The sequence below is a fragment of the Microbacterium sp. Leaf151 genome, assembly GCF_001424225.1.
Taxonomy (GTDB): domain Bacteria; phylum Actinomycetota; class Actinomycetes; order Actinomycetales; family Microbacteriaceae; genus Microbacterium.
This window is the reverse complement of record NZ_LMOR01000001.1, coordinates 512,746-569,810: the sequence shown is the minus strand read 5'-3', so window position 1 is coordinate 569,810 and position 57,065 is coordinate 512,746. Positions and strand designations below refer to the sequence as shown.

At 68.8% G+C, this 57,065-nt stretch carries 51 protein-coding genes and 1 pseudogene (2 of these 52 only partly in view); 20 read left to right on the top strand and 32 right to left on the bottom strand.

Annotated elements, in window-relative coordinates; genetic code table 11:
* On the bottom strand, positions 1–189 hold the start of the coding sequence (locus tag ASF76_RS02530; RefSeq protein WP_055952427.1) for a phage holin family protein. It extends 216 nt beyond the left edge of the window; the window shows 189 of its 405 coding nt (coding positions 1–189); its start codon is at positions 187–189; the stop codon falls past the left edge of the window.
* Positions 190–286: 97 nt separating this feature from the next.
* On the opposite strand from ASF76_RS02530, the gene ASF76_RS02525 reads away from it, so the two are divergent.
* The 5 genes from ASF76_RS02525 (at position 287) to ASF76_RS02505 (ending at position 9,690) form a co-directional block, all read left to right on the top strand.
* Positions 287–1,360, top strand: a complete 1,074-nt coding sequence (locus tag ASF76_RS02525; RefSeq protein ID WP_055952424.1) for a histidinol-phosphate transaminase — start codon at positions 287–289, stop codon at positions 1,358–1,360.
* Between the two features lie 231 nt (positions 1,361–1,591).
* A complete protein-coding gene (locus ASF76_RS02520) occupies positions 1,592–2,722 on the top strand; it encodes a thiamine pyrophosphate-dependent enzyme (protein WP_055952421.1) in 1,131 nt (376 codons plus the stop codon).
* A complete protein-coding gene (locus tag ASF76_RS02515; RefSeq protein WP_055952418.1) occupies positions 2,719–3,696 on the top strand; it encodes an alpha-ketoacid dehydrogenase subunit beta in 978 nt (325 codons plus the stop codon). The genes ASF76_RS02520 and ASF76_RS02515 overlap by 4 nt, the downstream gene beginning before the upstream one ends.
* A gap of 79 nt (positions 3,697–3,775) precedes the next feature.
* Positions 3,776–5,119: a dihydrolipoamide acetyltransferase family protein gene (locus ASF76_RS02510; RefSeq protein WP_055952415.1), complete on the top strand. Its 1,344-nt coding sequence runs from the start codon at positions 3,776–3,778 to the stop codon at positions 5,117–5,119.
* Positions 5,120–5,880: 761 nt separating this feature from the next.
* Positions 5,881–9,690, top strand: coding sequence for a P-loop NTPase fold protein (locus tag ASF76_RS02505; protein WP_055952412.1), 3,810 nt, complete (start codon positions 5,881–5,883; stop codon positions 9,688–9,690).
* Positions 9,691–11,477: 1,787 nt separating this feature from the next.
* On the opposite strand, the gene ASF76_RS02500 is transcribed toward ASF76_RS02505, so the two are convergent.
* The 6 genes and pseudogenes from ASF76_RS02500 to ASF76_RS02475 all read right to left on the bottom strand — a co-directional run.
* Positions 11,478–11,738 (bottom strand): hypothetical protein, encoded by a 261-nt coding sequence (locus ASF76_RS02500; protein WP_055952408.1) that lies wholly within the window; start codon positions 11,736–11,738, stop codon positions 11,478–11,480.
* Between the two features lie 44 nt (positions 11,739–11,782).
* Positions 11,783–13,465: a hypothetical protein gene (locus ASF76_RS02495; RefSeq protein ID WP_055952405.1), complete on the bottom strand. Its 1,683-nt coding sequence runs from the start codon at positions 13,463–13,465 to the stop codon at positions 11,783–11,785.
* Positions 13,466–13,790: 325 nt separating this feature from the next.
* Positions 13,791–14,492, bottom strand: a complete 702-nt coding sequence (locus tag ASF76_RS02490) for a gamma-glutamyl-gamma-aminobutyrate hydrolase family protein (RefSeq protein ID WP_055952402.1) — start codon at positions 14,490–14,492, stop codon at positions 13,791–13,793.
* Between the two features lie 56 nt (positions 14,493–14,548).
* Positions 14,549–15,574, bottom strand: coding sequence for an agmatine deiminase family protein (locus ASF76_RS02485; RefSeq protein ID WP_082484846.1), 1,026 nt, complete (start codon positions 15,572–15,574; stop codon positions 14,549–14,551).
* A gap of 35 nt (positions 15,575–15,609) precedes the next feature.
* The gene (locus ASF76_RS02480; protein ID WP_055952396.1) at positions 15,610–18,468 is read right to left on the bottom strand and encodes an aminotransferase; all 2,859 of its coding nucleotides are present in this window, start codon (positions 18,466–18,468) and stop codon (positions 15,610–15,612) included.
* A 371-nt stretch (positions 18,469–18,839) separates the two neighbouring features.
* Positions 18,840–20,516 (bottom strand): annotated as a pseudogene (locus tag ASF76_RS02475) (amidase); the annotation flags it as partial.
* Here ASF76_RS02475 and ASF76_RS02470 point away from each other — a divergent pair.
* A complete protein-coding gene (locus ASF76_RS02470; RefSeq protein WP_082484798.1) occupies positions 20,515–21,225 on the top strand; it encodes a TetR/AcrR family transcriptional regulator in 711 nt (236 codons plus the stop codon). The pseudogene ASF76_RS02475 and the gene ASF76_RS02470 sit on opposite strands and share 2 nt — an antisense overlap.
* 82 nt (positions 21,226–21,307) lie before the next feature.
* Here ASF76_RS02470 and ASF76_RS02465 read toward each other — a convergent pair whose 3' ends face one another.
* Complete coding sequence (locus tag ASF76_RS02465) at positions 21,308–21,694, bottom strand: hypothetical protein (RefSeq protein WP_055952388.1); 387 nt, start codon at positions 21,692–21,694, stop codon at positions 21,308–21,310.
* A 126-nt stretch (positions 21,695–21,820) separates the two neighbouring features.
* On the opposite strand from ASF76_RS02465, the gene ASF76_RS02460 reads away from it, so the two are divergent.
* Both ASF76_RS02460 and ASF76_RS02455 read left to right on the top strand, forming a co-directional pair.
* Positions 21,821–23,317, top strand: a complete 1,497-nt coding sequence (locus tag ASF76_RS02460) for a sensor histidine kinase (protein ID WP_055952385.1) — start codon at positions 21,821–21,823, stop codon at positions 23,315–23,317.
* A gap of 1 nt (position 23,318) precedes the next feature.
* Positions 23,319–23,975 (top strand): response regulator transcription factor, encoded by a 657-nt coding sequence (locus ASF76_RS02455; protein ID WP_055952383.1) that lies wholly within the window; start codon positions 23,319–23,321, stop codon positions 23,973–23,975.
* A 54-nt stretch (positions 23,976–24,029) separates the two neighbouring features.
* Here the strand turns inward: ASF76_RS02455 and ASF76_RS02450 are convergent, their stop codons facing one another.
* From ASF76_RS02450 to ASF76_RS02425, 6 genes are read right to left on the bottom strand one after another with little or no spacing between them, the layout of a single operon-like run.
* The gene (locus tag ASF76_RS02450) at positions 24,030–25,052 is read right to left on the bottom strand and encodes a hypothetical protein (protein WP_156459088.1); all 1,023 of its coding nucleotides are present in this window, start codon (positions 25,050–25,052) and stop codon (positions 24,030–24,032) included.
* A complete protein-coding gene (locus ASF76_RS02445; protein ID WP_055952377.1) occupies positions 25,049–26,134 on the bottom strand; it encodes a phosphotransferase family protein in 1,086 nt (361 codons plus the stop codon). Before ASF76_RS02445 ends, ASF76_RS02450 begins: the two co-directional genes overlap by 4 nt.
* Entirely contained in the window at positions 26,131–27,960 is a 1,830-nt protein-coding gene (locus ASF76_RS02440; protein ID WP_055952374.1) for an ABC transporter ATP-binding protein, read from the bottom strand. The genes ASF76_RS02445 and ASF76_RS02440 overlap by 4 nt, the downstream gene beginning before the upstream one ends.
* Entirely contained in the window at positions 27,957–29,093 is a 1,137-nt protein-coding gene (locus ASF76_RS02435) for a glycosyltransferase family 4 protein (protein WP_055952371.1), read from the bottom strand. The genes ASF76_RS02440 and ASF76_RS02435 overlap by 4 nt, the downstream gene beginning before the upstream one ends.
* A complete protein-coding gene (locus ASF76_RS02430) occupies positions 29,093–30,322 on the bottom strand; it encodes a glycosyltransferase (protein ID WP_055952369.1) in 1,230 nt (409 codons plus the stop codon). The genes ASF76_RS02435 and ASF76_RS02430 overlap by 1 nt, the downstream gene beginning before the upstream one ends.
* Positions 30,312–31,487 carry a glycosyltransferase family protein gene (locus ASF76_RS02425; protein ID WP_156459087.1) on the bottom strand — a complete coding sequence of 392 codons (1,176 nt, stop codon included), beginning with the start codon at positions 31,485–31,487 and terminating at the stop codon, positions 30,312–30,314. Before ASF76_RS02425 ends, ASF76_RS02430 begins: the two co-directional genes overlap by 11 nt.
* A gap of 349 nt (positions 31,488–31,836) precedes the next feature.
* Between ASF76_RS02425 and ASF76_RS02420 the strand changes: the two genes are divergently transcribed.
* The 4 genes from ASF76_RS02420 to ASF76_RS02405 all read left to right on the top strand — a co-directional run bounded on the left by ASF76_RS02420 (position 31,837) and on the right by ASF76_RS02405 (position 35,064).
* Positions 31,837–32,739, top strand: a complete 903-nt coding sequence (locus ASF76_RS02420) for a MetQ/NlpA family ABC transporter substrate-binding protein (RefSeq protein WP_055952363.1) — start codon at positions 31,837–31,839, stop codon at positions 32,737–32,739.
* Positions 32,736–33,761, top strand: coding sequence for a methionine ABC transporter ATP-binding protein (locus tag ASF76_RS02415; RefSeq protein ID WP_055952360.1), 1,026 nt, complete (start codon positions 32,736–32,738; stop codon positions 33,759–33,761). The genes ASF76_RS02420 and ASF76_RS02415 overlap by 4 nt, the downstream gene beginning before the upstream one ends.
* Positions 33,758–34,417, top strand: coding sequence for a methionine ABC transporter permease (locus ASF76_RS02410; RefSeq protein ID WP_055952357.1), 660 nt, complete (start codon positions 33,758–33,760; stop codon positions 34,415–34,417). The genes ASF76_RS02415 and ASF76_RS02410 overlap by 4 nt, the downstream gene beginning before the upstream one ends.
* 230 nt (positions 34,418–34,647) lie before the next feature.
* A complete protein-coding gene (locus tag ASF76_RS02405; protein WP_055952353.1) occupies positions 34,648–35,064 on the top strand; it encodes a DoxX family protein in 417 nt (138 codons plus the stop codon).
* Positions 35,065–35,312: 248 nt separating this feature from the next.
* On the opposite strand, the gene ASF76_RS02400 is transcribed toward ASF76_RS02405, so the two are convergent.
* Positions 35,313–36,638: an aspartate aminotransferase family protein gene (locus tag ASF76_RS02400; protein ID WP_055952350.1), complete on the bottom strand. Its 1,326-nt coding sequence runs from the start codon at positions 36,636–36,638 to the stop codon at positions 35,313–35,315.
* Between the two features lie 85 nt (positions 36,639–36,723).
* Between ASF76_RS02400 and ASF76_RS02395 the strand changes: the two genes are divergently transcribed.
* Positions 36,724–38,238 carry a PucR family transcriptional regulator gene (locus ASF76_RS02395; RefSeq protein ID WP_055952345.1) on the top strand — a complete coding sequence of 505 codons (1,515 nt, stop codon included), beginning with the start codon at positions 36,724–36,726 and terminating at the stop codon, positions 38,236–38,238.
* Positions 38,235–38,516, top strand: a complete 282-nt coding sequence (locus ASF76_RS02390) for a ParA family protein (RefSeq protein ID WP_055952343.1) — start codon at positions 38,235–38,237, stop codon at positions 38,514–38,516. The genes ASF76_RS02395 and ASF76_RS02390 overlap by 4 nt, the downstream gene beginning before the upstream one ends.
* A 585-nt stretch (positions 38,517–39,101) precedes the next feature.
* Here the strand turns inward: ASF76_RS02390 and ASF76_RS17585 are convergent.
* From ASF76_RS17585 to ASF76_RS02380, 3 genes are all read right to left on the bottom strand, one after another.
* On the bottom strand, positions 39,102–39,236 hold the full coding sequence (locus ASF76_RS17585; RefSeq protein WP_268774157.1) for a hypothetical protein: 135 nt from the start codon (positions 39,234–39,236) through the stop codon (positions 39,102–39,104).
* 156 nt (positions 39,237–39,392) lie between these two features.
* Positions 39,393–39,650: a hypothetical protein gene (locus tag ASF76_RS02385; protein ID WP_055952338.1), complete on the bottom strand. Its 258-nt coding sequence runs from the start codon at positions 39,648–39,650 to the stop codon at positions 39,393–39,395.
* 305 nt (positions 39,651–39,955) lie between these two features.
* Entirely contained in the window at positions 39,956–40,870 is a 915-nt protein-coding gene (locus ASF76_RS02380) for a hypothetical protein (RefSeq protein ID WP_055952337.1), read from the bottom strand.
* Between the two features lie 536 nt (positions 40,871–41,406).
* Here ASF76_RS02380 and ASF76_RS17660 point away from each other — a divergent pair.
* Together ASF76_RS17660 and ASF76_RS17655 are read left to right on the top strand one after the other, a co-directional pair.
* Entirely contained in the window at positions 41,407–42,009 is a 603-nt protein-coding gene (locus tag ASF76_RS17660) for an IS110 family transposase (RefSeq protein WP_327037547.1), read from the top strand.
* Entirely contained in the window at positions 41,979–42,659 is a 681-nt protein-coding gene (locus tag ASF76_RS17655) for a transposase (protein ID WP_327037546.1), read from the top strand. Before ASF76_RS17660 ends, ASF76_RS17655 begins: the two co-directional genes overlap by 31 nt.
* Positions 42,660–42,837: 178 nt before the next feature.
* Here the strand turns inward: ASF76_RS17655 and ASF76_RS02370 are convergent, their stop codons facing one another.
* The gene (locus tag ASF76_RS02370) at positions 42,838–43,974 is read right to left on the bottom strand and encodes a hypothetical protein (RefSeq protein ID WP_162240796.1); all 1,137 of its coding nucleotides are present in this window, start codon (positions 43,972–43,974) and stop codon (positions 42,838–42,840) included.
* 634 nt (positions 43,975–44,608) lie between these two features.
* Here ASF76_RS02370 and ASF76_RS02365 point away from each other — a divergent pair.
* Positions 44,609–44,815 carry a hypothetical protein gene (locus tag ASF76_RS02365; protein ID WP_055952334.1) on the top strand — a complete coding sequence of 69 codons (207 nt, stop codon included), beginning with the start codon at positions 44,609–44,611 and terminating at the stop codon, positions 44,813–44,815.
* A 339-nt stretch (positions 44,816–45,154) separates the two neighbouring features.
* Here ASF76_RS02365 and ASF76_RS02360 read toward each other — a convergent pair whose 3' ends face one another.
* The 8 genes from ASF76_RS02360 to ASF76_RS02325 all read right to left on the bottom strand — a co-directional run bounded on the left by ASF76_RS02360 (position 45,155) and on the right by ASF76_RS02325 (position 51,452).
* Positions 45,155–45,466 (bottom strand): hypothetical protein, encoded by a 312-nt coding sequence (locus ASF76_RS02360; RefSeq protein ID WP_055952332.1) that lies wholly within the window; start codon positions 45,464–45,466, stop codon positions 45,155–45,157.
* Between the two features lie 72 nt (positions 45,467–45,538).
* Entirely contained in the window at positions 45,539–46,222 is a 684-nt protein-coding gene (locus ASF76_RS02355) for a M23 family metallopeptidase (protein WP_055952329.1), read from the bottom strand.
* Between the two features lie 321 nt (positions 46,223–46,543).
* The gene (locus ASF76_RS02350) at positions 46,544–47,374 is read right to left on the bottom strand and encodes a F510_1955 family glycosylhydrolase (protein ID WP_235561213.1); all 831 of its coding nucleotides are present in this window, start codon (positions 47,372–47,374) and stop codon (positions 46,544–46,546) included.
* 62 nt (positions 47,375–47,436) lie between these two features.
* Positions 47,437–48,051, bottom strand: coding sequence for a DUF305 domain-containing protein (locus tag ASF76_RS02345; RefSeq protein WP_055952325.1), 615 nt, complete (start codon positions 48,049–48,051; stop codon positions 47,437–47,439).
* A 97-nt stretch (positions 48,052–48,148) separates the two neighbouring features.
* On the bottom strand, positions 48,149–48,592 hold the full coding sequence (locus ASF76_RS02340; protein WP_055952322.1) for a DUF6153 family protein: 444 nt from the start codon (positions 48,590–48,592) through the stop codon (positions 48,149–48,151).
* 37 nt (positions 48,593–48,629) lie between these two features.
* Complete coding sequence (locus ASF76_RS02335; RefSeq protein WP_442922748.1) at positions 48,630–50,513, bottom strand: heavy metal translocating P-type ATPase; 1,884 nt, start codon at positions 50,511–50,513, stop codon at positions 48,630–48,632.
* A gap of 292 nt (positions 50,514–50,805) precedes the next feature.
* On the bottom strand, positions 50,806–51,138 hold the full coding sequence (locus ASF76_RS02330) for a heavy-metal-associated domain-containing protein (protein WP_055952320.1): 333 nt from the start codon (positions 51,136–51,138) through the stop codon (positions 50,806–50,808).
* Positions 51,139–51,170: 32 nt separating this feature from the next.
* Positions 51,171–51,452 carry a metal-sensitive transcriptional regulator gene (locus ASF76_RS02325; RefSeq protein ID WP_055953363.1) on the bottom strand — a complete coding sequence of 94 codons (282 nt, stop codon included), beginning with the start codon at positions 51,450–51,452 and terminating at the stop codon, positions 51,171–51,173.
* A 306-nt stretch (positions 51,453–51,758) separates the two neighbouring features.
* Between ASF76_RS02325 and ASF76_RS02320 the strand changes: the two genes are divergently transcribed.
* Together ASF76_RS02320 and ASF76_RS16925 are read left to right on the top strand one after the other, a co-directional pair.
* A complete protein-coding gene (locus ASF76_RS02320; RefSeq protein WP_055952317.1) occupies positions 51,759–52,826 on the top strand; it encodes a hypothetical protein in 1,068 nt (355 codons plus the stop codon).
* 34 nt (positions 52,827–52,860) lie between these two features.
* The gene (locus ASF76_RS16925) at positions 52,861–53,127 is read left to right on the top strand and encodes a hypothetical protein (RefSeq protein WP_156459084.1); all 267 of its coding nucleotides are present in this window, start codon (positions 52,861–52,863) and stop codon (positions 53,125–53,127) included.
* Here the strand turns inward: ASF76_RS16925 and ASF76_RS02310 are convergent.
* The 3 genes from ASF76_RS02310 to ASF76_RS02300 are packed head-to-tail and all read right to left on the bottom strand — an operon-like array spanning position 53,101 to position 55,660.
* Positions 53,101–53,535 (bottom strand): arsenate-mycothiol transferase ArsC, encoded by a 435-nt coding sequence (locus ASF76_RS02310; protein ID WP_200936067.1) that lies wholly within the window; start codon positions 53,533–53,535, stop codon positions 53,101–53,103. The genes ASF76_RS16925 and ASF76_RS02310 overlap by 27 nt on opposite strands.
* Complete coding sequence (locus ASF76_RS02305) at positions 53,532–54,920, bottom strand: FAD-dependent oxidoreductase (protein WP_055952310.1); 1,389 nt, start codon at positions 54,918–54,920, stop codon at positions 53,532–53,534. The genes ASF76_RS02310 and ASF76_RS02305 overlap by 4 nt, the downstream gene beginning before the upstream one ends.
* Positions 54,917–55,660: an aquaporin gene (locus ASF76_RS02300; protein ID WP_082484796.1), complete on the bottom strand. Its 744-nt coding sequence runs from the start codon at positions 55,658–55,660 to the stop codon at positions 54,917–54,919. The genes ASF76_RS02305 and ASF76_RS02300 overlap by 4 nt, the downstream gene beginning before the upstream one ends.
* A gap of 51 nt (positions 55,661–55,711) precedes the next feature.
* On the opposite strand from ASF76_RS02300, the gene ASF76_RS02295 reads away from it, so the two are divergent.
* Positions 55,712–56,386, top strand: a complete 675-nt coding sequence (locus ASF76_RS02295) for an arsenate reductase/protein-tyrosine-phosphatase family protein (protein ID WP_055952304.1) — start codon at positions 55,712–55,714, stop codon at positions 56,384–56,386.
* A 5-nt stretch (positions 56,387–56,391) separates the two neighbouring features.
* On the opposite strand, the gene ASF76_RS02290 is transcribed toward ASF76_RS02295, so the two are convergent.
* Both ASF76_RS02290 and ASF76_RS02285 read right to left on the bottom strand, forming a co-directional pair.
* Positions 56,392–56,901, bottom strand: coding sequence for a GNAT family N-acetyltransferase (locus tag ASF76_RS02290; protein WP_055952301.1), 510 nt, complete (start codon positions 56,899–56,901; stop codon positions 56,392–56,394).
* Positions 56,898–57,065, bottom strand: the 3' end of a protein-coding gene (locus ASF76_RS02285) for an NAD(P)-binding domain-containing protein (protein ID WP_327037545.1). It continues 1,194 nt past the right edge of the window; the window shows 168 of its 1,362 coding nt (coding positions 1,195–1,362); its start codon lies beyond the right edge, outside the window; the stop codon is at positions 56,898–56,900. The genes ASF76_RS02290 and ASF76_RS02285 overlap by 4 nt, the downstream gene beginning before the upstream one ends.

Below are 57,065 nucleotides of genomic sequence, written 5' to 3'. Positions count from 1 at the left end.
GACGATCTTCACCACGGTGCCGATGATCGTGTTGACGAGGGCGAAGATCAGCCCCACGAGCAGCAGCGTGAGCAGCACCTGCACCCACTCGCCCGGGGCGAAGGGGATGAGGCGCACCTGCAGCGCGGGCAGCAGCGTGACGATCCAGATGGCGAAGGCGTTGACGGCGATGCGGATGACGAAGCGCATGCCCCCACCCTGGCACGCGAGGGACACCGCCGTCAGGGTCTCGCGGCTGGGGAGGAGGGGCTGACGAAACCCGGGGGCCCACGGATAGGCTCGCGGGGTGAGCGAACAGCCGGTCCTGCCCCGTATCCGTCCCGAGATCGCCGCCCTCCCGGCGTACCGACAGGGTCGGCAGGCCAGCCCCGACGCCTTCAAGCTCTCGAGCAACGAGAACCCCTTCGAGCCCCTCCCCGGTGTGCTCGAGGCGGTCCACGCTGCGGGGGCCTTCAACCGATACCCGGATGCCACGGCGGCACGCCTGCGCGAACGACTCGCCGCGCGGTACGGCGTCTCTTCCAACGAGGTGCACGTCGGCGCCGGCAGCGTCTCGCTGCTCGCGCAGCTGCTGTTGGCGACCTCGGGCCCCGGAGACGAGGTCGTCTATGCGTGGCGCTCGTTCGAGGCGTACCCCTCGTTGGTCGCGGTGACCGGCGCGACCGGAGTGCAGGTGCCCCTCACCGCCGAGGCGCGGCACGACCTGCCGGCCATGGCCGCCGCCGTCACCGACCGCACGCGCCTGGTGATCGTCTGCAGCCCCAACAACCCCACCGGCCCGACCGTCGGCTACGACGAGTTCGCGTCGTTCATCGACGAGGTGCCCCGCGACGTGCTCGTCGTGCTCGACGAGGCGTACGCCGAGTTCGTCACCGACCGCACCTCGGTGGAGGGCGAGCGCGTCCGCGCGGTGCTCGACCGGCCCAACATCGTGGTGCTCCACACGTTCTCGAAGGCCTACGGCCTGGCCGGCCTGCGTGTCGGCTACGCCATCGGCAACGAGGCGGTGCTGAACGCCGCCCGCAGCACCGCGATCCCCCTCTCGGTCACGGCCGCCGGAGAAGCGGCGGCGCTTTCGAGCCTGGATGCCGAGAGCGAGCTGCTGCACCGCGTCGCCGTCATCGCCGAGCGGCGCGACCGGCTGGTCGACCGCCTGCGCGCGACCGGGTGGGATGTGCCCGACGCGCAGGGCAACTTCGTCTGGCTCGCCGCGGGGGAGCGCACGCTCGAGGTCGCGGCGGCGTTCGAGGAGGCGGGTCTCATCGTGCGCCCGTTCGCGGGCGACGGCATCCGCATCTCCATCGGCGAAGAGGAGTCGCTGGAGCGCGTCGTCGAGGTCGCCGCGGCGACGGCGCCCTGAGCGCGGCACGTGGCCGCGGTCGTTGCGGCACCCCGGCGGCTTCGACAGGCTCAGCCACCTCGCGCAGCGATTTCATTGGGTCGCTCCTAGGTCCCTGAGCCCGTCGAAGCGACCGGACATTGACGCGGCGCCATCCGGCGGCATCCGTTTGTCTGACGTCAACGGCGGATTCCGTCATCCGTTGTGCACCTCATGCGGTCGTGAGCATGGGTCGGGCGTTAGCGTGGGGGAATGACCCCGCTCGACGATCCCGCTCTCGTGCGCGTTCTGGCAGCCGACGGCACGCTGGCGCCCACGCCCGCGGCCGAGCGCTACCTGCCGCTCATCGACGCCCTGACCGACGCCGAACTCGAGACGTTCTACCGCGACATGGTCTCGATCCGCGCGTTCGACGTGCAGGCGACGAACCTGCAGCGACAGGGACAGCTCGCCCTGTGGCCCCCGTCGTTCGGGCAGGAGGCCGCGCAGGTGGGCTCGGCCCGCGCCGCCCGCGCACAGGACCACATCTTCCCCTCGTACCGCGAGCACGTGGTCACCCGCATCCGCGGCGTCGACCCGATCGACATCATCCGGCTCATGCGCGGACTCACCCACGGCGGGTGGGACCCGACCGATCCGAAGAACGGCAACACGCACATCTACACCCTCGTGCTCGGCGCGCAGACCCTGCACGCCACGGGCCTCGGCATGGGGCTCGTCTTCGACGGCAAGGCGGGATCGGGTGACCCCGAGAGCGACGAAGCCGTGATGGTCTACTACGGCGACGGCGCCTCTAGCCAGGGCGACGTGCACGAGGCGATGGTGTTCGCCGCGAGCTTCCAGACGCCGCAGGTGTTCTTCCTGCAGAACAACCAGTGGGCCATCTCGGTCCCGGTCGCGACGCAGTCGCGCTCGCCGCTGTACAAGCGCGGTGAGGGCTACGGCATCCCGAGTCTTCAGGTCGACGGCAACGACGTGCTCGCCAGCTACGCCGTGACCAAGACCGCCCTCGACGAGGCGCGTGCCGGGAGCGGCCCCCGCGCGATCGAGGCGATGACGTACCGCATGGGCGCGCACACCACGAGCGACGACCCCACGAAGTACCGCACCTCCGACGAAGAGAAGGCGTGGGCCGGGCGCGACCCCATCGCCCGCATGCGCATCTACCTCGAGGGACGAGGGGCGCCGCAGCAGTTCTTCGACGACGCGGATGCCGAGGGTGCCGCCCTCGCCGACGACGTGCGCGTGCGCACGAACGAGCTGGGCACGATCCCGCGCGGCCACATGTTCGAGAGCGTCTACTCCGAGGCGCACGCGCTCATCCAGGAGGAGCAGCGCTGGCTCGACGACTACGAGACGTCGATGGACGGAGGCGCCCAGTGACCGAGAACCTTCCGATCAGTCGGGCTCTGAACGCCGGGCTCCGCCGTGCGCTGGAGACGAACGACCGCGTGCTGCTCATGGGCGAGGACATCGGCCCGCTCGGCGGCGTGTTCCGCGTGACCGAGGGTCTGCAGAAGGACTTCGGCAAGCGCCGCGTCATCGACTCCCCGCTGGCGGAGTCGGGCATCGTCGGCACCGCGATCGGTCTCGCGATGGGCGGATTCCGCCCCGTGCTCGAGATCCAGTTCGACGGCTTTGTCTTCCCCGCGTTCGACCAGATCACCTCGCAGCTGGCGAAGCTCACGAACCGCCACGAGGGCGCTCTGCAGATGCCCGTCGTCATCCGCATCCCCTACGGCGGGCACATCGGCGCGGTCGAGCACCACCAGGAGAGCCCCGAGGCGTACTTCACGCACACCCCGGGTCTGCGCGTGGTCAGCCCCTCGAACGCCAACGACGCGTACTGGATGATCCAGCAGGCGATCGACTCGCCCGACCCGGTCGTCTTCTTCGAGCCCAAGGCGAAGTACTGGCAGAAGGGCGAGGTCGACACGTCGGCGCCGGCCCTGCCGCTGCACGCCAGCCGCGTCGTGCGCCGCGGCACCGACGTGACGCTCGTCGGGCACGGCGCGATGGTGACGACGCTGCTGCAGGCGGCCGCGCTCGCCGAGAGCGAGGGCACGAGCTGCGAGGTCATCGACCTGCGGTCGCTGTCGCCGGTCGACTACGGCCCGCTGCTCGACTCGGTGCGCCGCACCGGCCGCATGGTCTACGCGCAGGAGGCACCGGGCTTCACCTCGCTCGGCTCCGAGATCGCCGCGACCGTCATGGAGAAGGCGTTCTTCGCGCTCGAGGCTCCCGTGCTGCGCGTCTCGGGTTTCGACGTGCCCTTCCCGCCCGCGAAGCTCGAGGGCACTTACTTGCCCGACGCCGACCGCATCCTCGAGGCCGTCGACCGGTCTCTCGCCTACTGACCCGCACCCCTCCGCCTCGCCCGAGCATTCCGTCGCGGCGACCCCGGTGACAAGCTGGCTTCCGAGCAAAGGACACACCGTGACCGATCAGACGTTCGTTCTCCCCGATGTCGGCGAAGGCCTCACCGAGGCCGAAATCGTGCAGTGGCGCGTCGCCCCCGGTGACACCGTCGCCGTCAACGACGTGATCGTCGAGATCGAGACGGCCAAGTCGCTCGTCGAGTTGCCCTCGCCGTACTCGGGCACGGTCGGCGAGCTGCTGGCATCCGAGGGTGCGACCGTCGAGGTCGGGTCGCCCATCATCACGATCGGCTCAGCGGATGCCGCGCCCCCGGCGCCCCCGGCTCCGACCACGGTCCCCGAGCCCAGCGACCCGGGCGGCGCCGTGCTCGTCGGCTACGGCACGGGAGGCGCGGTGTCGTCACGGCGCCGCAAGCCCGCGGAGCGTCCGGTGGCGGCATCCGTCGGCGTGGTCGCCAAGCCCCCGATCCGAAAGCTCGCGCGCGATCTCGGCGTCGACCTGTCGGCGGTCACGCCGAGCGGCACCGCCGGTGAGGTCACCCGCGACGACGTGGTGAAGCACGCCGAGCAGGCCAGCGTCTTCCGCAACATCGAGACGCCCGCGTGGGGCGACGTGCGCGAGGAGACGATCGAGGTCTCCGCTCCCGCAGCGCCCGCGCCGACGGCATCCGCTCCCGCTCCCGCAGCTCAGTCCGCCGACGCCCGCGAGGAGTCCATTCCCGTCCGGGGCGTCCGCAAAGCCACCGCCAACGCGATGACCTCGAGCGCGTACTCGGCCCCGCACGTCTCGGTGTGGGTCGACGTCGACGCCTCGCGCACCATTGAGCTCGTCAAGCGCCTCAAGGCCTCGGCCGACTTCGCCGACGTGAAGATCTCGCCGCTGTTGATCATGGCCCGCGCCGTGATCTGGGCCCTGCGCCGCACGCCCATGATCAACGCCGCCTGGGTCGACACCGAAGACGGCGCGCAGATCAGCGTGCGCCACTACGTCAACCTCGGTATCGCCGCCGCGACCCCGCGCGGCCTACTCGTGCCGAACATCAAGGATGCACAGGGCATGAACACGCGCGAGCTGGCCAAGGCCCTCGAGCACCTCACCCTCACCGCCCGCGAGGGCAAGACGAGCCTGGCCGACCAGTCCGGCGGCACGTTCACGATCACCAACATCGGCGTGTTCGGAGTGGATGCCGGCACCCCCATCATCAACCCGGGCGAGGCCGGCATCATCGCCCTCGGCGCGATCCGTCAGAAGCCGTGGGTCGTCGACGGCGAGGTGCGCCCCCGCTGGGTCACGACGGTCTCGGGTTCGTTCGATCACCGCGTGGTCGACGGCGACGGGATCTCGCGGTTCATCGCTGATGTGGCATCCGTGCTGGAGGAGCCGGCGCTGCTGCTCGACTGATATGAGACGCCACGATAGATGAACAAACGCCACTCGAATCTGATCTGCGTCAAGTCAACTGATTCGATATCGCACATTCGATCCACACGCCTCCGGGGACCGGCTGACCTTGATCGTCGTCTCTGTGTCTGAGCGGGCTCGGCATCGGTCGCTGCCGACGGAGCTGTGCCCAGGTTGGCCCGACGAGGCTTGTCCTGACCCGGACGCGGAGACCGCTCGTTCGTTGGCGTTGAACTCGCGCGAGGCGATGGCAGGACGGACGCCAAGAAGCGTCGCGGAATCGGCTGGCGTTGATGAGAAAACTATTCGCAAGGTCCTGTCTGGATCCTCCTGGCCCGAGCTGAGGACTATCGCTCGACTCGAAGGTCGCTCGGGGCACGCCTATATCCTCGGTGAGTGCAGTAGTGTCCTCCGCTACAGCCGACCCATTGACGTTCGGCGCCTCTTCGCCGTGAATCCGCGCGGTACCGTACCTGCCCGGCGGAGGCCGATGTGGGATAGAGATCTTGCTTTGACGGCGCACGCACACTCTCAGCACCGGACAGGGACAGTGCGCTCGAGCACACTCAGAGCGCGCCTCGAGCACTGCCGTCGCCCGCCCCGTTCCGCTTCCTCCCGCCCTCTATCGGCGAGTGAGCCATCACCTTCGACAGCCGTCACCGTTGCACACCGCAAGATGGGGCTCGCCAGCGACGTCGGAGCCGCTCGCTATGTTTATGTGAGTCGGGTGAAAGAGAAAACGGTGGGGGACGGGTAGAAAAGTGGCAGCACTCTCCAGGTCGCAGAACTGGTTCGTCGTCGATGCCCCGATAAGCGAAGCCGACCAGGACGCGTTCGGGCACGATGACGTTGCGGAGAATTTGCATCGGATGGTCACCGAGGCGACCACCCACCGACGTATGATCGGCCTGCTTGGCCAGTTCGGCGTCGGCAAGAGCACTGTCATCGAACTGCTCCGCGGCAAGCTCTCTGGACGCGCAGATCTCACGCTCATCCGCATGTCGGCGGAGCGGCACGAGCCAGTGGGGTTTCACCGCGCCGCCGTGTACGCGTTCGCTGAGGCATTGGTGGACGCGGGCGAAGTGCCCAAGAAGGACGCTGATGAGGTGCTCGAGACTCTTCGAAGCGCCCAGTCTACTTCCGTCTCGGATATGACGCTGTCGCCTGTGGGGCGGCTAGTTGAGACGGCGCAAAGCAAACTTAAACTCGGTGCGCGGCGGTTCTGGCTGATCATGGCAGGCGCCGTGATCACCGCTGCCCTGGTGCTCGGCCTCAGCGCCGCATTGATACCGGCGGATGTGTGGAAGTGGTTAGGTGGGATCCTTATACCCCTTGTGACCGCGGGTGCGTTCTTTGCGCCGTTCATTTGGCTTGCGAGCACTGTCAACCTCGGCGCCGTCAACGTCGGAGGTCTCTTCACACCAGGTAGTCGAAGCTCTCAGCGGGCCAAGGTTGAAGCCGCAGATGAGCAGGAGCGGGCTTTCGCCGACCTCGTCGACAAAGCGAGCAACAGACTCGTCGTCGCCGTCGACGACATAGATCGCCTCTCGCGGGATCAAATTTTGTCGGCCTTGAATGCCATACGCAGTTTTCAGCTCACCTGCAAAAAATCTCGGCAGCCCATCTTCATCGTCGCCATCGATGAGCAGATCGTCCGTGCCGCCATTGAGACGGGGGAAGCCAAGACGACGACGAATGCGCAAGAGTACCTGAACCGTCTCTTCACCCTTAGGCAGGAAGTTCCGGTCCACGAGACGTTCGACCTTCGCGATTATGCACGCTCCGCGCTCACCGAAAAGGCGGCACCTCTAGCCGCGAAAATCGGCGACAAGCTCGACGACGTGTTAGTGATGCTCATCCACGACGACGTGAACGACCCCCGCCACGTCGTTCGACTCATTAACGCCTTCAGTAGCGACTATCGGCTTGCCGCAGCACGCGAAGCTCGTACCGGCTCGCGCTCTCTAATCTCTGGACTCGTCACCGGTCATCTCGACGTGCTGGCCCGTGTCGTCGTTCTAAAGACAGATTTCCCTCTTTTCTTCCGCGCAACTCTTGACGACGTGCGCCTTGTCCATATTGCGTCCCAAGCTTCCGCGGTTGACGTCGACGAAGACGACCATAGATACCTGTCAATGGCCGGCTTCAACCCAGCCGACGCAGACCATACCTCGCTCTTCCGCTTCCTCGCGCGAACGGCCGGGTGGGTTCCGGACGACATCGACCTGAACCCCTTCCTTCACCTCGGACAAGATCGCTTCAGCCTCACGCTCGGCAACGCCCAAGCGCGAGACATCCGATCCGCGCTGGCGAACAACCAGTCGGCGGCCCTCGCGCGACTCGGGGACGAAGCGCAAGCCGACAGTGCCGAAGCTACCGCCACGTTTATCGAGCTGACGACCTCCGTGCTGCGTCAGCTCGGACAAGCCGAGCAGAGCAACGGGGTGGCCGCAATCCTGGCAGCGGTTCCTTCCTGCGCACCGCTGCAAAGCGCGGAGATCGCCCGCACAGTCACAACGCTCCTCGAGAAGCACCCGTCCTGGCTCTCCGACGTCAAGGGTGCGCTGAAGCTCATAGAGGCGGCATCGGCCGATACCGCGTCAGCCCTAACGCATACTTTGCTCGAGATCGACCCAGCAGATAGCGGCGTCCCCGTCTGGGAAAACCGGGCGATGCTCGAACCCATCGTCGGTGAGCAACACTTCGCCGCGTGGGTCGAGCGCGGCGTACAGGCGATGCCATCCTGGGGGAAGTGGCGGGAATGGAGTTTGGATGACCTTGCGGAGCGCAGCGCGGTTCTGCTGCTGGCGCGCGCGGTCTTTCTAGCGGCGCGCTCCGAGGAGGGCGATCCCGCGGAAAAGGCAGACTTCATTCGCGCCCAGAAGATGTCGGGCCGGATCGTTGGCGAAGCACCGGTGCCCGACGAGGAGGCGCTGAGTCTGGCCGTGGCCCAACCAGCGGACACGTACGAATGCGCCATTGGCCTCCTCGCTGCGAACCGTCTGGCCCTGACTGGCAAGCAACTTTCCAACCTCAGCTTCCACCGTGTGGAAAGCAGCGTGGCAGCGGTCGAGGATGACTCGGAACCCCTGCCGGAGGTCAAAGCGGGAATAGCCGACCTCGCAACTCGAACGGCCTCTCTCGCGGCTGAATGGGGCGGCCCGGTCGCTGGAAAGCGGGTTCCGAGCGCAGCCGTCGCCGCCGGTATCGTCGCGCGGTGGATAGCGGCCAGTTCGTTCCCTGCATCACGAGGCCTCCCCGTGCTTCGAACCATGGCTGAGCGCGGCGTGACACAGCAGTCCGCATTGTCATCCGCACTGTTCTCGGCGTGGGCGGATGCCCCCGACGAACAGGATGACGACGGGGTCCTTCTCGCAGCAACAATCGACGAGCTCATCGAACTCGCACCAAAATTAGAAGGAGAGGCGCAAGACGCGCTAGTCGGAGCCTGGGTCCCGATGCTTAGCGACGATTCAAAGCTCCCAGGAGCAACCCGTCTGATACCCACCATGCTCGCGGCCGGCCTCCCGCCCACGTGGGGGGACCAAGCCCTTGGCGCTCTGTTGATGTGGTTCGACACCAGCTACGACTTCACTGGAACGTACACCCAGGCGGCGGCCCGAGTCCTCGCCAGCGGCCAGGTGACAGTTTCCGCGGAAGGCATGTTGCTCGAACGGCTGCAAACGATCTTCAACTCTGGTGGGACCTATCGAGCGCGCAGCTTGAAAGCGATGGCTGCGATGCCGTGGAGCGGCACCGCAATAGTCACCGTGTCCAAGTTCGTCGCTCCCTACATTTCCTCCCTCAGCACTGCGGAATTCTGGGCGCTGATTGACCTGCAACTGCTCCATAGCCGCCTGCGAGCCGAGTTCGTAGCTCATGTTGACAATCTCGTGGAAGAAGGCGAGGACTTGCCGGAGGTACGGGCCCGGGTAGAGGCGCTGGTCAGTCAGCTGAGCCTCGATCACGCGGTCAGCGTCGTCCTCGCAACAACCTCGTCGGAGGCCATGCGCGCCGCGGCCGAACGGTGGGCGGACATCAGCGAAAGCGCCTCCGCAGACGACGGAGCCCGATACCTTCTTCAAGCCACGGGGGCGACGCCGAACGCGAGGCAGGCGTTTGCTGCGGCCATGGCTGCCGCGAACGCCGAGCTCTATGCCGACGTCGTCCAGGTCGTTCTGGACGACACGATGGATATCGGCGGTGGCGCGCACGCAGACGCGTGGGCGTTCATCACGGAGCCTTTGGCGCCTCCGGTCAGAGTGAAGCTCCGCGACGCAATCCGCCCGCTCTTGGTCCAATCGCAACGGGATGCGGTCGCGGCAGCGGCGGCGCTTCGGGCGACGACAACGGATCCGGAGTTCGACGCGTTGATCGCGACGGGCGTGCAGGAAGCGATGGACCACTGGATTGTCGCGCATCCCGACGCAGCAGTCACTCGCGCGTTGGCCGCAGGCGTGCACGGCAGTCAAAAGTCGAGCGCTCAGGCGCTCGCGACATGGAAACGGAAGCCTCGCATTCCGGAACGCGCAGAAGCCTACAGCGCTGCCGCGAAGCTATTGCGTACATGAACGCCGGCGAGTGCGATGGCAAACCCACCTCACTCCGGTGAAGTCCGCGCCTCCGTCGTTCGCCACCGATTCAACTGTGTCAGCGTCACCTTGGAAGCGGGAGCCACTGTGTAGCCCAATTCCTGCGTGCTCCCACCCCTCCGCCCATGGCCCCGTATCACCGTCGCGGCTACCCCCTGGAGCATTCGGCGATGCGGTGGCGGGTGCGGCAGCCCGTTGGGCCCGCCACCCGGACAGTGCCCCGCAACATTCTTCTCCCCACGCTCGAAGTGGAATCGACTATCCGTGTGGCATACGGTCTGCGTCCTTCCAAGGGCCGAGTCCTTCCGCCACCACCGGATCAATGCGAGACGCCTTCGGTGCCACGAATAGCTAGGACATAGGTGGGATCCGCGTCCACAAACGCGATGTGATCGAAATGACATTGGAACGCATGAGCAGGCTCTTTGCCGAGATGCGCGCGCTAGCGCGAACCATTGATCTCGACGCGAGGGACATCCCGCGCGGTCGACGCACGCGGCGTCGAGACGCAGCGTGTAGTCGACGTTGCCAGCCGGCTCCGATTCGGACTCGAGAGCGGTCTGCAGCTCGGACCGCAGCGTGTCTTCGTCGAGCCCCGCGATGGAGCGCAGGAGGTATTCCTGGATGAGGGAGTCGAGGACGTCGATGGCGTTGTACTCGGTGTTTTCGACGTGACCGCTGCATGCGGCTCGGCTGCCGAGGACATCGCTGTCAACGAAACGCCCCAGCTCGGCATCCCGGGGCGGCGGCGAGCTCAACCGCTCGAGACTCCGGTCCGTCGTGGCGTTCGCCGACCAGCAGAGAGGCCTGCGCGCCAGCACTCACAACGATACTCGGGGCCATCCCGATAGAGCGGTCGGCTCGGACGGATAGATGCCGCAGGTGAGGGACGGAGCGACCTCGCCGAGCTGGAGTTGGTCGTCCAGCCAGTCGAAATCCTCGACCCGGTAGGAACCTTCTCAAGCAGCGACTCGTGATGATGGAACGACCGCCTACTGATTGCCAGCCTGGCCTCGCGGTCCCGTTTGAGCATGGCCGCCAACTGCGAATTGACCCAGATGTCTCGTGCCTCCCGGGGAAGGGCCAGCGGCGCGCTGATGTCCTCCGGGCCGTCGGCAGCCTGTCCCCACTCGTTCAGTTGGGCGGCGCGAAAGGCGCGGGTGCGGGCTGCCTGCACAGCTACTCGAACGGAGCCTAGAGCGTCGAGGCTAGCTTTCCCGTAGCGCTCACGCCGCGCTTGCCGCGACTCCGTCCGCGCAACCCGCAAGGTTGCATATCCACCGGCCATCGCGCCGATAATTGCTGCGACGAGGGGGAGCGTCCAGTCCCTGATGATCGTCGCGAACGTCGTCCAGTCGCTCATGCGCTCGACAGTAGAGCAGCCCCGGCCGGCTGCACCGAAGCCCAAAGACCCAGACCGCCGGTGTCGTGGGCCGTTTGCGGACCAGGGTGCGCGCCGTCAATGCCTCACCTGACGGCGGACTGGGGTCTTCGACCTGGACTTGGGTTTGGATTCAGGGCGGCGGTCGGCGCCTTTTTCGAACTGGGCGCGCCTGAGCACCCTGGTCCCGGAGCGAAGACCCACAGGGACTGCGAGATCCCGCGGGTGAGCACACTCGAACACGTTCCTGACGTAGCCGGGGTCCGTTATACCCGGGCTGTTCCCGTCGAGCAACTGACTCCAACCCGGAGCAAGTCCAAAGTCGCTCAGAAGACGCCGTGGGTCCGCTGACCCCAAGCGCGCGGCACTGACAGGAACCGGCGGGTTACTTTGAGGCGTTGCTCTCCGCAGTCGTCGCCGATCCGCGGGGGACGCTAGCGAGGTCGATGGGGGCCGTGATGGTCTGTTCCTCACCGTTCGCAGCGCGCTCTGCCCATTCCAAGCCGACGCTGATCGCCTGCTCCAGCTCTGCGGTAGAGAGTTCTGGGAACTGCTGCGCTTCCAATGCCTTCCGCGGTGGCTGCGTCATTTCACCAGGGAAGTACCAACCCGTGGCGCGGTCGGTGACCTTGAAGTTATGTGCCATGTGGTTCCCTCGCTCCCATCCATTATGGCCAAGAGATCTGTGAATCAGTCGATACTGCGACTGATGAAGTAGGACTCGAGACGTGCACGCGAGATCCATGAGGCAAGCGCCGCCGCAGCGTTCGTGGTCGAAGCCACCGTCAGCACGAACCACCAGGCCGGGTCCTCAATCTGCAGGATGTTCAACCCTGCGCCAGCGCAGGCGAGCGCGATGCTCAGCAACGAAACTACACGAGACAGCAGCACGCCCTGGTTCAGTTGACGATTACCGTCCACACCGATCCATAGCGAAGCCACGACGGGGAAAGCCAGGATCACGGCGGCGTACTCCCAACTGCCAATGAGTCCCTCGACACGGCTGATCGCAGCGACAAGAAGGCCTAGCACGCAAAGAACCGCGACCGATAAGGCACCCGCGGCCGCCGCGGCCATCGACCCCGGCATCCGCTCATAAAACTGCGCGCGATAGTCGACAGTTGGAATGTACTCGTTGTTGAGTCGGAGGTTCACGCTGTGCAGATGAGCGTGTCGCTGGCCGCGGCGGGGCGCGGCGCGGACACCGCGCAGATCCTCTACGGGCCCGTCGTTATGGTCCACGATGTCCTGGCGTGCGAGGTAAGACCCGTGCGGTCCGATCACCTCAAGATGGTACGACCGGGTGTTGGCGGCGTTCGCAAGCGGGACCACTATCAGGCCTTGACGGATACCGAAGGCCACTCGTAGGGCGTCCAAGGGAGTACGCCCCACTGCCTCATTGCCTGGGCGCCTCGGCTTACTTCGATGAAACAGGAAGTCAGGGTACAGCCGCTGGCGGATGGTCATCCGCAACCGGGTCGGCGTGACCGGCGTGGCACGGCTCGGCTCGGTCGTTTGCAGGTCCAGCTTCTCTCTCTCATCGACCGCGGAGGCAGGGCGGGCGTCCGGGCCCGCAATTTCCACGCAGATGGGGTGGTTGTCGACTAGCCGGCGAATGAGATCGCGCAGGGTTTCGCGAAGTTGATCCACGACGGGACCTGTGAGGGCGCCGGACGGAAGGGTGTCGATGCGGTTCATGATGTCGTCGGCGAGACCCGCGTTCGTACGCCGGTGGGCTACCAGGAACTTCGCCACATCGGGTTCGATTTGGCGGCGGTACACGGCGTGTGCGTCGTTGCCGCGCGATGCTTTCACCAAGACACGAAGGACGGCCATGATGTACGGCGCCAAGCGCGACTGTGGGACGGAAGTGACACGCGTACCTTGAGCGTCGGTTATCTTGACGCCGTTCGAAAGGGCTCCGCGGTTGGTTAGAAGTAGCGGAACGATTGACGTGGTGGAGGCGCTGAGCGGGACGGAGAAGGTCACGGTAGTCGACACGTCCAACGCCCGGGCGAGAGGTTCAACGCGCTCAGAGATCCGGTCGAAGTAGGTGTGCGGCCGTGCCACCATGTTGGCGAACCGGGCTGCCTCAGATGCTGGCAGAGCAGGTTCCGTATAGTCGGCTTCGATTGAGATTGACGCCACACTGATCTGATCGCCGGCGGCATCACCGAAGTCGGGAGCGCGTCGGACGCTGTTACTCGAGCGGAAATACAATCGCGTCAGCCAGACCGCGCCGGCCACTAGCGCACCGCCAGTGAGTAGCACAGCTATGAGGGGGAGTGTCTCGGCAAGGAAACCGAGCGGGGCGATGAGCAACAGCAGAAGTATGGCGGCGCCTGCAAGCGCGGTCCGTCGATAAATCTTCATAGTCCCCCCAAGCCACCGCTATCGGTGACTGACAAGAGTATTCGACGCTCAGCATGATCCTCCGTGCAGCGCGCGTCAGTGTGGTTCACCAGTACTGACGGATTTCAAGGTCGTCCTCTGGCAATGCAGTCAGTGGCCGGGGACGCCGCCCTCAGCGTGGCGATTGAGATTGACGGGGGCGTCGTCGCACCGGATCAGTCTGGATGGCGGGCGAGCCAACGGGGCTTGGCAGCAACCCCCGTGGCCGCCTGAATCAGAAGGCTGGCAATTGGATCGGATGTCTTGTCGGCTCATAACTGAGCGCGGGCGGCTTCGCGCGGTCGGGTTACGCGACTCGCTCGGGTGCGCCCGCGGCGAGCAATGACGCCATCACGGGTGAGAGCTGGCGGGAGGCCGACCGCGGGTGCTCGAGGTGCCACTGGTACGCCCAGACCGGCAGATCGCGGTGCCGCACGGCCTCGATGGTGCCGTCGGCGGCGCGAGCCGTGGCATCCAGGCCCTCTCCGAGGCGGTCGACCGACTGGTGGTGGCTGCAGAGGAGGTCGCCGGAGGTTGAGACCGGATCGGGCCGGTCGAAGCGGACGTCGGTCGCGACGAACGGGTCGCCCTCGGGGCGGCGGTGTCCGGCGATGTCCTGGTGCAGGGTGCCGCCGAGGGCGACGTTGACGAGCTGCATGCCGCGGCAGATTCCGAGCAGGGGACGACCAGCGGCGACCGTGTCGCGGACCACGGCGAGCTGCGCCTCATCGGCGGCCGGGTCGTAGGGCGTCGCGTGCGGCCGGAGGTCGGAGGAGCCGTAGGCGCGCGGGTCGACGTCTTCACCGCCGAGGATGACGACGACATCGGCGCGGCGGGCGGCGTCGAGCAACGTCTCGAGCGGCCGTTCGGCTGCGGGGTGGAGCGCCACCGTCCATCCGGCGTCGCGGAGGGCCGTGACGGCTCCGCCGTTGAGGTCGTCGAGGAGCGCCTGGTAGCGCGAGGCGTTCGGGCGGGTGTCGCGGATGTGGAACAGGGCGGCTGACGGCATGCGAATCCTTGGGAGAAGCGAGAACTTCAGGATGCCAGGGGTGCGCGACGGAGACGTTACGCGGATGCGAGCTTCGGCTGCTGCTGGGTGATGCAGTGGATGCCGCCCCCTCGGTCGAAGATGGGGCGGGCGTCGACCGTCACGACGCGGCGGCCGGGGTAGGCGTCGGCCACGATCTCGCGAGCCCGCGCGTCGGCCGCGTCATCGCCGAACCCGCACAGCACGACCCCGTCGTTGGTGACGAGGTGGTTGATGTAGCTCCAGTCGAGCCACCCCTCGTCGTCGCGGAGCGCGGTCGGAGCGGGGATGCCGGTGATGGTGACGTGGCGGCCGCGCGCGGCGAAGGCCTCCTCGAGCTCGCGACGGACGAGTCGTGAGACCTCGAAGTCGGGGTGGGTGGCATCCGTCTGCTCGTGGATGAGGACGTGCTCGGGCGAGGCGAAGGTGGCCACGATGTCGACGTGCCCGTTGGTGCCGAACTCGTCGTAGTCGCGGGTCAGGCCGCGGGAGAGCCAGATGGCATCCGTCGCTCCGATCGTGCGGGCCATCTCGGCCTCGACGCGAGAGCGGTCGGCGAAGGGGTTGCGGCGCGGGTCGAGCTGCACGGTCTCGGTGAGCAGCACGGTGCCGGTGCCGTCGACGTGGAGGCCGCCGCCCTCGGCGACGAGGAGCGAGTCGATGCGCTCGGCGCCCAGGTGCTCGGCGACGAGGCGGGCTATGCCGGCCGATTTCTGCCACTCGGCCCAGTCGGGGGCGCCCCACCCGTTGAAGATCCAGTCGACGGCACCGAGGACCGCCGGGCGGTCGGGATCGACGACGAAGGTCGGGCCCACGTCGCGCATCCAGAACTCGTCGAGCGGGGCTTCGACGATCTCGATCGCGGAGTCGAGCATGCGCCGGGCGCGGGTCATCTCGCTGGGGTCGACGACCATCGTCACCGGCTCGAACTCCTGCACCGCGTGAGCCACGTCGGTCCACGCCCGGTAGCCCTGTTCGCGGTTCTCCGCTCCCTCGCCGAGGGTCATCCCTTCGCGCGGGAACGCCATCCAGGTGCGTTCGTGCGGGTGGGATTCTGCGGGCATGCGCCACATGGCGTGCTCCTTTCTGGTTGGGCGGGTCAGTAGCCGGTGGTGAGGACGCGATCGAGCGCGTCGACGAAGACGTCGACCGAGGCGCGCGTGACGACCAGCGGCGGCTTGATCTTCAGGACGTTCTGGTGGTCGCCGGTCGGCTGCATGATGACGCCCAGCTCGAGCAGGCGGTCGCAGATCGCCGCGGTCTCGGCGGTCGCGGGCTCGAGCGTCTCGCGATCGCGGACGAACTCGACGCCGAGGTACAGGCCCGAACCGTGCACGGTGCCGATGAGCTCGTGCCTCTCGCCCAGCTTTTCGAGACGCTTCTTGAGGTGGCCGCCGACGACGCGCGCGTTCTCTTGCAGGCCCTCATGCTCGATGACGTCGAGCACGGCCATGCCGACGGCGGCGGAGACCGGGGAGCCGCCGGTCGAGGAGAAGAAGTACCCGCCGGTGCGGTAGCGGTCGGCGATCTCGCGTCGGGTGATGACGGCGCCGAGCGGGTGTCCGCCGCCGATCGACTTGGCGACGGCGACGATGTCGGGCACCGCCCCCTGCTGTTGGAAGCCCCAGAACCACTCGCCCAGTCGGCCGTACCCGACCTGCACCTCGTCGGCGATCGTGAGGCCGCCATGGCGGCGGATTGCGGCGTACACCTCGGTGAGGTAGCCGTCGGGCAGCGCCACCCCGCCGGCGTTGCCGAAGTACGTCTCGGCGATCATGCCCGCCGGAGGGCGACCGGATGCCGCGAGCTCGTCGATCACCGCGACCGCTTCGGGTGCGTAGTGCGCGGCATCCGTCCCCCGGTGGGTCCCGCGGTAGGAGTTGGCGGCGTCCACGGTGTGGACCCAGTCGGGTCGGGTGGCCAGGGCGTTCGGGTTGTCGGCGACCGAGGTCGACACCGCATCGCTGGCGTAGGTCCAGCCGTGGTAGGCCTCGCGCATCGCGACGATGTCGGGTCGACCGGTCGCGGCCATCGCGAGACGAATCGCGAGGTCGGTGGCCTCGGACCCCGAGTTGACGAAGAACACCGTGTCGAAGCCCTCGGGGAGGGTCGCCGCGATCCGGTCGGCGTAGTCGGTGATCGCGCGATAGTGGAAGCGCGAGTTCGTGTTCAGCAGGTGCATCTGCCGCGAGCCCGCCTCGACCACGTGCGGGTGGGCGTGGCCGACCGAGGCGACGTTGTTCACCATGTCGAGGTACACGCGGCCGTTCACGTCGATCAGGTGCTCTCGCCACCCGCGCTCGATGCGCGGGGGAGCGGCGTAGTAGTGCTCCTGCACCTCGGCGAGCACCTCGTGGCGGCGCGCGAGCACGTCGTCGACGACCGGGGCGGCGGCGGGAGCGCCGATCGCGACGCCGGGGTCTCCGGCCGTCTCGCGCCAGGCAGCGGCGAGGGCGGGCGAGGTGCGCGCCGGCGGGGTCGACCGGTCGATCCCGCGTCGCAGCACAAGGCGCGTGCGCGCGGGCAGGACGGAGGATGCCGGGTCGGTCACGCCCGTGATCGTCACCGTCTCGCGGCCCGAGGTCCAGACGAGGGCGTCGCCGTCGCGTCGCGTGTCGCCCGGGGCGAGGGAAGTCGACTGCGCGAGCCAGACCGTCACACCGGTCGGCATCGAATCGGCGGTCGAGGGCAGGGGGTCCGTCGTCCCGGTGAGCTGGGCGCGCCAGGCCGGAACCGTCACGATCGCCGCTCCCGCGTCGAGGGCGTCGAGGGCGGCCACGTCGAGGGTTCCGGCGTCGAGCCAGGCGCCGGCGTCGTTCAGCGGCGACTCGGTCGTCGCGTCGAGCTCGACGTGGGGGCCCGCCGACAGCAGCGGGTCTGCGGTCCACGCGGGTTCGTTCGCGGGCGGGCGGCCGAGCGCGGCTCGCGTGGCCGCGGTGATGACGGGAAGGGGGACGGATGCCGCCTGCACGAGGATGCGGAACTCCCGATCGAGCGCGACGGCGGCGTAGTCGTTCGCGTCGTCGAGACGCACCTGGGCGCGACCGCTCAGCACCAGCACGGCGCCGCGAAGAACGACGAGGGGCCAGAGCGCCGTGATCTCGCCGTCGTCGAGGTCGCGGAGGCGATCGAAGGCGCGGATGGCGGGCAGCGCCGTCTCGGGCGAGGCGCCGTCGTGGTGCAGCACCGATGACACGGTCGTGGCGATCTCGCCGACGCGCCACGAGGAGCACACGTCGCCGAAATCGATGACGGCGTCGGGGACGAGCGCCCCGTCGGCGCGCAGCACGTTGTCGTCGGTGACGTCGAAGTGCCCGGCCTGGACCGGCAGGGCGTCCTGCACCGGTGCGAGGGCGGCGCGGGCGGCGTCGGCGGCGCGCTGCACGATCGCGCGCACCTCGGCATCCGGTTCGTCGGGGAGGAGGGTGTCGATGACGCGGCCCGCGTGGCGCAGATCCCACTGCAGCACGCGGCCGCTTGCGGGATGGACGAAGTCGGCGAGCGACAGGCTCACCGCACCGGAGAGCGCGCCGATCGCCTCGACCACCGCGGGGGAGAGGTATCCCGATCCCATGAGCGTGAAGCCCGAGATGTTCTCGATCACGCGGGCGTGGATGCGCCCCTGCGACGAGTCCCACCACGCCGACATCGCCCCGAGGGGTCCCTCCACGAGCTTCGGGATGCGCACGTGGGGGCTGCGCGCGGCGACCGTGGCCGCGGCGGCATCCTGCATCTCGATCTCGGCCTCGCTGAACACCGGGTTGCTCAGCTTGAGCACGCCGAGGGGCTCGGTCGAGTCGCGGGGGAACACCCGGAAGTTCTGATCCTGCTGACTTCCGAGCCCGCGCAGGTCGACCTCGACGCCGAACGCGTCGGCGAACAGGCGCCGCACCTCGTCGTCGCCGAGGGTGGGGGTGGGCAGATCGACCTGCGTGAAGTAGTCGAAGACCTCGGTCATGGCTGTTCCTCGGGACTCGGGTGTCAGAGGGGGGAGGCGGCGGTGGTGGCGAGGTCTCCGGCCACGGCGCCCGCGTCGTCGCGGACGACCACGACGACCAGGGGTCCGTAGGGGGCGGTCCACGGGCTCACCGGGGTCGCGTGATCCGCGGTCGGGACGCGAGAGGCGCCCCGCAGAAGACCGCCGTCGAGATGCGTCTCGACGCGCACGCCGTCGACGTAGGCGGCGCCGTCGCGCGCGGACCCGCCGGTGACGCTCGCGCGGAACCGCACCACGGTCTGGTCGCCCTCCACCTCGGTCTCGACGGTGTCGATGCTCACGCGGAGCGCCGTGTCGCCGACCGGTCGCGCGGTCGTGAACACCGTCTCGTCCGGCAGCGCCGGCGTTCGCGGCGGCGCCGTGCGGCGATCGCCGAGAGCGGCGACGGCCGAGCCCAGCCGCACGAGCCGGGTGTCGCTGTAGGCGGGGCCGGCGATGGTCAGGCCCACCGGCATCCCGGTGTCATCCATCGTGCCCATCGGCACGGTGACGGTGGGGATGCCGAGGTGGCGCGGCACGAGGTTGCCGTTGGACACCCACACGCCGTTGCGCCACGCGATGTCGGCTGCGTCGGGGTTCACGTCGGCGTCGGCGGGGCCCACGTCGGACTGCGTCGGGAAGATCACGGCGTCGAAGCCGGCGGCATCCATCCACTCCTCGAAGTCGACGCGGCGCGTGTGCTCGAGACCGCGCAGGCCCTCTTCGAGGCTCACCACGTCGCGCCAGTCGGGCTCCCACTCCGTCGCCCGGGGCACGTAGGCGGCGATGTCGTAGGAGATGTCGTAGTGCCAGATCCCGTAGCGGTCGGGGAGGGCGCCCGGGGGGTGCGGGAAGATCAGCGCGGCGTCGACGTCGGCGAGGCGGTTGAGGGCCGGGTCGTCGTTGTGGCGGAGGAAGGCGTCCATCGCCCAGACGGCCAGGTCGCCCACCTCGTCGTCGAGGAAGCGCCGGGTGACGAACCCGCGGTCGAGGAAGTCCTCGTCATCGGGGTGGAGCTTCTCGTAGCGGTCCACGACGGGGAAGTCGGTCTCGACGACCTCCGCGCCCGCGGCCTCGAGGTCTGCGCGCAGGTCGTCCCACAGCCGCATGACGCTCTCGCGCGTGACGATGGGCGAGGCGCTGCCGGGGTCGCCGTTGACGTAGATGCGCGGCACGGCCAGGCGGAGCCCCGCGAGCGGCAGCGGTTCGAGCGCTACGAAGGACTCGGGACGCACCTCGGAGGGGCGCGGCAGGGAGATGTACGGCTGCGTCCGCCACAGGTCGCCGGTGGTGTCGGGGTCGTCGGCCACGACGGCATCCAGCACGTGCTGCAGATCGGCGACCGACCGGGTGTGCGGCACGACGACGTCCATCGTGGGGACCAGCGGCCAGTTGCCGCGGACCGAGATGACCCCGCGCGAGGGGGTGTAGGCGACGAGAGCGTTGTGCGAGGCGGGGGCCCGGCCCGACGACCAGGTCTCTTCGCCGAGTCCGAAGGCGGCGAAGCTGGCCGCCGTGGCGGTGCCCGAGCCGTTCGAGGAACCCGAGCCGAAGGCCGACGAGAGATAGTCGCCGTTGTAGGGCGACTCGGCGCGGCCGTAGACGCCGCGCTGCATGCCGCCGGCGGCCATCGGCGGCATGTTCGTCAGGCCCAGGAGCACCGCTCCGGCCGCGCGCAGCCGTTCCACCGCGAAGGCGTCGTCCTGCGCGATGAGATCGCGGAAGGCGGGGGATCCGGATGCCACGGGCAGCCCCTCCGCCCGGTAGCTGTCCTTGGCGGTGAAGGGGATGCCGTCGAGCGGGCCGCGCGCTTCACCGCGGGTTCGGCGCGCGTCGGAGGCGCGGGCGTCGTCGAAGGCGCAGGGGTTCAACACCGGCACGGCGTTGAGGCGGATGCCGGCTCGGTCGTAGGCCGCGATGCGGTTGAGGTAGCGCGCGACGAGCTCGACGCTGGTGACGGTTCCGGAGTCGAGGGCGGCGCTCAGGGCGGAGACGTCGGCGTCGACGACGGTGAAGGCCTCGGAGGTCATGGCGGTAAACATACACCGTTTGTTTTGCGTGTGCGAGAGTGGATCTCGGAGTCCGCACGTAGGCTCGCACCGACCCGGGGAGGCCGCCATCGTCAGACCGCACACGCCGCTGCTGAGCCGCGATCTCATCGCGCGGACGGCCCTCGCGCTGGTCGACCGGCACGGACCCGACGGCGCCAGCGTGCGCCGCGTCGCCGCACGTCTCGGGGTCAACCCCGCGTCGCTGTACAACCACGTCCCCAACCGCGCGGCGATGATCGAGGACGTCCGGGCGCTCGTCTCGGCGCACATCGACTCGAAGCCGCTCAGAGAGCTGCCCTGGGAAGATGCCCTGCGTGCCTGGGCGCGATCGTACCGGCGAGCGTTCGCCCGTCACGCGCGCGTGGTGCCCCTTCTGATGACGGAGCGCGCTTCGGCGCCGGTCCTCCTCGCCCAGTACGAGGATTTCGCCGCGGCCGCCGAAGCCGCCGGCTGGACGCTGCGCGACGTCATCCCGTTGCTGACCGCGTTCGAGTCGTTCATCCTCGGCAGCGTCCTGGACATGTCGGGACCCTCCGTCGTGTTCGACCCCACGGGACAGGAAGAGGTGTTCCCGCGCTTCTCCGCCGCCTTCGAGACGCTCGCCGAGGAAGACCCCGCCGACCCGGTGGCCACTCGGGCATTCGAGCTCGGTCTCGACATGCTGATCGCTTCCGCCCGGCCCCGCTGACGGCGCGGCCGGGCCGATCGCCCGCCGTGCGCACGCCGGCGCGCGGCGCGTGGGGTGCGTGGGGTGCGTGCGGTGCGGACGGTCAGTCGTCGTCGCCGTCGTCGTACCCGTCGTCGTCGACGTCGTCATCCGCGTCATCGTCGTCGTCGTCATCGGTGGGAGAGACCGGGACCGGGGCCGGAGGGTCGACCGGCTGCGGCGCGGGCGGTGCGACCGGCTGCGGGTCCGTGGGGGCCGCGGGTTGTTCCGGGGCCGGAGTCGCCTGCTCGGTGGGGACAGCCGAGGGGTCGACGACGGGCGTCGGCGACGGCGTGGCCGGAGCGGGTCCGCCGGTGAGCGTGCCGCCGGGGAGGACCCGCTCGGTCGCGGTGCGCGGCTCGAAGGCGGTGGCGACGGCGGCGGTCGCCCCGATGGCACCGAAGGCGGCGACGGCGATGAGGGCGGTGCCGATCCAAGCGCGACGAGACATTCGAGGACTCCATCCGTGGTGAGGTGATTCGAGCCTGTCGTCCGCCGGTAAGGGCGCGGGAAGACGATCGTGAGAGCCTTCTTATTTCGACGGATCGGGGGTCACCGCCCCGGCATACTGAAGCGCATGGGAACGGCGCCCGCCTCTGCAACGGGCGGCGGGTGGACCGTTCGAACGCGCATCGTCGTGGTCATCACCGTGGTCGCCGCGATCGGACTGATGTCGGTCGGCGCCGCCGTCTACTTGGTCGAGCGCACACGCATCCTGGCCGCCGTCGACACCCGCCTGGAGGCGGCGCTGGAGTCGGCCCGCGCGCTGGTCGCGGCGGGGAACGGGGAAACCGCGTGGGCATCGTCGACCTCGGCGCTGGAGGCCACGGTCACGCGCATCAGCCCCGACGACAACACCGGTGCCCTCGGGGTCATCGACGGCGCCGCGGCCTTCATCCCGGGGGTGCCGCTCGACGTCGACCTGCAGTCCGCGCCCGGCTTCGTGCCGTACGTCACGGCGGTGGCCCAGGGCGACCCCGTCATCGGCACCTACGCCGAAGAGGGGGTCGCCTGGCGGTACCTCGCCGCCCCGATCGCGGTCGAGGGGTCGGCGCCCCCGTCTCCGGTGATGTTCGTCACGGCCTACGACCTCGAAGGCGAGCTCGCCGAGATCGACGACGCCGCCCGCGTCTACCTCGTGGCCGCCGCGATCGCGCTCGTCGTGATCGCGGCGAGTGCGGGCCTGGTGGCCGCACGGCTGCTCCAACCCCTGCGCCGCATGCGCGAGACGGCGGCACGGGTGTCGGCACGTTCGCTCGCGGAACGGCTGCCCGTCGAGGGAAACGACGACGTCAGCGCGCTCGCCGCGACGATGAACGACATGCTCGACCGCCTCGACAGTGCGCTCGGCGCGCAGCGCACGCTCCTCAGCGACGTCGGGCACGAGTTGAAGACCCCGGTGACCATCGTGAGCGGTCACCTCGACGTGATGGACGCGAGCGATCCCGCCGACGTGCGAGCCACCCGTGAGCTCGTTCTCGACGAGCTGGGGCGGATGGGACGCCTGATCCAGGACCTCACCCAGGAGGCCGCCCTGCGCGGACCGAGCCCGCTGCGCCCGCAGGCGACCGATATGACGGCCCTCGTCGAGCAGGTCGTCGTCAAGGTGCGCGGGATCGAGGGGGCGTCGGTGCGGCGGGGACCGGTCGCCCCGATCCACGCGGTCGTCGACCGGGCGCGGATCACCCAGGCCCTGCTGCAACTGGCGCAGAACGGTGTCAGCCACGGCGGGGGCGACCTCGTGCTGGGGATCCGCTCACGCGGGGAGACGATGGAGCTCTTCGTGCGGGATCACGGGCCCGGGGTCCCCGTCGACGAGCGCGAGCGCATCTTCGAGCGCTTCCACAGGGGAGCGGCCGACGACGGCCGCGGCGGCAGCGGCCTCGGCCTCAACATCGTCGCCGCCATCGCCCAGAACCACGGCGGTGCCGCCACCGTGCGGGATCCGGCGACGGGACCGGGGGCCGAGTTCGTGCTCACGATCCCGATCGTCGCCGAGATGCCGACCGATTCCGTTCCCCCGCGACCGCCGCTGCCCCGCGGCATCCCCGCACATGATCGCCCGGAGGGCTGACGTGGCATCCATCCTCATCGTCGACGACGAGACCCGCATCTCGTCCTTCATCGAGAAGGGCCTGCGCTCGGCGGGCTACGCCACCCGCGTGACCGGCGACGGCCGCGAGGCCCTCGGACTCGCCCTCTCGGGGGAGTTCGACCTCGTCGTGCTCGACGTCAACCTGCCCGGGATGACGGGATTCGAGGTGCTGGAGCAGCTTCGCGGTTCGGGCTCCGCCGTGCCCGTCATCATGCTCACCGCGCGCGTCGAACTCGAAGACACCGTCGCCGGCCTCGAGGGGGGAGCCGACGACTACCTCGGCAAGCCGTTCCGGTTCGATGAGCTGGTGGCCCGCATCCGACTCCGCATCCGTCGCGAGCCGACGGCGAAGGGCCTGGAACTGCAGCACCGCGACATCGTGCTCGACGTGCGCCAGCGCACGGCCTCCGTCGCGGGCAGGGAGATCGTGCTGTCGGCGCGCGAGTTCGCGCTCGCCGAGGAACTCGTGCGCCACCCCGGCCAGGTGCTCAGCCGCGAGCAGCTGCTCAGCCGGGTGTGGGGCTTCGACTTCGACCCCGGATCGAACGTCGCCGACGTCTACATCGGCTACCTCCGCCAGAAGCTGGGCGCGGATCGCATCGAGACCGTGCGGGGCGCGGGGTATCGGCTGGTGTGAGGCGGGCGACGGGCCCTCGCGCGGCGCCGGCGCGCCGAGCGCCCGACCAGCCGTCTACCGGCCCGTCTCGGCGGCGCAGCGGATGAGCCACTGCGCGGCCCGCGCCCGCCACGCGGGCCGGTACAGGTAGACCGCCCCGAGGCGCAGACGCGAGGATGCCTCGAACGCGGCGATCCGCGCCGGGTCGACGTGCGAGCGGGCGGCGACCCGGTCGATCGCCGCGAGCGCCCCGACCGCGCGCGTCGGCGACAGGCGCCCCTGCCCGCGGCGCCAGGCCACGTGGGCGCGCAGGTTCGCGAGGTCGAGGGCGGGTTCGGCGCGGGCGGCGGTGTCGAGGTCGATCAGGCCGGCCCGGTGCCCGTCCCACAGCACCTGCTTGTCGTGCAGGTCGCGGTGGGCGGGAGCCGTTGCAGCGCCGGAGTCGGTGAGGAGCGCGCCCGCCGCACGGTCGAACGCGACCGCGACCGCTGGCTCGACACCGGCGCGAAGCGCGTGATCGCGCCACCGGAGCAGGATCTCGGCTTCATCGACCGCGGAGTGGGGGGCGGCGTCGGCCGCGACCGGCGCCGCCAGCACGCGTTCCCAGCCGCGGGCCCAGCCGTCCCACGCGGCCTGCACCACGGCATCCGGAGTCCCGGGGTCGGCGCCGAGGTCGTGCAGGGTCCGGCCGTCCACGCGCGAGAGGTGCACGCAGCCCGCGGCATCGAGGAGCGTGACGTAGGGGGTGACGAACCCTCCGCGGAAGGATTCGGCGCGGTCGTGCGCCCGCGTGATCGCGGCGAGCGAGTCGCTCCGGACGACCTTGACGTAGCCCGACCCGTCGTGGGCGCGCAGCACGACGCGGCGTCCGCGGCGCCACGAGACGGTCGTGCCGGTCGACCAGGCGCGTGCGAGGGCCGGCAGGTGTTTGTCCCGCCCGTCGGCGAGCAGCTCCACCCGATCGTCGCGCAGACGTCCGGCGCGCAGACGCCCGTCGGGGTTGACGACCTCGAGGTCGCAGCCGTTCGACGACGGCCACGCCCGGCGGACGCGCCAGCGTCCGTGCTCATCGCGCACCTCGCGCGGGGGAAGCATCACCGCAGGTCCTCCGCCCGCTCCAGGCGCGCAGCCACGGCCGCGGGCCAATCGGGTCGCCACCGGCGGAACGGCTCGATCGCCCGCTCCAGCACGCACAGCGGCGTCCAAGCGCGCCACTCGCCCTCGGTCACGACTCCTCCCTCCGCCTGATACGCGGCGAAGAGCGCGGTCGTCGTCGCGAGGTCGCCGGTGCGCAGGAACTCCTCGACGGCGAACCCGGCCAGATCGAGCGCCGGGTCGCCCGTCCCGAGACGGTCGAGGTCGATCAGCCGCACCCGCCCGTCGCGACCGCGCAGCACCTGGTCGGCGCTGAAGTCGCCGTGCACGATGGTGCGCCGGTGCGCCGAGGGAGCACGCCGCGCGATCTCGTCGGCGCGTCGGGCGGTCTCGGGGAGCGCGACGCGCAGGGCCCGGGCGGCGCTGCGGGCGCGGGCGTCGGGCGTCTCTGCGGCGTCGATGTCGACGAGCGGCGCCGCATGCAGACGGGCTAGGGCCCTGCCCGCGGCCGCGGCGTGCGCCGGAGAGGGCGACGAGGCGAGGTCTCCCTCGCCCCAGGATGCCGTGGCCCAGGTGTGGGCGGTGACCAGACGGGGAGGAAGGGTGGGCACACCCGCGCGTCGAAGCAGATCGGCGTTGCGCAGGGCGGCATCCGCGCGTCCGGGGGCCGTCTTGGCGTACTCGCCGCCGGTGCGCACGACCAGCCGGCGCCCGGGGTTGTGCCGCACGATCTCGGCCCGACGCCACGACGGCTCGTGCCGCTCGGCATCCCTCACGGCGCGGGTGAGCACGCGGTCGCTGCGCGCCGGCCCGCCGGCCGACCAGGCCACGCCCGCAAGGGCGCGCACGGCGGGGTCGCGCCGCTCGGCCGAGCCCGGCTTGTCGGGCCCCGCCCACGCCCCCGCCCAGAACGCGCCCTCCGGCGTGGTGTACGCGAGGAGCAGGCTCGTCCCCGGCTTGTACCGCAGGTGACGTACCTCGGCGGGTGCCCCGACCGCGTCGGAGAGGGATGCCGGATCCAGCAGCGTCCGCAGCCCGGGAACGCCCGGGTCTCGCGCGATCAGCGCGCGCACGGCCGCGGTCATCGCCGGCCCCCCGTCGTCGCGACGGCATCCTCGTCGTCGGCGCGTCGCATCCAGGCGTGCACGCGCGAGTCGGCGCGGTCGATGAGCTCGTGCGGCGCTCCGTCTTCGACGATGCGTCCGTCTTCCAGCCACAGCACGCGGTCGGCGGACAGCGCCTGGGTCACATCGTGGGTGATCGACAGGGTCGTGCGTCCCTTCGTCAGCGCCTGCAGCGACGCGCCGACCTGGCCGCGTGCGTGCGGGTCGAGCCCGGTCGTGGCTTCGTCGAGCACGATGACCGGACTGTCGCGCAGGAGCGCGCGGGCGATGGCGATCCGCTGACGCTGACCGCCCGAGAGGGTGCCGCCGCGTGCGCCGAGGACGGTGTCGTAGCCCTCGGGGAGGGCGGTGACGAAGTCGTGCGCGAACGCGCGGCGCGCCGCGTCTTCGACCTCGGCGTCGGTGGCATCCAGGCGGCCGTACCGGATGTTCTCGCGGACGGACGTGGCGAACAGGATCGACTCCTGCAGCAGCAGCGAGACCGAGGAACGGACGCTCGCGATCGTGGCGCGGGAGACGTCGATGCCGTCCAGGCGCACCCGACCCGAACGGGGATCCGCCGCGCGCACGAGGAGGCCGGCCAGGGTGGATTTCCCCGCACCCGAGGGACCCAGCAGACACACGTGCTGACCCGCGGGGATGTGCAGCGTCAGGTCCTGGAAGACCGTGCTGCCGCGTCCGTCGTCCACCGAGACGGCCTCGAAGGCGACGTCGCCGCGGAGCGCAGGCAGGGGGGCCGCGTCCGGACCGTCGGCGATCTCGACGGGCTCCGCCAGCAGATCGGCGACGCGCTCGCCGGATGCCGCGGCCCGCGCGATGCGGCCGGTGTACTTCGCGAGATCCTTCAACGGGCGCATGGCGAGCTTGAGGTAGGCGACGAAGACGACGAGGTCGCCGGGGGTCATGCTGCCCGACAACACCTGCCAGCCGCCGCCGAGGAGCACCGCCGCGGTGGCGAACCCGACGATGACGTCGGTGCGTCGCTCCAGCCCGGCCGCAAGGCGGCGCGCGCGCACACCCTGCGTCAGGGCCCGGTCGTTCCCGTCGGCGAAGGCGCCAGCCAGGCGGCGCTCCAGACCGTACGCCTGCACGACGCGGATGGCGCCGAGGGCCTCGGACGCCGTGTCGGCGAGGGCACCCTCGCCCTTCCGCGTCGTGCGCGACGCGTCGGTGATGCGGGTGGAGCTCCGCCTCGACGACACCGCGTACAGCGCGGCGGCGATCACCACGACGAGGGTGAGGAGGGGGTCCATGAACGACATGACGACGACGAGGACGACGAGGGTCATGATGTTCCCGACCAGGGGCAGCCCCGCCGTGACGGCGACCTCCTGCAGCCGGCCGATGTCGCTCACGAGTCGCTGCACGACGTCGCCCGACGACGCGGTCGAGTGGTAGCGGGCCGACAGCGACTGCACGTGCGCGAACGCGCGGGCGCGCAGCTCGGTCGCCACGCGCGACCCGACCAGGGCGAACGCGACCGTGCTCGCGTACGCCGCCACCGCCCGCAGGGCGATGAGCCCCAGCAGCAGGGTCGCGCACGCGACGAGGAGCCCGAGGCTCGCCTGCGGGATCCCCGCCGCCGCCCCCGTCGATGCGCCGAGGCTCACCGACACCGAGTCGACGACGAACTTCAGCGGCCACGGCTCGAGCACGCGGAAGACCACGTCGGCCAGTAAGGCCACCATGCCCAGCACGATCAGCGATGCCTTGCCGCGCAGGTGCGGCCGGACGATGGCGAGGCTCCGCCGCAGGGCGCGCGGGGAGGCGGTCTTCTGCCGCTTCACGACGCCACCGCCGTCGGCACGTCGCCCAGGATGCTCGTGAGGACCCCGTCCCATCCGTGCTCGGCGACCGCCTGTTGGCGGGCCCGATCGGCCATCCGCCGGCAGAGGGCGGTGTCGTCGACGAGCGTCTGCAGGGCGTCGGCCAGCGCGCCGGCATCACCCGGGGTGGTCAGCAGCCCCGAGAGCCCGTGCCGGACGAGGGAGGGCACCTGGCCCACCCGGCTGCCCACGACGGGGAGGCCGGCGGCGAGGTACTCCGAGACCTTCAAGGGTGAGAAGTAGTCGTCGGCGGCGCGGTACGGCGCGACGCCGATGTCGAGGCGTTGCAGCACCGCGGGCACGTCCTCCGGGGCCACGGCGCCGGTGAACTCGGCATCCACTCCCTCGCTCTTCGCCTGCGCCTCCAGTTCTGCGCGCTGCGGACCGTCGCCGACGATGACCAGCCGCGCCCGTCGCCCCCGCCGCGCGAGTTCGGCCATGGCATCCACCAGCACGTCCACCCCGTGCCAGGGCTTGAGCGTGCCGACGAACCCGACGGTGGGCGGTACGTCGTCGGCCCGCCGCACGAGCGGCGGACGCACGCGGTCGGTGTTCACGCCGTTCGGGGCCACCAGCGGGCGCGGGGCGCCGTGATCCCGCGCCCAGGCCGCCACCTGCTCGGAGACGCAGGCCGCCACGTCGGCGCGCTGCAGCGCGCGCCCGGCGATGGCGACCGCGGCCCGCTCGTCGATCAGCTCGCGGTGGCGGCGCTGCTCCTCCACCAGCGGGGCGTTGACCTCGAGCACGACCGGCACGCCGAGGGCGTCGGCGACGTCAGCACCACCGGCCGAGAAGAGCGAGAACCGTTCGTACACCAGGTCGCACCCGTCGGCCACGATGGCGGCTGTGAGAGCGTCGACGGCGTCGCGGATGCCGCGCTCGCGCTGCTCGGCCCCCGCTCCTCGCACGCGCTGGACGACGACGCGCACCTCGGCGAGGTCGGAGGGGACGTGATCGCCCAACCGGGTGGCGTACACCGTCACGTCGTCGCCGCGGGAACGGAACGCCCGCACGATCTCCTGCACGTGCACGCTCGCGCCCTTCGTGCCGAAGACGGGCACGCCGGGGTCGGCGACGAGATAGGCCACGCGCATCACGCCGCCTCCTTCCGGTCGGTCGCGGCGTCGGCCGCGGTGAGCTCGGCGAGCCGCTCGGCCTGCGCCGCGGCGTCGAACCGCTGCTCGACGAGCCGGCGCGCGCGACGGGTGGTCGCCTCGACGGGGTAATCAGGCCGACTGATGCGGCGCAGCCCCGCGGTGAGCGAGTCCACATCGCCGGGCGTGCACAGCACGCCGGTGCGGCCGTCCTCGATGATCTCGGGGATGCCGGTGACCGCCGTCGACACGCACGGGATGCCGCTCGCCATGGCCTCCAGGAGCACGGTGGGCAGTCCGTCGGCATTGCCGTCGGCGCCGACCAGGCACGGGGCGACGAACACGTCGGCCGCGCGGAGGCGCGCCGAGACCTCCCCCTGCGGCAGCGGACCGAGGAAGCGGATGGCCGGCGAGGCGGCCGCCTGTCTGCGCAGCGGGGTCGCGAGCTCGCCGTCGCCGACGATGTCGAGCGTGGCATCCACCCCCTCGGCGCGGAGGCGCCCGACGGCGTCGATCAGCACGCCGAAGCCCTTCTTCTCCACGAGCCGCCCGACCGCGAGCAGCCGCCACGTCCCCAACCGCGGTGCGCGCTCCACGAACGGGAAGCGCTCGAGGTCGATGCCGTTGTAGACGCGCACGATGCGTCCCGCCGCGGGGAAGGTCTCGCGGAGGTGGCGGAGGTTGAAGTCGCTCACCGTCACCGTGAACGCGGCATCCGACAGCTTGCGCTCGAGGTCGGCCGGGTCGACCGAGGAGTGGAAGATGTCCTTCGCGTGGGCGGTGAAGGAGTACGGGATGCCGGCGAGCATCGCCGCCAACCGCGTCACGGTCGTCGCGGTCGAGGCGAAGTGCGCGTGGAGGTGGGTGATGCGCCGATCGACCGCCTGCCGGGCGACCTCGACGGCCTGCAGCGCATCGTCGGCCTCCACGGACAGCAGCTCCGGCAGATGGCGGGCGACGGCCCGGCCGAGGCGGGGGTCGGCCTGCGCGCGACGGAGGCCGTCCCACGCGGCCGACAGGCGACGCGGCACGGGGACGGCGCGGACGGGCGCCTGCACGCGGGCGAGTTCGGCGTGGAAGCGGGTGTCGTCGCTCGGGCGCAGCGCGAAGATCTCGAGGCACTCGCCGCGCGCTTCGCGGGCGATGATCTCGGTGACGACGAACGTCTCGGAGAAGCGCGGGTACATCTTCACGACGTAGCCGATCAGGGGGGTGGCGTCAGATGGCATGGGCGGTGAGTCCTTCCGTCGGGGCGAGCAGCTGCGCCGAGAGGGTGGCGGCCGTGGACAGGCCGTCGAGTTCGATGCCGGTGCGGGCGCAGCGGGTCTGGTGGGTCCGGCGGAAGAAAGCGGCGATGGCCTCGCTGTCGAGGGGGTTCGCACCGACCGTCTCGATCGCGCCGACGCGCTCGAGGGCGCGAGCGCGGATGCGCTGCTCGTCGCGTCGGCCCGAGCGGGGCACGACGAGGGCGGGGGTCGAGGTGCTCATGACCTCGCACACGGTGTTGTAGCCGCCCATCGTCACGACCGCGGCGGCGCGCTCGAGCAGGCCCGGCAGGTCGGGCACGCTCTGCACCACGTCGGCGCCCGTCCGCGTCGCCGCCGCGCGCACCCGATCGCGGTCGGCATCCGACATCTGGGGGCCGGTGACGATGAGGTGGCGGTGCCCGGCGGGCAGGTCGGCGCCGGCCGCGGCGACGGCGGTGTGCACCCCGTCGGAGCCTCCGCCGACCGTGGTCAGCACGTAGGGGCCCTCGACGGCGGGCGCCGGACGGCTCGGACGCCCGTGCGCGAGGTAGCCGGTGTAGCTGATGAGCGGTGCGAGCCCGGGGGGCGTCTCGCCGCTGAGCCGCAGGTCGTGCACGGCTGGATCGCCGTACACCCAGATCGCGTCGAAGTGCTCCCGCACGGCGCGCGCCCCGCCGAGGGTGCGGAACTCCGCCCGGGCGACCGCCGGGCGGTCGAGCACGTCGCGAAGACCCAGGACGGTCGTGCACGAGGGGTGGGTGGCGCGAAGATCCCGCAGCGCGTTGCGCAGCTCGCCGTGCACCCCGAAGGGATGGCGGTCCACCACGAAGAGGTCGGGTGCGAAGGCCCGCAGCACCCCGGCGATGACGCCCGCCCGCATCGCGGTGACCCGCTGGATGTCGGCCGCGAGGTGCCGGGATCGGTAGCCCGTGTCGTCGACGGAGACGCTGGGTACCACCACCCAATCCCACCCGGGCGGGGTCGGGAACGCCGTCGCGGAGGCCTGGCCCGTGATGAGGACCCCCGTGACCTCTTCCCCCACGATGCTCGGGACCGCTCGCGTGAGGGAATGGGCGAGGGCGAGGTTGCGCCTCACGTGTCCGAGCCCGACGGAGTCGTGCGACGACAGGGCGATCCGGTGAACCACAGCAGCCTCCTGGGGTGGTGGGCGCCCGTTGCGCCGCATCCGCGGGGTGTCCCGCGTCTCCCATGCTGGCCACGGCCTGTAAAGCGCGATTAAGCCCTCCACGAGAGGGTTCTTAGAAATGCGTTCCGCGTGCGGGGCGCGCGCCCCGTCCTACCGACGATCCGTCACCGGCGTCCAAGGCCGCTTCGGCCGAACCTCGCGCGACGGATCCCCGGATGCCGGTGCCCGAGGTGCCGCGATCATCGTCGAACGATGCCGTCCGGACGAATCCGTTACCTCGCGTGACAGCCCGTTACCGGCCGTAACGCCGCGGCTTAGGCGTCCGTCGAGCGCATGGTGACGTGGGTCCATGACTTCGCACCGCACCGCACGCCTGGCCACGATCCTCGGCGCCTCCTCCGCAGCCCTCCTCCTCGCCCTGACCGGGTGCGCCGGGGGAGCGGCATCCACCGACGACTCCTCGCGCATCGTCCTGGGCGCCGACGACGGCACCGAGGCGCACTGGGCGGTGCTGACGCAGAAGCTCGCCGATGAGGGCATCGAGCTCGAGGTGCGCACGATCAACGACGGTGTGCAGCTCAACCAGGGCGTGCAGGACGGCGAACTGGACGTGAACCTCTTCCAGCACCTCATCTACCTGTCGCAGTTCAACGTCGAGAACAACGGCTCGCTGGTGCCGGTCGGCGCCACCGCGGTCTACCCGCTCGCGCTGTACTCCGAGCAGTACTCCGATGTGAAGGACCTGCCCGAGGGGTCGAAGGTCGCCATCCCCAACAACCCGACCAACCTCGCTCGCGGCCTGCTGAACCTCCAGACAGCGGGGCTGCTCACCCTCAAGGACGGTGGCACCGCCCTCTCGACGCCGGCGGACATCGTCACCTCGAAGATCGAGCTGCTCCCCGTCGACACCAACCAGACCGTCACCGCGCTCAAAGACGGCAGCGCCCAGGCCGCCATCGTCAACAACACGCAGGCCCAGAAGGGCGGGCTCGGCGACGAGCTCATCATCTTCAAGGAAGACCTGAACAACCCGCAGCTCGCGCCGTACATCAACGCGTTCGTCACGCGCGACGACAAGAAGGACGACCCGCGCTGGGAGAAGCTCGTGGCGGCGTACCACAGCCCCGAGGTCGAGGCCGCGGTCACCGAGCTGAACCAGGGCAACCTGCAGTTCAAGACCGAGTGGACCGGCGCGCAGCTGCAGGACGAACTGACGGGTCTCGAAGACGCCCTCAAGGCCCAGAACGGATGACCGCGGTCATCGAGCTGCGGGGCGTCTCGAAAAGCTTCCGCACCGATCGCCGCTCCTCCACGACCGCCGTCGACGACGTGTCGCTGAGCGTGGAGGAGGGGTCGATCGTCGGCGTGATCGGTTACTCCGGCGCCGGTAAGTCGACCCTGGTGCGTCTGTTGAACGGGCTCGAGCAGCCGACGTCGGGCACCGTCGAGGTGCTCGGCGTCGACGTGGGGGCGGCCACCGAGGCGAAGCTGCGCGATCTGCGGCGGAGCGTCGGCATGATCTTCCAGCAGTTCAACCTCTTCACCTCGCGCACCGTCGCGGCGAACGTCGCCTACCCGCTCAAGGTGGCGGGATGGAAGAAGGCCGACTGCGACAAGCGCGTCGCCGAGCTGCTCGACTTCGTCGGCATCGGCGACAAGGCGAAGCAGTACCCACGGCGCCTGTCGGGCGGGCAGAAGCAGCGCGTCGGCATCGCGCGGGCGATTGCGACCGACCCCCGCATCCTGCTCGCCGACGAGGCCACGAGCGCGCTCGACCCGCAGACCACGGCCGAGGTGCTCGACCTGCTGCGCGAGATCAACCGGCGCCTCGGCATCACGATCGTCGTCATCACGCACCAGATCTCGATCGTGCACGAGCTCTGCGACCAGGTCATCGTGATGGACGGCGGCCGCGTCGTCGACAGCGGCGACACCTACCGCGTGTTCGCGCACCCGCGCGCCGACCTCACCAAACGGTTCGTCGCCGCGGTGACGCAGGGCGTGCCGGCGGGAGAGACACTGTCGGCGCTCGCCGCGGGCGGGGGCGACCTGGTCAGCGTCGAGATCAACGAGTTCTCCAGCGAAGACGTCTCGAACGTGTTCCACCGTCACGGCGCCCGTCACTCCGTCGTCTACGGCGGCGTCACCGACGTGCTCGGGCGCCAGCTCGGCACGCTCACCTATCGCGTGCACACCGACGACCTCGGCGCCGTCGTCGCGGAGCTGCGCGCCCACACCGATGTCGTCGTGCCCACCGGGGAGGTGCGCGCATGAACAAGTGGGACACCCTCACCCCGGTGCTGCTGCAGTCCATCGGCGAGACGGTCTACATGGTCGCCGTCTCGCTGCTCATCTCCGGCGTCGCGGGGCTCGTCATCGGGGCGCTGCTCTACGCCACCCGGCCCGGCAACCTGTTCGAGAACCGGGTCGTCTTCGCGGTCGCGAACCTCGTGATCAATCTCATCCGCCCGATCCCGTTCATCATCTTCCTCACCGCCGTCGCCCCCGTCACCCGCGCGGTGACCGGGACGACCCTGGGGACGGATGCCGCGATCGTGCCGATCACGATCATGGCCACGGTCGTGATCGCCCGCGTGGTCGAGCAGAACCTCGTCGCCGTCGACCCCGGCACCGTCGAGGCTGCGCGGGCCGTCGGCGCCCGGCGGATCGGCGTGCTGTTCGGCGTGGTGATCCCCGAGGCGCTCGCGCCGCTGATCCTCGGCTACACGTTCATGTTCATCGCGGTCGTCGACATGTCGGCCATGGCCGGTTACATCGGCGGCGGCGGGCTCGGCAACTTCGCGATCATCTACGGGTACCAGCAGTTCAACCAGCAGGCGACGTGGGTGACGGTCGCGATCATCGTGGTGATCGTGCAGGCCGGTCAGCTGCTCGGCAACGCGCTCGCCCACCGCATCCTGCGCCGCTGACGTCAGGACTCGCTCTCACCCGGTGCGCGCGCCCGCGGCCCTCGCACGGTGCGGCCGCGGCATCCCCGCCCCGTTGAGTGTCCGCGACACGCCGTCACCCGGCGTGAGCGTGCGGCGTGTTGTGGACACTCAACGTGGTCCGGCTGTGTGGGTCGCTTCCGACGGGAAGGCGGTGACGTCGGATCGTCAGGGCGATCTCGACCGGGGGGCTCCCGGCTTACCCTCGGAGGATGAGCCTGCCCCGCACCCTCGCCCGCTGGCTGCTCGGTGCGGCGCTCGTCTTCACCGGCACCGCGCACCTCACGTTCGCGCGCGACGACTTCGTCGCTCAGGTGCCGTCGTGGCTCCCGCTCCCGGTCGACGTCACGGTCGTGGCATCCGGGGTCGTCGAAATCGCGCTCGGACTCGCGCTCCTCGTCCTCCGCCGCTATCGCGTGGCCGTGGGGTGGATCGTCGCGGCCTTCTTCGTCGCGATCTTCCCCGGCAACATCGAGCAGTTCGTCCGGGGCACCGACGCGTTCGGCCTCGACACCGACCTGGCCCGCGGCATCCGTCTGCTCTTCCAGCCTTTGCTGGTGATCTGGGCGCTGTGGTCGACCGGAGCCTGGAAGGCCTGGCGAACGCGGCGACGGTCCCCCGGCCGCTGACCCTGCGGTCGGGCGCTGATGCCCGGGTTGCCCCCCGCCGCGCGTGGTCGGGTATCCCCACCCTGTTGAGTGTCCAAGACGCGCCGCTTCGGCCGTGCGCGTGCGGCGTTTCCTGGACATTCAACGAGAGGTGGGCGCGGCGCGGCGCGCGGCGCGGCGCGGGGCGCGCGGCGTTGAGTGTCCACGACACGCCGTGCCGGACCGGCGGCCGCGGCGTGTCCTGGACACTCGACCCCGAGGGGCGCGCGTCAGCCGCGCGCGGCCTCGGCCCGCAGCACCTCGACCAGCACGTCGAGGCCGCGGTGCGCGTCGGCGTCGCCGATGACGGCGGGAGGTACGACGTGCACGCGGTTCTCGGCGGTGAAGCCGAGCACGCCCCGCTCGAGCATCGCGGCCTTGATGCCACCGACACGGGCGGCGGCCAGCGGCTCGCGGGTGACGGCGTCGGCGACGAGCTCGACGGCCCAGAACACCCCGCGCCCGCGCACCTCGCCCACCAGCGGCGACTCCTCGGCCAGGGTGCGCAGCCGCGGTCCGATGACCTCGTCGCCGATGCGCCGGGCGTTCTCGATCACACCCTCGTCGGTCATCGCCTCCTGTGCGGCGACGATCGACGCCGCGGCGAGCGGGTGGCCCGAGTACGTCAGTCCTCCCGGGAATACGCGGTCGTCGAACACCGCGGCCACGGCATCCGAGATCACCACTCCGCCGACGGGCACGTAGCCCGAGTTCACGCCCTTGGCGAAGGTGATGAGGTCGGGGCGCACGTCGAAGGCGTCGAACGCGAACCACTCCCCGGCGCGCGCGAAGCCCGCCATGACCTCGTCGAGGATGAGCAGGATGCCGTAGCGGTCGGCGATCTCGCGCACCCCGGCGAGGTAGCCGGGCGGGGGCACCAGGATGCCGGCAGTGCCGGGGATCGTCTCGAACAGGAACGCCGCGATGGTGTCGGGCCCCTCGGCCTGCACGGTGCGCTCGAGGTGGCGGAGCGCCCGCTCGCACTCCTGCTCGGGGGTCTCGGCCCAGAACTCGGAGCGGTACAGGTACGGACCGAAGACATGCACGTGGCCGCGCGAGTACTCGTTCGGCATCCGTCGCCAGTCGCCCGTGGCGACGATGGCAGCGCCCGTGTTGCCGTGGTACGAGCGGTAGTGCGACACGATCTTGTCGCGGCCGGTGGTCAGGCGCGCCATGCGGATGGCGTTCTCGTTGGCATCCGCGCCGCCGTTGGTGAAGAAGACCTTCGAGAAGCCCTGGGGTGCCCGTTTCAGCACCAGCTCGGCGGCGTGCGCGCGCATCTCGTGCGCGTGGGCCGGCGCGACGGTCGTCAGCTGTGCGGCCTGCTCCTGGATCGCGGCGACGACGCGGGGGTGCTGATGGCCGATGTTGACGTTGACCAGCATGCTCGAGAAGTCGAGGTAGCGGCGGCCGTCGGCATCCCACACCTCCACACCCGAGCCGCCGGCGAGGGGGAGCGGGGCGAGCGAGCCCTGCGCCGACCACGAGTGGAAGACGCTCGAGCGGTCGCGCTCGCTGATCTCGGCGTTACGGGTGGTCGTGAGGGGAGTCGACATGCCACCAGTGTGCGTCGGGCTCCGGGCGAGCGGGGAGCGCGGATCTGTCGGTAATGTCGGATGACGATCGACAGTTTGGCCAGTCATGCCCGCCACCCTCCGCGTCCTCCTCGACGACGACTCCTTTCCGCTGCGCGTCCTGACGGCACTCGACGACAGGGTCCTCGATCGGCCGGTGTCGTGGGTGCACAGCTCCGACCTCATGGATCCGACTCCGTGGCTCGAGCCCGGCAATCTCCTGCTGACGAACGGTGCGCAGTTCTCTTCCGAACCGGATGCCGATGACGCCACTGAGTACTGCCGGCGTCTGCGCGCGCACGGGGTCGTCGGCCTCGGGTTCGCGACCCAAATCATCCACGATCGCGTGCCCGACGCGGTGGTGCGGGCGGGGGAGTCCGCCGACCTGCCGATCGTCGAGATCGCAGATCGGGCGCCGTTCATCCGCATCATCCGCTTAGTCGCCGACATCATCGCCGCCGATCGCGCGGCGCGCCTGTCGTGGCTGCTCGACGCGCAGCGGGCGGTGGCGCGGGCGGCCGTGCGCGACGACGGGCTTCGGGAGATCCTGCAGACGCTGTCCCGCGTGCTGGGCGCCTGGGTCGAGCTCTACGACGCGGTCGGTGGGCGCCTGTCGCTGCCCGGTCTTCGCTCTGCGCCGGTGGGGGCCGAAGTCGAGGTCGGTCGCGATGTGCGGCGCCTGCTCGAACGCCGCACCGCGGCGAGCCTCACCGTTCCGGCGGCCGGCCACGCCTTGCTGCAGACGATCGGGCAGAGTTCGCGGCTGCGCGGTGTGCTGGCGGTGGGGGGAGCGGAGCCGCTCGACCCCGCCGGCAAGGAGCTCGTCACCACTGTCGTCGCTCTGGCGAGTATCGCCCTCGAGCAGCAGAGGGGGGTGCAGACGTCGCTGCGCGGCGTGCGTGCGGGAGTCGTCGAGATGCTGCTGGACGGCCATGGCGACACCGCTCGTCGGGTGGCCGACTCGGCGATCGGGGGACTCCCCGCGGAGCCCTACCTGATCGGCGTCCTGCGCGGGGCGAGCGCGACGCCCGGACTACTCGACGAGCTCGACCTCGTCTCGAGCGACCCGCGCCGCCTGTTCTCGGCCGAACGCGGTGACGACGTGGTCGTGCTGGTGGCCGAGGGTGCGGGCGACGTCCTGGCGGCACTCGCCGACCGACGCGGTCTCGCCGTGGGGACGGCCCGCCATGATGAGGGCGCAGACCTCGCCCCGGACTTCCGCCGGGCGGCGCAAGCGGCACGCGATGCCCCGCCCGGCACCGTGCGGGCCTACGCGGATCTCGCCCGTCGCGGCCTGGTGGGGGCGCTGCGCGAGCGCGGCGGCGAGGTGCTCGCCCGGTCGCTCCTCGAGCCGCTTGACGCCTTTCCCCCCGCGGAGCGGCAGCGTCTGAAGGAGTCAGCGAGGGTGTGGTTGGAGGCCAACGGCGCGTGGGATCCCGCTGCGCGAGCGCTCGGCATCCACCGCCACACGCTGAGGGCACGGCTCACCCAGCTCGAGGGGCTGCTCCGGCTCGACCTGTCGACCTTCGCCGCGCGCGCCGAGCTGTGGGCCGCTCTGGAGTTCTCCGACGACGGCGGGTGACCCGCGCGTCACCGACCCGAACGCCGGGGGCGGCGGGCTCGCACACAGCGGGCGCAGAAGCGGCCATCCGCACCGCCGACTTCGTCGCCCAGCATGCCGAAGACCTGGGCAACCCCGACCTCCACGTCGCTGGCATCTTGGTCAACATGCACCGCCAAACAGCCGAGCACGAGTCCCAGCCCGAAGGGTTCCGCGAACGGTTCGGACCCCTGCTCTGGGACCTGCGCACCACCGAAGAGATCCCCGGCTTCGTTGACCGCGAGCTCAGCCCCAGCTAGATCCCACTCTGGTCGATCTTCTCCGACGCCGACTCCTACGCCGCATCGCTGAGTGACGTCCTTCCGGCGCGAAAGAAGAAACAGGCTGTGGCCCTCTACGACGCCGTCGCCGACCAAATCGTCCGCCACTTTCACGCTCAGGAGGTCGCAGCATGACCGCACCCCACGAACGACGCCGCCCCGGAGGCGGGGTGCCCTTCCCGCTCACCCCGCACGTCGAACCCATCGTCTCCGCCGCGATCGACACCCCACCCCCCGCCTCACAGGTTGAGTCCACCCATAGCCGAGCCGCCGAAAGAGCCCCAAGAGCCCCAAGAGCCCCAAGCGCCCCAAGCGGACCGATCGCGGCTGCTCAGGACGCCAAGGTCGCCCGCACCTTCCAGCTGCGCACACGGACGCTCGGCGCCGCGCAAACCGCCGTTCTCCTCACTGCCGCACGCGAAGGTGGTTACGCCTCTTTGAAGGCTCTCGTAGAAGGAGCGCTGAGCCGCGAACTTCAACGCCTAGCCGAAGAATTCAACGGGGGAGAAGCGTTCCCCGCGCACGTCGGCAAGTTCCGAACGGGCAGACCCATCGGCTCCCGAGCTACTTTCGGTTGCTCGTCGACGGGCCCGTGTGTCGGATGTACTCCGACCAGGTGCACTGCACGGCCAGCTTCATGGCGTTCTCGGTGAAGTGTCCGATGAGGTGACGCTGCGCGGGGTCGTGATCGAAGGTCACGGACCACAGGAGCTTGTGTCCGTGCACCTCGACCAGGCGGATGATCGCGATGCGTTTGCTGGTATCGAAGAGGTACCAGACGTCTCGCTCGGGGGAGCGTTGCAGTGCGACATGGGCGACCAGACCTGCACCATGACGCCTACCTCTCGCCCGAGCTCATTGACCGTTGATGCCGCCGCGGGGCACGCCTTCGGAGATGATCGCGCGGTGCAGACGCTCTGTGGCGAGTTTCAGTGAGCCCGCCCACCCGAGCAGCTCGCCGCGGTGCTCGACCCGGTACCGCGGGCCGTCATCCGTGCGGCGCAGGTCGATCGCGCCGGCTTGCTTGCTCCGAGAGTCGAGCATGACCCAGTGCGCGGGCGGACCCTCACGCGCGAGCAGCTGGGGATGCCAGCGGGGCCCATCGTCATTCATTCGGAAAGTATCGAACGCATGTTCGATTCACCCAAGCTGATCCCGCAAGCGCGAACCAGCCGACGGATCAGATGTGTTGCCACGGCTTCGCCCGAGACGGGGCGCCCGCTTCACTCGGCGGTGGCGTCGTGCATCTCAGGCGCGGACCGCCGTGGTATCCCGTTACGGACATCGGCGCAGACGTCGGACCGGGCGGCGGAGATGTTTTCGCACCTAACTCTGCCATGTCGGGAGCGGCGACAGCGTCCACGTCGCATGACGCCCAAGCGAGCGCGCTCGGCGGCATTAACTCGGTGTTGCCCAGATCATCTGAGTCGGTCGTCCGGGTCATGCGATATTTCGGAGAGCCTGCGATCAAGCTCAGGGTCGATCGAATCCGCCGCCCACGGCTCTAAACCTCGTTCGATACGATCCCACGCTGTTTCCATGTACGCAGAACCGATGGCCTGCACATCAAGGCCGGCCATGATGAACGGGATTGAGTTGTGGACGTTGTCCTCGAGAACTTGGTCTGTGTAGAACGCCTGGCCGCCGCCTGGCAGCGTGCTGCCGGGACGGCGGCGCCAGGCGACAATACTGCGCGGGCCCACCGTCTTGTCAGCGGTCCGCTGATGAACCTGAAAACAAACCTTTGCGAGTCTGTCGGCAACGGCCTGGTCAGAGACTCTCCCATCGTCGTTTTTCTTGATCAGGGAGTGAAGACTTCGGCGCAGGCCGCCGAAGTGCTGGTCTCGGTCCAGCGTGCGCGCACCGGTCCCCACGCCCGCAATAGCGATCGTCGGTGCGCTTATCTCACCGGTACGGGTAATGACGTCGAAGGTGCCCTCGTGGCGGCCGCTGCCGTCCACGACGTTCTTGATTGCGAACAGACGAGACCTACCGGTCTTATAGAACATCGGGGCGAGAATGAAGTGCTGCCCACCGCGGATGTCTTTGAGGTGAGACGGGAGCTGATCGTTCGCAGCCTGGGCGATTCGAGCGAGAGCGTTCTCGAACAGCCATCCCTGCCCCCGAAGAGTCGCACTCATCCACGCTGACGGCTCGTTCCCGAGAGCCGTCGCACCGAGACCGGCGTAAATGAGGAGGCCGACCCCGTCGTCGGCTTCCAAAGCCATCATCTTCACCGCGTCGTCGCGGTAGGTGCCGTTCTGGTAGGAGAGGCGTCGGTCCACGACCACCCACACGGTTTCGCGACCGATTACGGCCAGAGCGAGCGTCATTCCGAGAGTCTGCCATCGCCCAAACCAGATCGCCGGCGATCCCGCTGGCGGGATCTATGTCGGCCGGCTTCGCCGGCCGCTCATGTTCGCCCTGCGGGCTCACGTCTTTTGCCGTGAAGCCTGCGGCAGCTCGTCCGCTTCGCTCCCTCGTAGCTACCTGCGGGCTCCGTTCAAGTGACTACGCCACCGAGTCCTCCGAGACTTTCGGCACGCGGTCGCTGCGCTCCCTTATTTCGCGCCGAAACTCTCTCCCCCCTCGCCCTGCGGTTTGCACTGCGCCCTCCGGTCGCTAAGGCGGAAAACCGCCTTCCTTACCGTTATTTCCGTGGATCCGGGGCAGTTGTAGGCTCCGGAACGCGCCAGGGATCCCGGGTATGGCTGACCGCCTTCAGCCGACTGATGGCACGCCGTGATTAGCCGCCCGGGATCCCGCAACGGCAGGACCGCTCATTGAGAAACGCGACCAGATCGCCCCGTAAGGACATGCCGGCAAGGTCGTTCATGGCGCACCGCACCCCTCAACGGAAGGACCCTGCGTGCCCCAACTCTGGGCCGGTATCGACGCCGGCAAGACCGAACATCACTGTGTCGTCATTGATGGCAACGGAACGAAGCTGCTGTCGCAGCGGGTTAAGAACCGAGAATCGGCGATCCTGACCTTGATGGGTGACGTCGCGTCTCTGCCGGGTGGGACGGACGTCGCGTGGGCGACGGATCTGAACCACGGCGGGACAGGGCTGCTGCAGTCGCTCCTCAGCTCCCATGCTCAGCCCCTGTTCTACATTTCGGGACGCGTGATCCACCACGCGTCGGGCGCCTACAGGGGCGAGGCGAAGACCGACGCGAAGGACGCGGTCATCATCGCCGACCAGGCGCGGACCCGGCGAGACGTGACGCTCATGCGCCAGGCCGACGAGGTCACGGCGGAGCTGCGCCTGCTGTCGGCCCGGCGGGAGGACCTGGTGCACGATCGCACCCGCGCCGTGAACCGGCTGCGCGCGATCCTGGTCCACTACTTTCCGTCGCTGGAGTCAGCGTTCAACTTCGCAACGACCAGGGGGCCACGGTGCTGCTCACTCGGTACGCGACGCCCGCAGCGATCCGGCGAATGGGAGAGAGCCGTCTCGCGTCGTGGCTGAGGGGGCAGGGGTGCTGGAAGTCTGCGGTCGTCGCGAAAACAGCGATCGAGGCCGCTCGTGAACAGACCTCCGTTGTCGTGGGGGAAGCTGCCGCAGCTCGGCTGATCAGCCGGTCCGCGCATGACCTTCTCCGCATCCGGGACGAGCTCGCCGAGTTGGAGGCAGAGATTGAAGCAGCGCTCGAGGGAAGCACTTCGGCGGAATTGCTGGTGTCGATCCCGGGATTCGGGCGCAGGCTCGCCGCGGACTTCCTTGCCGCGACCGGTGCTGATCTCGCCGCGTTCGAGAGTCCCGATCGGCTGGCCAGCTTCGCCGGCCTCGCGCCGGTACCTCGCGACTCAGGGAAGATCTCCGGCAACCACCACCGGCCCAGGCGCTACGACCGGCGCCTGCTGAACGCCTGCTTCCAGGCGGCCTTCATCGCTTCCAGAACTTGCCCCGTCTCGCGCTCGTTCTACGAACGGAAGCGACGTGAAGGCAAGTCGCATAAGCAGGCGCTGATCGCTCTCGCTCGACGCCGCATCAACGTGATCTGGGCGATCTTCCGGGACCAGACCAGGTACTCAATCACATCGATAGACCCTGCCGGATTCGCGTCCGGAGCCGTTGTGGATGTGTCAGCGGTCCATACTTTCGATGCCGGTGCTTGAAACGCGGAGTCGATCAGACCCGTGCGTGGGTAGGTTGCCAGGTTCAGGACGGCCGCCCGTACACGGCCGATGAATGCGCTGGCCACACTGCGCGTGGTCCATTGGCCAAAGTGGCGTCTCTGTTCTTGGAGGCGGCGCGGGAAGCTAGCTGGTGCGTGAAGCTGACGTGTACCCCGGGTCAGAGGTACAGGATTGCGCCGTCGGCAACGTTTTGTGCACCATCGGTGCCTCCCCAGACGAGGACCGCGCCCTCTCCGACGACTACCGTCTGACCGAGGCGGGTGCCACGTGGCGGTTCTGGAATCCGGCTCCAGGTGCGCTCCGACAGATTGAGGAGCGAGTCATCGAGGAGTGCCAGGTTGCTGCTGACTGCTCCGCGTGCAGACGTCCACAGACCGTGCTGAGCAGGGTCCGGCCTGCCCGCCGGTAGCGTCTTCCATTCTCCAGTCGAGGCATTCCAGATTCCGCCGAGGTCGTAGAAGCGGCCCCAGTTCCCCACCTCACCACCGTCCGCGCTTCCCCGCTCGGGGAAGATGACGTCGTCCCCGACAGCGAGTGGGCTGCCGCCGATGATCGGACTGTCCGACAGCAGCGTCCATGTCGTCAGGTCTGCGTTGAGCTCGGCCATCCGCGTCAGCGAGGGAGCTTCCGCGCCCGGGTTGTCGATGAGTTGCTGACCAGAGAGCAGGAGGCGATCGCCGAGCCAGACCGCGCTCCGATTGAAGCTGTCGCCGAGCGGATCCGGCGGTAACGGGGTCCACGCTCCGGTCGTGGGTGAGAAGAAGGCATCCTCGGTAGGACCGAACTCGTTCGTCCCGGCGATCGCGAGGATCTGCGTATCGGTGGCGATGATGCTGCTGCCGGTGGTCGGTGGGTCCGGCAAGGGCTGCCACTCCTCTGCGCCGAGATCGTAGCGGAGGAACACGTCGTCGCCCGTTGTGAGATCCGCTGCGCCAAGGAGGTAGAGGCTGTCATCGATTGCCGCGGTGCTGAAGAAGCTCACCGGAACCGGCGCCTCCGCGATCCGCTGCCAGGTTCTCGTGTCCGGATCGTAGACAGCCCCATCGCTCCGGTAGCCGGTAAGGGACGGCACGCAGCTCGCAGTCGGAGGACATGCCAGGTCGGTGGATCCACCGATCAGAACGAAGCGTGTGCCGACTACCTGAGCGCTGACGCCCTGGCGGGCGGATAGCGGCGACTCTGGCAACTCCACCCATTCGCCGGCCACTCTGTCGGAGTCGGTTTCGCCGGTGGTTGCTGGTCCTTCGTTTGCCCGTGGCGTGGCCGCGCATGAGGTGAGGAGGAGCAGGCTCAAGAGAGCCGCTGCGACATTCCTGGTCTGCACTGAGACTCCCCTTCGTCCACATTCCTCACAGCGTGTCCGCCGCGGTGCTGGAGGTCTCACGCGACGTGATATGCGAACCGTACACGGGAGCCGGGCTTTCCCTTCCTGGCGCGAATGAGCACGAGCTTGCCGTCATGACAGGGTTCACGCTCGAGGACGTCCGGTCATTGCTTCGAGGTGCTTGAACGGCGGCCTGGACCGTCCCGTACGGGATCGTCCTCCGGCCGATGGAACCCCTGCGTGGGCGACACTGCGGACGAGCGGACGCCGACCTGCAGTCGGCGCGGTGTTGTGCGCTGCGCGCATTTTTTGCCTGGAAGCCTTCGGCAGCGTACGGGCCTCCGGCGTCCACGCAAGCCGCTGCGCGGCCGGCTCCTCCGAGGTTCTCGGCACGCGGTCGCTGCGCTCCCTCCCATCGCGCCGACAACCTCTCCACCGCCGCCCTCCGGGTTGCGCTCCCGCCTTCGACCCTGCTCGGCACTACGTGCCTTCCAGGCAAAAAAACGCTGGGAGAGAAGGAAGAACGACCGAGCCAGACAGCCCCCGCTGGCTTGACAAATCTGATTGAGAATCACGGCAAAAAAACGATGAGGAGGAGAGAGAAGTGCACCAGCAGATCACGACCGTCAGTACCTTCGTTCCGGCCACCACGATTGAGGACCGGCAGTATCAGGGCCGCAAGATCGCCGAGCGCACCGAAGACCTGCAATCTCACGCCCAGGGCGGTTGGTCACTCGCGCACACCGCCACGATCCCCGGCCCCGGGGGCGTCACGTTCGTGGACACCCTCACCCGCACCCCGCAGCAGTAACGCGCACTCCACTAAGAGAGGATCGGAGCAATGAGCCTCATCGTCTGGTGCAACCACCTTCTTCAGGTGAGAACTATTCGCTGAGTGCGCAGTTGCGGTGTAGGTCCGCTGCGGTCATGCCCGTTCAAGCGTCCAGGGCAGGGGCTTGCGGAAGGAATCTGGTAGCGATTTTCGGGTCTGCGTGCGACGAGCCCTCAGTGGTTCTCGAGGGTGTCGTTGTGGAATCGGAATGCGATCCATAGACCGCATCGGCGGCAGACGTTAGCGGCGGTGGCATGCAACGCGTGGACTTTGTCTCGGGGCAGAGTTCGCTCGCAGCAGGAGCATTTGACTTCTGACTCAGTGCCCATTGGCGGCGATCGCTTCAATGAGCTGTTCGGTCGTGGGGAGACCGGCCAACCCTGTCGGAGTTGGATAGATTCGGCAGGAGAGGTCCGATGTGGTTCCGTTGTTAGGGAAGGCGTCCTCACCGTCGATCGTGATGGTCGGTGAACCCGCGAAGGTAACCTTGGCGGCGTCCTCAGGACTGCTTATCAATCGAAAGATGATTGTTGTCTCCTGAAACCCGGTCGAATCCAGTGCCTCCCGGACGCGGCTTCCGACTTCGACCCAACTCGGGCATTCGTCGATGTGCAAGACCTCGATGTTCATCGCGCCATTCTCCTCCGGCGTGTGCCGAACCGCGCGCTCCGGGGTGGACGTGCCCGGTGGTACGCAAACGGGTCAGCAGGTGGCGTAGGTCCGCAACCAGGGCAAGGGGTCGGTGGCGGTGGTGCCGTTCTGGAGGACTTCGAAGTGCAGGTGGGCTCCGAACGAGCGACCGGTGTCGCCTGTGCGGCCGATGTATTGGCCGACGCTGACGGTGTCACCGACCTCGACTTGTCGTGAGTCGTATTCCATGTGGGCGTACCGGCTGGAGACAGTTCGACCGTCGACAACGTGGTCGATGACGATGGTGACTCCGTACGCGCCGCCGTTGTCTGTGGCGACGCGAACAATTCCGTCGGCGATTGCTTGGATGTGGGCGCCGGCTCCGGGGACGAAGTCGGTGCCCTCATGGAGTCGACCATCCCGCATCCCGAAGCCGTAGGTCATCGGCACGCCGACTGCGTAGGGCCATTGCACCGCGCAGTCCGGATTGTTTGTGAAGACCGCGCTGGAGTAGTTGGTGATGCCGACCGTTCCGGCAAGGTCTACGAGGGTTGCTGTGGAGTAGCCGTCGCGACTGACGATAGGGCTCGGTTGCGTTTGGGCGGGTGTGACGTAGGCCTGGATGTCTGCTCCGGGTACGCCGTCAGCGGCGGTGCTCGTGGGGGTGATGTGTTCGTGCGGGAGGGCTTCGGCGTCGACGGTCATCCCGATGGTCATCAGGGCCACGAGCCCGAACACGTGGGCGGAGAAGAACACGGCCCGGGTGCGAGAGTGCGCGGCGCCCTTCCGGTCTTCGGCCGGCTGCTGGCTAGGTTCGGACGACGGTGGAGATACGGGCGGCTCAGGTGCGGCAGGCGCTTTCGCTGTGAAGGAGAACAGGCGTGCCGCGTGATCGAACGGGTCGACCGGCGGCTCTGCAGCAGGGCGACGGTGCGTGTTCGCACCCGTTCCGGTGGATGTCTGGGTTCGAGCGCGGGTCTGGCGTCGCGTCAAGACGGTATCGGGCTGTGGCGTCGTGTCCGTCTGGGCGGTGGTGGGTGTGGGGGTACGCAAAGGTGAAGTCTTTCGGATGGGGTGTTAGCCGGGCAGCAGGGTGAGTCCGCTGTCATCGACGACAAGGATGTCGCCGGCATCGGTCACCGTGATTGCCTGCGCGGCTCGATGAACAGTTCCGACGTTGAGCCACTGGGTGGCGCCGGCGGTGCTGATCCAGATGGTGCCGTCGTTGTCGACGCCGATCAGCCGCTGGTTGTCGGGAGAAGAAGCGATCGGGTACAAGGTGGGCGCATCGGGCAGCGGAACGAACGATCTGCCCCCATCGGTACTGACCTGCGGTCCTTGTTGCGTGCTGGCCACGATGCGACCCGTCGCGTCGACGGCGAGACCGAATGCGAGGAGACCGGCGCCGGTAGGAGTCCACGTGGCGCCAAGGTCCGTGCTCGTCAGCAGCACGTTGTTATCAGTCGCCTGCCCGTAGAGGGCCCCATCAGGTCCGGCCGCGAGGGCGTGGAAGTCTTTCTCCCCGGTGAACGCGACCGGATCCCAGGTGACGCCGCCGTCTGCGCTGCGGATGATGCCCAGATTTTCTTCACCCAGCTCGGTGGGGGTGCGAGCACCGGGGTGGCCGGAGGCGATCAGCTCCCCACCCACCGCGGTGAGACCCATCGCGTCGATGTCATCCCGCCCGACACGGGTACCGAGCTGACCATCCACGGTGGCGGTGTACAGGCCGTCGTGCGTGCCCAGCAGAAAGCCGTCGCCGCCCGGGTTGGGCACAATGGCATGCACGTGCGGCATCACGTCCGCATGGTCGGTGCCGGTGGAAGGCGGCACAGGCGCAGCGCAGCCGGCGAGAAACAGAGTTGAAAGCGCGACAATGCTTACTGTCGCGCGCAGGTGAATGCGCATACGCACCCTTTCGAGTCCAGGGGTGAGGGACACCCGCGATGGGTGCCCCTCACCGCGTGCGACTAGAGCTGTGCGAGCAGCTCCTGCATGGTGGCGATCTCCGCGGTCTGCGTCTCGACAATGGTCTGCGCCAACGCGACAGCATCGGCGTTCTGACCGTTGTCGACCTCGTCTTGCGCCATCGTGATGGCACCCTCGTGGTGCATCGTCATCTGCTCGAGGAACAGCCGGGACGCGTCAGCTCCAGTCGCCGCGTCGAGGGATTGCATGTCCTCGTCGCTCATCATGCCGCCGCCGTGGTCCATCCCGTCCATAGAATCGGTGTCGCTGTCCGCGCCCCACTCTTCCAGCCATCCCTGCAGCTGCTCGATCTCGGGCTGCTGAGCAGCTTTGATCTCTTCGGCCAGGGTGAGGACACCCTCGTCGATGCCGTCTTTGGCGAGGATCATGTCGGCCATCTCGACGGCTTGCTGGTGGTGCGGGATCATCATCTGCGCGAACATCACATCCGCGTCGTTGAAGTCCGCCATCACTGCGGACGGCGAGGAGCTGCTGCCGTGGTCCATTCCCGGCATGGACCCGGAGTCAGAGCCGGATCCGGTCCCGCCAGCGCAGCCGGCAAGAGTGAGGGCGGTGGCCAGGGCCAGTGCGGCGGTCGCCGCGGTACGAATTTTCATCAGGGTTCTCCAAAAGGGGTACGTGAAAAGCGCGCTAGTCGGGTCGACCAGGCGTAGGGCAGAAGAGCCCGGCAGAGTTGCCGAGGGCTCCACCGCATCACGTACGGCTAATGCAGAGAACTGTCAGAGAGGGCGGGTGCAGGCCGCGAGAGTCGGGAGCGGGAAGGGCGCGCGGGCCCGGGCGAGGAAGAAGCGCCAACCACTGCTGTGCGCCGCGTGCGCATGCCAGGAGCAGCGCGGTGGCCAGCAGTGCGAGCACGCACGCCATCGCGAGCATGCCGGAATGACTCGTACCGCAGTCAGCACACGACTCTTCAGCCGACACCGTGGTGGCGGCGTGGGCGTCTCCCATCACGCTGGCCCCGGCCTGGTCGGTGGCCATGGTGGCGTGGTGACCGGATTCTGCCGTGGCGTGGGTGTTGAGGGAGTGCATGGCCAACAGGCCGATGATGACAGCGCCGGTCAGAGCAATCAGCAGCAGCAGCGTGCGGGCCATAGAGCGGCCGGCACGCAGGTGCTCGGTGAGTGCGATCAGCGACATGTCACCTCCCTTGTCCCTTCTACGGTACGGCACCCGGTCAGGGGCGGCCGATGACCGCGTCCGGGCTGAGATCCAGTCGGCGCAGCAGCTGCGCGTTCAGGGCGACGACGATCGTGGACAGCGACATCAGGATCGCACCCACCGACATCGGAAGCACGAACCCGATCGGGGCAAGGACCCCCGCGGCCAGCGGCACGGAGAGCAGGTTGTATCCGGCTGCCCACCACAGGTTCTGCTTCATCTTCCGGTAGCTAGCCCGGGACAGTTCGATCACCGACACCACCGACCGGGGATCATCGCTGGCAAGGATCACACCGGCGGAGGCGATCGCGACATCGGTGCCGGCGCCGATCGCGATACCCACGTCGGCCTGCGCGAGGGCGGGGGCGTCGTTCACTCCGTCGCCGACCATCGCGACCTTGCGGCCCTCGCTCTGCAGCTGCTTCACCTTCGAGGCCTTGTCCTCTGGGCGGACCCCGGCGAAGAACCGATCGATACCGAGCTCGCCGGCAACGGACGCCGCGACGGCTTCGGCGTCACCGGTGATCATCACCACCTGCACACCCCGCTCCCGCAGCGCGGCGACCGCGGCACGCGACTCGGGGCGGATCTCATCCGCGAGCCGCAGCGCACCGGCCACCGTCCCGTCAACCAGAACGTGCAGAATGATCGCACCTTCCGCACGCCATTCGTCAGCCACGGGCAGTTCCACCGCCCCCTCCTGCTCGAGCAGGTACGGGCCACCCACCTGCACGGTCCGACCGTCCACTAGCGCCCGCACGCCAACGGCCGGGGAAGACTCGAAGTCGCGGGAGCCGGGCACGGTGAGGTGCTTTTCCTTTGCGGCGTTCACGATCGCCCGAGCGAGGGGGTGTTCGGAGTCCGCTTCCGCAGCCGCGGCGAGAGCGAGCAGCTCGTCGGCGTCGATACCGCCAGCGGGGTCGATGGCGGTCACGGCGGGGGTGCCCTTGGTGAGGGTGCCCGTCTTGTCAAACAAGACCGCGTCAACGGTGCGCATGCTCTCCAACGCCAGCCGGTCCTTCACCAGCACCCCGGCGCGCGCGGCGCGCTCCGTGGCGATCGACACCACCAGTGGGATCGCCAACCCCAAGGCGTGCGGGCAGGCGATGACCAGCACGGTGATCGTGCGAACGACCGCATCGTCCGGAAGACCCAGCAGGGTCCAGACGATCGCGGTGATGGCGGCCGCACCGAGTGCGAACCAGAACAACCACCCGGCAGCACGGTCCGCGAGCCGCTGCGCACGTGAGGACGAGTTCTGCGCGTCAGTGACCAGCTTTTGAATACCGGCGAGGGCGGTGTCCGCGCCGACTGCGGTCACTTCCACTCGCACTCCGGAATCGGTGGCGACCGTTCCGGCGATCACCTGATCTCCGTCGGAGCGGCGCACGGGGCGGGATTCGCCGGTGATCATGGACTCGTCCATGCTCGCTGAACCCTGCACGATCCGACCGTCCGCGGGCACCCGCCCACCGGGGCGAACGACCACCACGTCCCCCACCAGCAGGTCCGCCGGGGCAACCGTAACGGTGGTGTCACCGTCGACCTTCTCCGCCTCGTCCGGAAGGAGAGCGGCCAGCGAATCCAGCGCCGAGGTGGTCTGGGCGAGGGAGCGCATCTCGATCCAGTGACCCAGCAGCATGATGACGATCAGCAGCGCCAGCTCCCACCAGAAGTCCAGCTCGTGATCCAGCACGCCCAGGCTGGCGCCCCAGGATGCGACAAACGCGACCGTGATTGCCAGGGCGATCAGCAGCATCATCCCGGGCTTGCGGGCGCGGAGTTCACTGACCGCACCGGTGAGGAACGGGGCGCCACCCCACACATACATGACCGTCCCAAGAATTGGGGACACCCACCCCACCCATGCGGCGTCCGGCAGTGGGTAGCCGATGATCATCGAGAACATCGTCGAGAACCCGATGACCGGAACCGCGATGATCAGCATGATCCAGAACAGTCGCCGGAACCGGGCCACGTGGTCGCCGTGACCGGCATGCCCGCCATGATCGGTGTGGCCGTGCTCGGAGTGTCCCGTAGCTGGTGCCCGCTCGTCGCTGTGACCGGCATGGCCCATCGCCGCGTGGTCGTGATCCGTGGTTGCCGCTGCGGCGGTGTGGCCGGTGTGCTCCGCGGGGTGCGAGGAGTGATCGTGCTGGCTCATCAGAGCCTCCTTCGTGCGTGGTGGACGCTTAGGCCGTGATGGTGGTGACGGTGTACCCGGCCTCTTCCACGGCGGCTTTCACCTGCACCGCGTCGAGCGGGCTTGCACTATGGATGGTGACGCGGGATGTGCCGCCGGCGTGCAGGTCAACGGTCACGTTCTGCACACCGTCGATTCCGGAGAGTTCTTCAGTAACGCTGGACACGCAGTGCGAGCACGTCATCCCCGACACCAAGACCTCCTCCGTCACTGCGGTGTTTCCCGCAGCAGGAATCTCGATGGCGGTGGACGCAGGCGCAGCGCAGCACGCGCAACCAGCGGTCGTGGCGTCTTTCAGGCCTAGATCGATGCGGTCAGTCATGGTGTTCTCCAAATTTGATCAATCGGGGTTCGTTAGGAACGGACGAGACGCGCGATCGCGTCGTTGGCTTCACGGATCTTCTCTGCGGCAATCTGCCCGCCTTCAGCGCTAGCCTCCGCGACACAATGGCGCAGATGATCGCCCAGGAGGGACAGCGCCACCGTCTCCAACGCCTTCGTCGCAGCGGACACCTGCGTGAGGATGTCGATGCAGTACTTGTCGTCATCGATCATTCGCGCGATGCCACGCGCCTGACCTTCGATCCGGCGCAGCCGCTGTTGCAGGTCGTCCTTGTTAGCGTCGTATCCGTTCATACTCATACGGTACCCCCCTAGGGTATGCAACCGAGCATGGTTGCCCAACATTCCGCGATCCTCATGTGCCACTCAATGCGGTCCGGCGGCAGAACCACAACCGAGTCGAGTAGTTAGATGCATCAAATGCCGCTCTAGTCTGAGCGGACGATCATCCTGACCGCGTAAACACACGCCTGCTTGTCTGGTGCAAGTGCTTGTGGCACTGAGAACTATTCACTAGTTCTCAGTTGCGGTGTAACTCCGTTGCCGTTGTCAGAGGCCCCGCGCTAATCGCGGTTAAATCGGTCAACGAAGGGGGTCGCCATGTTGACGATCAATCCGCAGGGCTTGAATCTGACCGAGGATCAGGCATCTCGCTTGGATGCTGAATTCTTTCGGTCCTCACCGCTCGAGTATTTCGTGCCTCGTATTGAGCAGCTCTTGTTGGCCGGTGACCAGGAGCCCGACCACGACGGCGAGGCTATGCAGTCCTTCCGACGCCGGCTCGGCCTGCCGCGTGAGGATCCCGACCCGCTTGAGACGAGTGATAGTGGTCGAGGACGTCAACGCGCGGTTGATGCGGTCTCCGTGCGTCACCATGCTGCGGAGACGCTCCTGCGCCTGCTTTATGCGCTGGCGGTTGCGGCGCCGCGGGAGGGTGATGCGACGTCGGTGTGGGTGGCCATTGCGGATAGCCCGATGTCGATGAAGGACGTGGCTGAGGCTGTCGCGGAGCGGCTGAATGCCGACGAGCCTCCATCGTTTCCGGAGCTGTTTCTGCCCATCGGCGTCCCGGTGACCGAGAACCTGCAAAGCGCTCTCGACGTCGCGGTGGCCTGGACCAATCACGCCATCGGTTTGTTGACGCGCGACGAGCTGGCTGTGAACACCGGCTTCAACAAGGTCAAGCACGGCCTCTCGGTGAGCACGCGCGATGACGTGCGCGTCGAGTTCATGAGGGCGCCGGTGCCGGCTGGGGACGGAACGATTCCGCTCAGCGCGTTCGAGTCCTCCGTCCCTCTTTTTGACCGGCCGTTGTTGACGTTTGTGTATCGTCCGACCCGGCGAGCTCACCTCGAGACAGCATCACTGAGGGTCGACGTGGAGACAACCCTCGTCGAGGCTTGGATGATCTCCGTTGTGGCCGGCGCAGTGTTCGCCGTAGCGGGTCGCCGGCGTTTCCCAGAAAGCGAGGATGTGGCTGCGTTTCCGCTGCTGCCGATCGGTCCGACGCCCGACCAGCTGCTCGGGAGCTCAGTGCTGGGTATTCGGACTCCGATCACGGAGCCAACGATCTCGGGGCGCGAGTCGGGAGTGTTCTTCCACGGTTCGTTCCAGCCGGTCCAGTTCGACTTCGAGAATGTGACGAGCGCGGTGATCACCGAAGGGTGATCCCGACGTCCGAGCGCCCAGATAGGTTCGTGCCATGAACCTGCAGGATGTCCTCGACCCTGGGAAAGCTCCGATCACGGCTGCGCTGTATGAGCGGCTCGAGGCTCAGCGATCGGAGATACGTCAACTGCGCACGGACGCTCGTGAGCAACTCGGTGAGGATCTGGACGCTTATCGTCGAGCCGTGCTGCTCGAGGCCGAGGTGGACGCAATGTGGCACGTTCTCGATGCTGTGCTCGAAGCGGTCCACGCCGTTGAGACCGGCGAGGGCTTCTCAGCGGTGCTCGTGGAGACTGACTGACCGCTCCGTGGTGTCGAGATCGGCTGCCAGGGTTCGGATACGTGTCAGAACACGCTCACGCAGGTCACGAACCCCGTCGATGCCCCAGCTGTCCGGGTCTGGAAACTCCCATTCGACGAGCCTCCCTGTCACCGGGCCCGGGAGAACCAGCTTCGGCTTCATCGTGACGACGATGTCCGCCGCAGCCAGGTCTGCGGCAGTGACGGCGCGCGGGACGGCGCTGCTGGTGTCAATGCCCAACTCTCCCAGCGCCTCGGCGATTACCGGGTTGATGTGCTCCGCGGGTGAGAGTCCGCCGCTGGTCGCGTGAACGCGCCCCGTGGCGACGTGCTCAAGCAGGTGCGCGCCGAGTTGGGATCGGCCGGCGTTGTGCTGGCAGATGAACAGCACGGTGGGTGGGGTGCTCACGCGAGGACCCCCGCCGGGGTTTGGGTGCGGGACCATGCCTGGGTGGCGACCTGGACGGCATCCCACGGAGATCCGAGTGGTGGCGTGTAGGACAGGTCGAGGTCCGAGATCTGCTCGACGGTGAGCCCCGCGAATAGGGCGGTGGCGTAGGTGTCGACGCGTTTCGCGGTTTCGGTGCCGAGGCGGCCGACCAGCTGCGCGCCGAGCAGCAGCCCGGACTCGGTGTCGCCGGTGATGCGGATGCTGATCGGCTGCGCGCCCGGGTAGTAACGCTTGTGGTCATCGGCCGCGGTCTGCGTCGTGGCGGGGCTGTAGCCGGCTGCGGCGGCTTCGTGTTCGCGGAGGCCGGTGCGTGCGGCGACGACGTCGAAGACTTTCACGACCTGGGTGCCGACGGATCCGGCGAACTGGGCGGTCCCGCCGAGGGCGTTCTCCCCGGCGACGCGGCCTTGCTTGTGTGCGGTGGTGCCGAGGGGAAGGTAGGTGAGGCCGAGGAGGCGGTGGTGGGTGGTGACGCCGTCCCCGGCGGCAAAGACATGCGGGAGTCCGGTCCGCATCTGCTCATCGACCACGACCGCGCGGCCCGCGCCGAGCGTTGCGCCGGCCTGCTCGAGCAGGCTCGTGTTGGGCCGGACGCCGACCACCGCCAGGACCAGGTCGGCGGTATGGGTGACGGGCTGCCCGTCGTGTTCGGCGTGCACGACCAGGCCGGTGGCGGTCTTTTCGACGCCGCGGACGGTGGTGTTGGTGTGGACGGTGACGCCGTGCTCGACCAGTTCGGCGTGGACGATCGAGGCGAGTTCGGGGTCGAGGGTGGAGAGGACTTCGGGGCCGCGTTGCAGCTGGGTGACCTGGATGCCGCGGCCGGTGAAGCCTTCGGCCATTTCGAGGCCGACGTAGCCGGCGCCGATGATGATCGCTGTCTTCGGGTCCCGCTCGGTGAGGTGCTTCTCCAGCGCGAACGTGTCGCCCATCGAGTGGATCACGTGGACCCCATCGGCGGGGGTGAGCTGGTCCAGCCCCGCGATGCCGGCGTAAGCGGGCAGTGCCCCGGTGCCGACGACGAGTTCGTCGTAGGCGATCTGCGACTCGATGCCGGCGCTGTCGCGAACGGTGAGGCGTTGCCCGGCGACGTCGATGGACGTGGCGAGGGTGTCCAGGCGGAGCCGCATGCCGGTGGCTTCGAGGTCGGCGTGGGTGCGGTGGGCAAGGGACTGCCAGGGCTTCACGTCGCCGGAGAAGAAGTAGGGGATGCCGCAGATGGAGTAGTTCGGGTAGGCGTCGGCGACGACCACGGTGACCTCGACGGTCGGGTCAAGTTCCCGGGCGCGGAGGGCGGCGGAGATGCCGGCGTCGCTGCCGCCGATAGCAACAAGATGCGTCATGAAGAGTCCTTCGAGGGGTCGGTGAGGGTGGGGGAAACGGTCAGGTCATCCGCCGTCGTGGTGGCGTGCGGGAACAGCAGGAGAGCCAGGACGACCCCGATTGCGCCGCCGATCAGCTGTGCGGCGAGGAACGGGAGCACCGAGGTCGGGGCGATGCCGGCGAACGTGTCAGTGAAGACACGTCCGATGGTCACGGCAGGGTTGGCGAACGAGGTGGAACTGGTGAACCAATACGCGGCGCCGATGTAGGAGCCGACCGCGGCGGCGATCACCGGGGTGCTGCGGTGTGCGCGGGCCAGGCCGATGATCAGCAGCACCAGGCCCGCGGTCGCGACGATCTCCGCGAGGAACGTCGCGGGGGTGGCTCGAGCCGTGGTGGAAAGCGTGGTTGGGACGGCGAACATGGCGTTCGCGAGCACGGCTCCGCCGATCGCGCCGACCACCTGCGCCACGACATAAAGGGCCAGGAGGGCGAGTGGGAGGCCGGTGTGGTGGCGGCGGCCGAGGATCGTGTCGGCGATCGAGACGACGGGGTTGAAGTGCGCGCCGGAGACCGGGCCGAGGAGCAGGATCAGCACGCCCAGGCCGAGGGCGGTGGCGATCGAGTTCTCCAGCAGCTGCAGCCCCGGGTCGGTGGAGAGCCGGGAGGCGGCGATGCCGGAACCGACCACGACGGTCACCAGCAGACCGGTGCCGAGCAGTTCGGCGCCGGTGCGGCGGAGCAGGGCGATCGTGTTCATCTGGTTCCTCATTCTTGACGAACCGACTATAGCTCAGTCAAGATTGAGGCAATGAACGATGAGAGAACGTTCCTGGAGTTGCGGGCTGCGAAGCATGCGGCTCTGGCTGACCCTGCCCGCCTGCGGATGCTGGACCTGCTGACGTTCGGAGACCTGTCTCCCACGGAGCTGCAGTCTGAGCTCTCCGGGATGACGTCGAACCTGCTGGCGCATCACCTGAATGTGCTCGAGCGGGAAGGGATCGTCTCTCGCGGCCGCTCGGAGGGCGACGGGCGGCGGACGTATGTGCGCCTCAACCCGGGGGCCTTGCTCGAGCTGGGATCCTTCGCGACGGCGGGGGCGGAGCGTGTCGTGTTCGTCTGCTCCGCCAACTCCGCCCGGTCCCAACTCGCCCAAGCGTTGTGGAACGACGTGAGCGAGATCCCCGCGATCAGCGCCGGCACGCATCCCGCCGATCGCGTCGCAGCGGGAGCCATTGCGGCGGCCGCTCGTCACGGGCTGGACCTGGCCGAAGTAGTGCCGCAGCAGGTCCACGGGATCCTGCGAGACACCGATTTCGTAATCACGGTCTGCGATCGCGCGCACGAAGAGTTCTCCGACCGTGTCTTGCATTGGTCCGTGCCGGACCCGATTCCCGCCTCAACGGACGACGCGTTCGAGGCTGCGTTCGCGGATCTCGCTTCCCGGGTGTCGAGGTTGGCGCCAAGGATGCTCGCGCTCACCTGACCGGGTCAGTGACCGTTACGGGCCGAGCGGCGCTCGACGAGGACGGTGTCCCGCCAGGTGCCGGCGTGCGGGCCGAGCTGCGAGCGGGCGACGCGTTCCCGGGTTCCGATGATCCGAAACCCTGCCGCCTCGTGGAGGCGGAGGCTGATCGTGTTCTCGGGGAAGATGCTGGACTGGATCGTCCAGTAGCCGGCGTCATCGGCCGCAGTGAGGAACGCGTCCAGCAGCAGCCGTCCGATCCCTTGCCCGTGCGCCTCGGGATGCACGTAAACGGAGTGCTCGATCACCCCCTGGTAGGCGACGCGAGCAGAGACTTGGGATGCGGCAGCCCAGCCCAGGACGGTCCCGCCCTCGCGCGTGGCGACCAGGCGAGCGTCCGTGATCTTGCCGGTGTCGAACTGCTCCCAGGTCGGGGTGGTGGTCTCGAACGTGGCCTCGCCGCCCGCGATCCCGGCCGCGAAGATCTCCTCGACCCGCGGCCAATCCGCCTCGATCATCAGCCTGATGTCGGTCATGAGCAGCAGGAACCGCCGGCGCCGATATCGGTGGAGCAGACCCCGGTGGCGGGCAACGTGAGTTCGACGTTCGATGCGGAACGCATGTCGCCGTCCAGCCACGCGACCACGGAGCGGACCTGCTCGTAACCCGTGGCGAGCAGGAACGTGGGGGCACGCCCGTA

Bases quoted from the DNA above. Each gene is read 5' to 3' on its own strand.
- ASF76_RS02290 (WP_055952301.1), bottom strand. From the start codon at position 56,901: ATGACCGACATCAGGCTGATGATCGAGGCGGATTGGCCGCGGGTCGAG.
- ASF76_RS02360 (WP_055952332.1), bottom strand. From the start codon at position 45,466: ATGAACATCGAGGTCTTGCACATCGACGAATGCCCGAGTTGGGTCGAA.
- ASF76_RS02445 (WP_055952377.1), bottom strand. From the start codon at position 26,134: ATGACCGCGGCCGTGCGCGCGCTGATCGCGCGAGACCCGGGCGTTCCC.
- ASF76_RS02330 (WP_055952320.1), bottom strand. From the start codon at position 51,138: ATGACTGACCGCATCGATCTAGGCCTGAAAGACGCCACGACCGCTGGT.
- ASF76_RS02305 (WP_055952310.1), bottom strand. From the start codon at position 54,920: ATGACGCATCTTGTTGCTATCGGCGGCAGCGACGCCGGCATCTCCGCC.
- ASF76_RS02405 (WP_055952353.1), top strand. From the start codon at position 34,648: ATGAGCCTGCCCCGCACCCTCGCCCGCTGGCTGCTCGGTGCGGCGCTC.
- ASF76_RS17655 (WP_327037546.1), top strand. From the start codon at position 41,979: ATGGGAGAGAGCCGTCTCGCGTCGTGGCTGAGGGGGCAGGGGTGCTGG.
- ASF76_RS16925 (WP_156459084.1), top strand. From the start codon at position 52,861: ATGAACCTGCAGGATGTCCTCGACCCTGGGAAAGCTCCGATCACGGCT.
- ASF76_RS02350 (WP_235561213.1), bottom strand. From the start codon at position 47,374: ATGCGCATTCACCTGCGCGCGACAGTAAGCATTGTCGCGCTTTCAACT.
- ASF76_RS02465 (WP_055952388.1), bottom strand. From the start codon at position 21,694: ATGTCTCGTCGCGCTTGGATCGGCACCGCCCTCATCGCCGTCGCCGCC.
- ASF76_RS02430 (WP_055952369.1), bottom strand. From the start codon at position 30,322: ATGCCATCTGACGCCACCCCCCTGATCGGCTACGTCGTGAAGATGTAC.
- ASF76_RS02520 (WP_055952421.1), top strand. From the start codon at position 1,592: ATGACCCCGCTCGACGATCCCGCTCTCGTGCGCGTTCTGGCAGCCGAC.
- ASF76_RS02345 (WP_055952325.1), bottom strand. From the start codon at position 48,051: ATGAAAATTCGTACCGCGGCGACCGCCGCACTGGCCCTGGCCACCGCC.
- ASF76_RS02470 (WP_082484798.1), top strand. From the start codon at position 20,515: ATGGCGGTAAACATACACCGTTTGTTTTGCGTGTGCGAGAGTGGATCT.
- ASF76_RS02460 (WP_055952385.1), top strand. From the start codon at position 21,821: ATGGGAACGGCGCCCGCCTCTGCAACGGGCGGCGGGTGGACCGTTCGA.
- ASF76_RS02295 (WP_055952304.1), top strand. From the start codon at position 55,712: ATGAACGATGAGAGAACGTTCCTGGAGTTGCGGGCTGCGAAGCATGCG.
- ASF76_RS02340 (WP_055952322.1), bottom strand. From the start codon at position 48,592: ATGTCGCTGATCGCACTCACCGAGCACCTGCGTGCCGGCCGCTCTATG.
- ASF76_RS02435 (WP_055952371.1), bottom strand. From the start codon at position 29,093: ATGCGCGTGGCCTATCTCGTCGCCGACCCCGGCGTGCCCGTCTTCGGC.
- ASF76_RS02400 (WP_055952350.1), bottom strand. From the start codon at position 36,638: ATGTCGACTCCCCTCACGACCACCCGTAACGCCGAGATCAGCGAGCGC.
- ASF76_RS02490 (WP_055952402.1), bottom strand. From the start codon at position 14,492: ATGCCGTCAGCCGCCCTGTTCCACATCCGCGACACCCGCCCGAACGCC.
- ASF76_RS02495 (WP_055952405.1), bottom strand. From the start codon at position 13,465: ATGAAGATTTATCGACGGACCGCGCTTGCAGGCGCCGCCATACTTCTG.
- ASF76_RS02500 (WP_055952408.1), bottom strand. From the start codon at position 11,738: ATGGCACATAACTTCAAGGTCACCGACCGCGCCACGGGTTGGTACTTC.
- ASF76_RS02385 (WP_055952338.1), bottom strand. From the start codon at position 39,650: ATGAATGACGATGGGCCCCGCTGGCATCCCCAGCTGCTCGCGCGTGAG.
- ASF76_RS02300 (WP_082484796.1), bottom strand. From the start codon at position 55,660: ATGAACACGATCGCCCTGCTCCGCCGCACCGGCGCCGAACTGCTCGGC.
- ASF76_RS02480 (WP_055952396.1), bottom strand. From the start codon at position 18,468: ATGACCGAGGTCTTCGACTACTTCACGCAGGTCGATCTGCCCACCCCC.
- ASF76_RS02380 (WP_055952337.1), bottom strand. From the start codon at position 40,870: ATGACGCTCGCTCTGGCCGTAATCGGTCGCGAAACCGTGTGGGTGGTC.
- ASF76_RS02420 (WP_055952363.1), top strand. From the start codon at position 31,837: ATGACTTCGCACCGCACCGCACGCCTGGCCACGATCCTCGGCGCCTCC.
- ASF76_RS02395 (WP_055952345.1), top strand. From the start codon at position 36,724: ATGCCCGCCACCCTCCGCGTCCTCCTCGACGACGACTCCTTTCCGCTG.
- ASF76_RS02320 (WP_055952317.1), top strand. From the start codon at position 51,759: ATGTTGACGATCAATCCGCAGGGCTTGAATCTGACCGAGGATCAGGCA.
- ASF76_RS02410 (WP_055952357.1), top strand. From the start codon at position 33,758: ATGAACAAGTGGGACACCCTCACCCCGGTGCTGCTGCAGTCCATCGGC.
- ASF76_RS02485 (WP_082484846.1), bottom strand. From the start codon at position 15,574: ATGCCCGCAGAATCCCACCCGCACGAACGCACCTGGATGGCGTTCCCG.
- ASF76_RS02335 (WP_442922748.1), bottom strand. From the start codon at position 50,513: ATGATCATCGGCTACCCACTGCCGGACGCCGCATGGGTGGGGTGGGTG.
- ASF76_RS02325 (WP_055953363.1), bottom strand. From the start codon at position 51,452: ATGAACGGATACGACGCTAACAAGGACGACCTGCAACAGCGGCTGCGC.
- ASF76_RS02415 (WP_055952360.1), top strand. From the start codon at position 32,736: ATGACCGCGGTCATCGAGCTGCGGGGCGTCTCGAAAAGCTTCCGCACC.